This window comes from Arenibacter catalasegens (genome assembly GCF_002909235.1).
GTDB classification, from domain to species: domain Bacteria; phylum Bacteroidota; class Bacteroidia; order Flavobacteriales; family Flavobacteriaceae; genus Arenibacter; species Arenibacter catalasegens.
Window position 1 is genome coordinate 57,672 of the sequence record NZ_PHQQ01000017.1, and the last position, 57,671, is coordinate 115,342.

Here is a 57,671-nt window from a genome sequence, read left to right on the forward strand (position 1 = left end):
GATTAAGTTAAAAGAATAGAAACTCTAAACTTACTCGATACTTACAGCATAATCTGAACTTTAATCCTAAGCGATTCCTTTTAAAAGTCTACACATAATTCACGAAAATCCATATACAATGGCTAATTATTCAAAGTTATAAAATAAGTTTAAACAAACTCGATTTTCCCTCGATAATATAGGTCTTATCCTGATTTTCAATACTGTAAACATTAATATCATTAGTATGTTCAACATGGATATATTGATAATTATATACCGGATTACGCAAATATTGAAACTCACTTCCAGTAATGTTTATAGATTTTAAGTCTGTCCCAGAAGGAAGCTCCGCCAGGTCTTCAAGTTTATAATCAGGTGCATTATCAACTCTCTCACTTGGCTCATTCTTTTTTGTACCCCAAGATAAAAATTTCAATTTGAGGGGGAGTATATTGCGTTCTATCAACAATTTCTTAAGGTTCATCCCTTTCGTAACTAAAAAAGCAAGTAACATGTCGGTGGGGATATTTTTATTATAAAGAACGTCACACCTATATTTTTGGATATCATTGCACCATAGGAGTTTATACGGCAATTCTCCCCAACGCATATCCACTCTATTATAATTATTTTCAAAACACCACTCCAATTGTTTCGCTATGGCAATTTGCCCCAATCCGAATTTAGAATAATCAATGTCGTAAGAAGGCATGGCAATATCCAAAATATTCTCAAAATGATAATTTAAATTAATTACAATGGGTTTATTATTATCATATATAACAAAAAGAGAAGCACGCTTCTGTAGTATTAAATCATAAACACTATCCTTATATTCATCCCATCTTTGAAAACCTACATGCTCATCACCCCGTTGTTCAAACCTACTGCCTATCATTCGCTCAAACTCCTCAAACAAAAATGCATATTCCGTCTGATCAATTTCGCCAAAATAGTTTTTATAATTAATATCAAAACAAGATTCAAGCCTTTTTAATCTACTTAAAATATTCCTCCTGTTTTTAGAGCCCAAATGTGACTTTAAATATTCGTCAGCACTAGAGTATTGACTTAAATCTATACTAAAACCGGTTCTAGGTTTAACTTGAAAAGCTCTAAAAGGTAAGTTTTGCTTGTTTATTTTTAAATCTAAGTAAGGTGGAATAAAGTTTAAGACATATACTTTATTCGCTGGCTTTTCTACTTTTCCGTTGTTCTTGTTAACATTAATATTAGTATTGTTGTTCCCCATTTGATAAAATGGAAATATTGAATCTTTTTCAAAAAATTCGAAAAAAAAATTCAATTTCTGAAGTCTTCTGTAAATCATAACTCCGTTTATTTAATTACCGTTAATAATATTTGAATTACGCTAACGAAAAGTGTAATATGGTTAAAAATTTAATCCGAGATAAATGTTCAACACTTATCCCGGATGTTTTAAATGGCTATGTTAATCTTTAATAATATTTACAGTACTTTAAGTAAGACTCTTTAAATTTTCGTTTAAAACGCCATCACCTCGAACTCTGACCTTCTGTTTAATTTATGTTTAGATTCTGGACAGTAGGTATTATTATCACATTCGTTCACCAATTGTGTTTCACCAAAACCTTCTCCTGTTAATCTAGAAGCATTTATTCCTTTTTTATCTGCCAAATACTCCAAGGTTTGTTTTACCCTCTTCTCGGACAACCCTTGGTTATACTTTTCAGCCCCTCTGGAATCCGCATGAGCGCCAACTTTTATGGTCACTGCAGGATTTTCTTCCAATATCACAGCCAACTTATCCAATAGCTCCTTATATGGCTTGCTCAGGTAAGACGAATTTAAACTAAAATATACATTCCCCAAGTCTTTTATTTTATTCTCCAGTGCTGTTCTTCGGCTGTTTTCCGCATCCCTTCTAGCTTGCTCTTCTGCAGCCAAACGCGCCTTTTCCTTTTCTTGTGCCAAACGCTCAGCCATAAGCCTAGCCTCTTCCTCAGCCTTGTTCGCTGCTGCAATAGAATCCGAAACTCTTTGGTTCTCTTCTATCAATGCCAATTTTTCCAGGCCTTTTTTGGACAATTCCTTTTCTATTCCAAATCGGTATACCACTCCTGCCGAATGTTGTAACTGCTTGGTGGATCCTTCCTTAATCCCCCATTTACCCATGGTATTAAAATTTAGACCCCAGCGGTCGTTGAACCAGGTATTAAACCCAAAACCGGCATTGGCAGTTGCCCTTCCCACAGATCCAATATCACTATAGCCTGCACCCACATGAAGAAATGGATCGAACCAACCTGTTTCTCCAATAATCTTGTTCAGGTCATAACTTATCATACCATCAATAGCATAATAATCTCTTTCCACTAAATTAATTGCGCCATCGACTTTCTTCCCAATATCATATTTATTATAGGAACCAATGGCTTTTACACCAAGTCCATTCCTAAAAGTTCTGCCCACACTAATTGAAGAGGGATAAGGAAGTGCGTGCCATGTTTCTTTAATATTTAAGAAATCACCACCAAACGGGGTAGCGGAATCGTCTACTATATTGTAGCCCAGACCTAGAACCCAGGAACTGGAAACAACACTATCTTTAGCTGTAAGTTGTAATTCTTGGGCACTACCATAATTAAAGGAAATAGCACATAAAAAAGTAATTGCAAGTGCGTAGGTTTTCATAACATTGTAATTTTGGGATTCTTTATAATCTTTGTCCAAAGCTATGGCAATGTTAAATGGACACCATTTATATTCTACTAAATGCTGTTAAACTCGTTAAGTGGTTTCCCACAAAACTCATATTTTAAAATTACGATTCTCCGTAATTTTTCATCCAAGAAAAAGGTATCTTATCGGTTATAATAGGCCAATCCTTAAAGTTGCAATGGCAATCCATAAAAATTTGAAATGAATCTATTTTGTTAAAAATAATCGCAATGGAAATATTAAAATATTAGGCCCTACAATTGTTTGGACACAAATAGTTTACTGAAAACTTATTTCCTTTTGGGTGAGAGGCATTTTATAAATATAAAAGGGCGTTGTAGCGGCATTCATGTTTTCTTTCTTGGAAAGGGTCCTTTCCTTTTGCCCAATGGTAATATTTTCCAAGGACTCTTTTAAAATGACCAATTCCGATTTGCCAACATCCAATTTGGTTCCTGCACAATACACCAATAAAAGTTCTTCTGTAAAATCTACCTCTGGAATTGGTAACCCAGGTTTTCTAGTTCTATTGATCTTTAGGAATAAATTCTTCAATGCTTTAGGATCCCTGATTACCTGAAATTCTGGTTGTTCTACCCCACTATATTTATCCTCCAACACTAATTGAAGCTTCTTTGAGTCCTGTTCGGAGCTATCTACATTATCGTGAGATACACCTTTTTGCCCAACACAGGCAATACCAAACAGGGATAATATGATCAGTATTAAGCGCATTAATTCTGCTGTAAACTTTCGTGTCTGGCCAAAAGGGCCTTTTCATATATTGCTTCATATAGTGGCAATACCTTTAAAATATCAAAATCCATAGCAGCTTTTGCCGCATTGGATTTAAATGTTTCCAAGGTTTCATCATCACTTAATATCTTCAGTGCGTTTTCGGCCATTTCATTTATATTGCCCACATCGCTCAAATAACCTGTAACGCCCTGTATATTCACCTCAGGAATTCCCCCCGTATTACTGGAAATAACCGCTACCCTATTTATCATGGCCTCCAAAGCTGCCAATCCAAAACTCTCGGTCTCCGATGGCAAGAGAAACAAGTCCGAAAAACACAATATCCTATCAATTTCATTGCTATTCCCTAAAAATATAACCTTGTTGGCTATCCCAAGCTCCTCACACAAACGTTCAGCGCCTTCCTTTTCCGGCCCTTCCCCGACCATGATCAACTTAGCTGGTATTTGCTTTTGAATCTTATTGAAAATATGAATTACATCTGGAATACGTTTAACCTTCCTAAAATTACTGATGTGAGTAATGATTTTTTCATCTTCGGATGCCATTAATGAACGTTGACAATCCGTAAAATGCATACTGTATTTCCTCTTGTCTATAAAATTTGGGATTACCTCTATGTCTTTTTTAATATCGAACAATTCCAGTGTACTCTCTTTTAGGTTCTGTGAAACCGAGGTCACAATATCAGATTGATTTATACTAAAATTAACTGCTGGTCTATAAAAAGGGTGCTTGCCCACCAAAGTTATATCTGTACCATGTAAAGTTGTTACCATAGGAATATATATCCCCTCCTCTTCCAACATTTTCTTAGCCATATACCCAGCATACGCATGTGGTATGGCGTAATGAACGTGAAGTAACTCGATACCGAACAACTTTATAGTATCTACCAACTTACTGGAAAGAGCCAATTCGTAAGGCTGGTAGTGAAACAATGGATATTCCGGTACATGTACTTCATGAAAGTATATTTTATTGCTCAACAACTCCAAACGCACGGGTTGACGGTAGGTTATAAAATGTACTTCATGTCCTCTATTGGCCAGAGCAATCCCCAATTCCGTGGCCACCACCCCGCTACCTCCAAAAGTAGGATAACATACTATAGCTATTTTCATGTGTTTATCTTTATTGCATTTTAGTAGTCACATGTCACCGCAATACCCTACGGATCCAATCAATTATTGTACTCCAAAAATGCCTTAGTCGGGCGAATTGGGATAACATTTCAGTATGCTTTTACACAAAATGATATTTTTCCCAAAAAACCACGGTCCATATTTTTACAAAGTAAGTATTTAATTTATTATGGCTTCATAAATAGCCTTCTGAATCCGTGTTCTTAACCCAGATTTAACTAATAGTGTATTGGAAGCAGAGGGATAAGTTCTATTTGATAAAAAGACATAAACCAAATCCTTTTCTGGGTCGGCCCAAGTATAGGTTCCCGTAAAACCACTATGCCCAAAACTTTTTCTTGACACCAAACTACAAGCCGGCCCCCCTCCGTGTACCTCCGGCTTATCGAAACCTATGCCGCGTCGCACATTTTGATCGCAGAAATAGCAAGTATTGAACTTCTTTACCGTTCTGGCCTCTAAAAACTGTTTTCCGCCATAAAAACCATTTTGCAGGTACATTTGCATAATTTTAGCCACATCATTGGCGTTGCTAAAAAGTCCGGCATGACCTCCAACGCCCCCCTGCATGGCCGCACCCATGTCGTGCACATAGCCCTGTACAGTCTGGTATCTGTAATAATTATCTTCCTCCGAGGGTACTATATCCCCCTTTAAAAACTTGTTTAGTGGATTAAATCCGGTATGGGTAGCACCAAGGGGTTTATATAAAAACTCCTCGGACAATTTATCTAATCCGTCATTATAGGTATCCTCAATGTATTTTTTCATAACATAATAGGCTATGTCACTATACCTATACCGATTGGATTTAAGGTGCTGCCTACCGATTCTGTTATAAATGGAATCTTTATACACATCCGCAATAAATAATTGGTCTGCCACCTTAACGGAGAACCCGTTTGTTGATTCGTGCCTATAAAACTCATTGGAGGGTTTTCTTTTATCATCCAAGGTGCTAATATAAAAGGCTATCCAGGCGGGTAATCTACCATAATGTGAAAGGGCCTTTAAAACAGTGACATTTTTTAGTTCGGAATTCGTATAAGCAGGTATAAGCTCCTCAAAGGTATCATCCAATGCTATTTTATCTTCCTCCTCCAACTTCATTATCATTGGCAGGGTAGCCAAAATTTTGGTTATAGAAGCCAAATCATAAATATGATCTGGTGTTATTTTTTCCTCGGAATCATACGTTGGTTTTCCAAAACCTTTATTGTACACTACCATTCCTTTCCTAGCTACAAGAACTTGAGCTCCTGGAAACATCAAGGAATCCAAACCATTCTTAACCATTTCATCTATTTTGGCCAATTTAGAAGAGCTCATACCTACCCTTTCCGGAAGACTATATCCCAAACGCATTAATGATTCTACGGGAATAGTTGTATTTACAGGAAATTCATCATGGGAGGTAACTGGCAAAACCCCTTGGGCCGGAATGGCTCCAAAAATGACCTGTGCCGTCTTCTCTTGGGCTATTTTACTATTTTGGTAACCTATGACAACAGCATCGATACTATCAAATGAAGGCACCTCCAACAGGGCATATGGTTTTACAAATAAGGCAAGTATCAGATTGGAGGTCCGTTGGCTTGCTATTTCCCCTAACCAAGAAAGTTCATTTTTACTAAATTTATAAGATTTCCATGGGCTTTCATTGCTCTTGTGCAACCCAATGATCACCAAGTTAAAATCAGTCAATTTTTGTTTTAGTGTGGTTATGTCCTTACCATTAATTTGTGTTACCGTAGCATATTTATTCAATTCATTCAGAAATGGATCGCTTTCAGCATCTCCGAACTTGACATAGGCAATTTTCTTATTCTCCAATTTCTTGATCGCCATCAAGGAAAAATCGTTCTTGACCACTGTAATTGCATTCTCAATAGCCTCTTCGTAAAGTACATCATCCTCTATCGAATTTAAATCTTCATAGAGGTGTTTTATTACAATAGGTCTATAGTGATTTAGACCCACCTTATACTTTGCCATCAATATCTTCTTCACGGAAGTTGATAGCCTGCTTTCGGTAATTCTACCTTTATTATAGGCTTCCGTAAGTTTGGCTTTAGCCTTAACAACATCCAATGGCATTAGGAGAATATCATTCCCAGCCAGAAACGCTGAAAGCTCTACTTCACCTTCTTTGGCAAAATTGGAAACTCCGGCCATATTTAGTGCATCTGTAAACACTAATCCCTTAAAATTTAATTGCTCCTGCAACACATCTCCAATGATCTGTTCCGATAGGGAAGATGGATAACCCTCCTTTATTTCCAGGCTTGGGACACTTAAATGAGCTACCATAACACTGCTTAAGCCCTCATTGATCAATTTTCTAAAGGGATATAATTCTATACTATCCAAACGCTTCCTTGTGAAATCTATTACTGGTAAAGCTTTATGTGAATCAACGGCAGTATCTCCATGTCCTGGAAAATGTTTTCCGCTTGAAAGTACTCCAGCACTTTCCATACCCTTCATAAAAGATATTCCTTTTTGGGCCACATTTTCACGGTCCTCTCCAAAAGATCGATTCCCAATTATTGGGTTCTGAGGATTAATGTTAATGTCTATATCAGGGGCGAAGTTAATATGCACCCCTAATCTATGGGCATGTTTTCCAATTTGATTTCCAACTTTTTCTACTATGGAATTATCCTTAATGGCTCCCAAGGTCATATTCCAAGGAAAAGCATAAGTAGAATCCAATCTCATGGCTAGACCCCATTCGGCGTCCATGCCTATCATTAAGGGAATTTTAGCATTTTTTTGAAAATCATTGGTCATCTGGGCCTGTCGGACAGGACCGCCAGTTGAGAAAATAACTCCACCAATATGATGTTCCCTTATTAATTTTTTAGTTATTTCAGAACCGGCCTTATTTTGATCGGAGGTAACCATTACCATGAACAACTGCCCCAATCTTTCATCGAGGGACATTTGATCATAAGTGGTATTTACCCAGCCCTGTTGTGACAAAGAATCCGTGGTAACTAACGGATTCATTTGACCGTGAACTGTATAAAATGAAATAAAGAGTATTAAGACTAAGTGGTTTATGCGCATAAAAAAATCCATCTTTGATGGTAACTAACAATTAACTACATTATTGTATAAAAACGAAAAGTAACCCAAACAACGGGTTGAGTAGCACCCTCAGCTCGTGATTTTTACATAAAACGGCCGTGCCAACTTTCTTCTGCAGGTACCTCCCAATGATTTAGGTATTCGTGCTTATTGGTTACCAAATTATTAAAGACTATAGTTTTTTTGGAAACCGCTTTTTGTTTGGCCATTTTTTTGAAGTCGATCAAAGTTTTGTATGCTACAAATTCGCCCTGCTTATAAGAAACATTCATTTTATCCAAAAGTTCCATGTCGTATTTTTTCTCTAACTCTTGTATAAAATGTACCGAGGCGTCAATGGAGCAACCCGAAGCAGCATTTAGCGATTGGTCCAGTGCAAGGATAATAAACCTATTATACCTAATTTCATAACCAGCGCGCAATTCGCTTCCATGAGCGGTCCAATCCGCTATAAAGGTATCCAACTCTTTTCTAAGTTGTTGCAATTCTTCTTCTGAAAAACTTCTACTGGCTTGAAAGATCCAAACCCTAGATTCATCCGGCAATGTATTAAATTCTACGAGCATTTATTAAATTTTTAATGTTCACCCAAACGTTGATTCTTGTCTTGATTTTTTTTCATCGTCTGGTACTATTCCTCCTGGTCTTGATCTTGGTTTTTCTTAAGTCTGGGGTTTTATTTTTTATTGATAAGTTCCAAATTACTTGTTCACTGCAATTCGAAAGAATCTAGGTAAGTACAAATTTACAAATCCTCGGCCATAGCAATCAACTCTGCAATATCCATCACTACTACTGTGGATTCTTTTTCTTTATTCTTCACCCCATCGGTCAACATGGTATTGCAAAAAGGACAACCTGCTGCAATAATATCTGGCGTTGTTTCTAAAGCCTGTTCTGTTCGTTCTATATTAATATCCTTCTTTCCCTTTTCTGGCTCCTTGAACATTTGTGCACCTCCGGCACCACAACACAGTCCACGTTTTTTACAATTCTTCATTTCTACCAACTCGGCATCCAATTTTCGGATCAAATCACGTGGAGCTTCATACACATTATTGGCTCTTCCCAAATAACACGGGTCATGAAAAGTAATTTTCTTGCCTTTAAACTGTCCGCCTTCCACACTAATCCGCCCTTCTTCCAATAATTGCTTCAGGAATTGCGTATGATGAACCACCTCATAATTTCCTCCAAGTCCTGGGTATTCATTTTTTAAGGTATTGAAACAATGGGGACAAGCTGTCACAACTTTCTTAACCTCATAAGCATTTAAAACCTCTATGTTGGTAACTGCCTGCATTTGAAACAAGAATTCATTCCCTGCTCTTTTGGCCGGATCTCCAGTACAGCTCTCCTCAGTTCCTAAAACAGCAAAACTCACCTTGGCCTTGTTTAAAATCTTGACAAAAGCTTTGGTTATTTTTTTTGCCCGATCGTCAAAACTACCAGCACAGCCTACCCAAAATAAAACTTCTGGTTGTTGACCTGCTGCAAAAAGTTCTGCCATTGTAGGCACTTTTAATTCATTTTCCATTTTAGCGGTAATTACTTTATGATTCCTTGGACCAATTAAGCCTATCCATTTGGTTGAATGGCCAAGGTGCCCCATTATTTTCTATATTCCCCATCATATTATTCAAGTCAGATGGTGCTGCAGATTGCTCCATCACCAAATATTGACGCATATCCATAATAATTGACAATGGGTCTATACTCACGGGACAAGCCTCAACACAAGCATTACACGAGGTACAAGCCCAAAGCTCTTCCTGGGAAATATAATCTCCCAACAGCTGTTTGCCGTCTGGCACGAACTCTCCTTTATTCGTATCAATATTCTTGCCAACCTCTTCCAGCCTATCCCTAGTATCCATCATAATTTTACGTGGGGACAATTTTTTACCGGTCTGGCTGGCCGGGCACTCGCTAGTACAACGACCACATTCAGTACAGGTATAGGCGTTGAGTAATTGCACCCATTTAAGGTCCATGACATCTGAGGCTCCAAATTTTTCAGGTATAGGCGCATTCTCTTCGGGTGCAGCAAAGGGATCCGCACTTGGATCCATCATTAACCTTACTTCCTTGGTTACCGCCTCCAAATTATCAAACTGCCCTTTTGGCTTCAGCTTTCCAAAATAGGTGTTTGGAAAAGCCAATAGAATATGTAAATGTTTGGAATAATATAGATAATTCAAAAACAATAGAATACCCACAATATGTAACCACCAAGCAGAGCGCTCTATTAAAATTATTGCGGACATAGACATTTCGTGGAAAACGGGAGCCATAAACTGGCTAACAGGAAAGACCCCTGCCTTGGTATAATGCACCGCTTCCATTTGTTGTAACTGGTAATCGGCGGCGTTCATAGTCAAAAACAAAACCATTAGCACCAATTCTATATACAAAATTAAATTCCCATCCTTTTTGGGCCAACCGCTCATCTCCGGATTCAAGAATCTCTTCAATTTAATAATGTTCCTCCGAATCCAAAAAATAATCACCGCCACAATTACCAGCAAGGCCAAAATTTCAAAAGATCCAATTAGGAAACTATAAATTCCCCCCAAAAAGGAGAAAATTCTATGTGTGCCCAGAAGACCATCTATAATGATCTCCAATACTTCAAGATTAATAATAATAAATCCGATATAAACAATAACATGAAGAATTCCCGGAATAGGACGTACAACCATTTTAGTCTGTCCCAAGGCAATCCTAAACATATTCTTCCACCGCTGCGACTTATTATCGCTGGTATCAACCTCTTTACCCAATTTAATGTTTCGGGATAGTTTTTTAACGTTACGTGTAAAAAAACCAATACCCGCTAAGAGTACAATTGCAAAAATAATATTAGGAATATAATCCATAATTTAGATCTCTATTTTTGGGCCGGGTCTTCTAATGGAAGTGCGTAATCTATTTGCTTTTTACCAAAAACGGAAACATTTACATACCGTTTTGGATTTAGGCGAAAATCCTGTAAAAGTAAATCCAACTCTTTAGAGGCATCCGCCAGATTATTATATAGAGCCTTGTCATTTATCAATTTTCCCATGGAACCCTCACCGCCTTCAATTTTGGCCATCACATCATTAATATTACCCATGGTAACCTGTAGTCCCTTTATGGTTTTGCCCAGTCCAGCATTGACCAAGGTATCGGAAAGCTGGTTAAAATTATCGGTTATGGCACTTAAATTATTAATGGAATTATTTAAATTATCCTTATTGTCCGCTAAAAGTTTGTTTATTGATTTCGCGCTTCCTTGAAAACTTTGCACCAACTCGTTCAACCCCCTGATACTTTCCCTTAAATCCTTTTTTGTTTTTGGGTCCAAAATATCATTAACATTCATCAATAAGGAATCAGCATTGGACACGGCACCTTCCACTTTTAGTTGTAAAGGCGTTAATCTTTGCTGTACCAATTCTGTAAGTCCTGGTCTGGAACTGGAAATCAATGTATCCCCGGTTTTGGCCATTACGGAACCATCAAATACTGGCTTGATCTGAATACCCTTACCTCCTATAATTCCGGTATCATATAATTCTGCAGTGCTGCTTTTGGAAAAGGAAAAACTATTGTTAACGCTAAAAGTTACCAGAAGATTACCAGAAGCATCATTAAACCTTATATCGTTTACTTTCCCAACGGAGAATCCGTTTATAGTAACTTGAGTTCCGGATTGCAGTCCACCTACATTACTGTAAACGGCATAGAAGGTTTTACTATTGTCAAATAGAGGCGTAGATTTTAAATAACTAAAACCAAGTATGAATAAAAGTATACCCCCTAAGACTACAATACCCGTTTTTATTTCCCTAGATATTTTCAAAAGATTTTATTTTCAGTTCTTAACAAAATTAGAAATAATTTTTAGAAGAGTGACTATTATTCCGACACGTATTTAAGAGCCTCCGTTTCAGAGATGCGTACCCCATCTTTATAGGCAACTATATAAGAGGTGGTATACCCTTTGGCATCTGCATTGCTCTTCAAAAGAGTTGCCTGAAAATGAGAATCCGTATTACCGTACATATAACGATATAAATTACTGTAAGGCTCTTTGGAAAGAGTGTTAAGTCCTTTGAAGTTCTCAGAATTCAAAGGAATATTTTTTGAGCTCGCAAAAATCTGCACCTTAAAAATAATATTCTCTGATTTATTGGTTGTCTTTTCCGCTACTTGGGGCTCCTCCTCCTTCTTCTTGGGCTCCTTAACCAACTCCTTTGTAGTATTGTCAGCTTCATTTTTTACCACAAGTACCGTTTTTGAAATATTCTTGACCGGTTTCTGCTCCAGCAGAAGTTGTTCGGATTTCTTGTCCTTTGACCCTGTACCTTTGGAGACTGATTTATTTACCGATTCCTTAACTTCATCCTGTTTTGTTGCGGGATTAATCGGCGTGTTGTTTAAGGCAAGGTCGTCTGTAGTGGAAATCATATCGCCCTTATACAAAAGAATGGCTTCAGCAATGGCCTTGCCCATTTCAATATGTCCCTTTGAAGAATTTAAATAGGCACCTTCATCCTTATTGGTCAAAAATCCAGTTTCTACCAATACGCTAGGCATAAAAGTCTGGTGAAGTACAATAAAACCGGCTTGCTTAACTTTTCTATCCGTTCTTTTCAATTTGTTGGAAAAATTATCTTGCATCAATTTGGCAAGATTGATACTTTGATCTAAGAATTCCTCTTGCATAATGGTAAGCCCGATTATAGATTCCGGGGAGTTAATATCGTAGGCCGCATATCTACTCTCATAATTATCTTCCAGATAAATTACCGAGTTTTCCTTTTTTGCTATTTCAAAATTCTGTTTATTGGCATGTAGTCCCAATACAAAAGTACCGGCACCATGGGCATCGGAACTATGTGAATCGCAGTGCACCGAAACAAATAAATCCGCATTGGCCTTATTGGCAATTTCACCCCTGAGGTATAGGTCTACAAAAGTATCGTCTTTACGTGTGTAGATAACCTTAATATTAGGGTTTTTCTCCAAAATCTCCCCTACTTTTAAGACAATCCTTAAGGCTATATTTTTTTCCAAATACCCATTCCCCAAATTACCAGGGTCATGTCCTCCATGTCCGGCATCCAAAACAACCACAAATTTTCCGTCATTGTCATCGGTTTTGATAATTTTGGAAAAAGAAGTCAGAAAATATGTTAAAATAATAAAGGGAATAATATAAAACCGTTTCATATTCATATAAATAGAGATAATTTGATCTTTTAATAAGGTTAAATTTATCGCAATACCCTATAGGCAGTACAAAAAATATATGTAAGTTTGAACCCAAAATGTAGCTAAACCGTTACAAAAATAGGATATATAGCTTTGCAATCAAATAAACATCATGTACTTTTCCTATTGCTGCTATTATTTGGCACCATTACTGCCTTTGCCCAAGAAGATCAGATTAAGCCATTGCCCATTGTTGCTCATAGAGATACAATAATTGCACCACTTTTACCAGATCCAAAATTAAAAGACACTATTTTAACCGATTCTATAAAAATAGACTCCTTAAATGGCAAACAACCCCTTCTCTTGGACAAAATTAAATACAAGGCCAAGGATTATGTGAAAATGAGCCAAAAAGATCAAAAAATATATCTTTACAATGAAGCTGAACTATATTATCAAGATACCGAATTAAAGGCAGGTATCATTATAATGGACTATATTAAAAATGAAGTCTACGCTGGGCGCATTAAGGATTCCCTTGGAAATTACACCCAACTGCCGTTTTTTAAACAGGGAACGAATGAAGTAATCCCAGACTCCATCAGGTTTAATTTTGATACTCAAAAAGCTATTATTTGGAACTCCAGAACGGAGCAGCAGGCAGGTTTGGGACAATTGGGAAGCGATGCAATGAAGGTTTACGCGGAGATTACCAAAAAGGAAAACGATTCTGTTTATTTTCTAAGCGAAGGTAAGTTAACCACCTCCAAAGATACTGTTAACCCTGATTATTATATTCGTGTAAAAAAGGCCAAATTTGTACCTGGCAAAAAGGTAATTGCCGGATTCAGCAACCTGTACATTGCGGATGTGCCCACACCAGTAGCGCTTCCTTTTGCTTATTTCCCCTTAACTATGGGCAGATCGGCGGGAGTCATGATGCCTACTTTTGGTAGTGATCCAGATAGGGGGTATTTTCTGCAAAATGGTGGATACTACATCCCCGTAAACGACTATGTAGATCTTACGCTCACCGGGGATTTATACACCAACGGGAGTTATGGTCTTAGAACACAATCCATTTATACCAAAAGATATAAATATCGGGGTAATGTCAACTTTAGATATGAAAATCTGGTCACAAGTCAAAAAGGCTTTAGTGATTATAGCCGGACCACTATTTACAATATTCAGGTTTCCCATGCCCAAGATGCAAAAAGCAATCCAAATTCTAGATTTCAGGCTTCCGTTAACCTAGGGAGTAGTTCCTATTATAGGAATTCCCTGCTTCAGCAGAATTTACCAAATACTCAGGTGAACAATTTATCATCGTCCATTTCTTATTCAAAGACGTTTCCTGAATATCCATCCGTAAACCTTAGTTTAACGGCCACACATAACCAAAACACCAATACTGGTGCAGTAGATGTAACCTTACCCACCTTGCAAGCCAGTATGGAGCGTATATATCCATTTGCACCCCGTGAAGGCATAAAAAAGGGTATCATTCAAAATGTAAACTTTCAGTATAACCTAAATGCCAGAAATAGCATTAAGACTACAGAAGAGGATTTTTTAACCAGTAGGATGTTCGAAAATTCACTTTTTGGGGCTAGACATACTATTCCCCTAAGTACCAACTTTAAAGTGGCAAAACATTTTAGTATAAGTGTTGGCGGTTCCTATGAAGATGTTTGGGCTATAGAGACCTATCAACGAGGGTACGACCTAGAAACTAAAAGAGAAGTTATTACGGATACCCTTAATGGGTTCGACCGTTACAACAAATATAACTTTAGTACCAGTATTGGGACTACTTTATACGGACTGGTCAATTTTGGCGACGACAAAAAAATTCAGGCAATCCGGCACGTTATGCGTCCGTCTTTAAGTTATGGCTACGCTCCATCATTTGAACAATACTATGACAGCTATATTGGAGCCAATGATGAATTGGAACTTTATAGTAGGTTCGAGGGCACTTTAAACGGGGCACCGGGTCTAACCCAATCCAGTTCTATGAGTTTTTCCCTTGGCAACCAGTTCGAGGCCAAGGTGCGTGACAAAGATTCTACTGCAACTAAACCTAAAAAAATATCGCTATTGAGCAACCTTAACCTCTCTACGGGATATAATTTTGAAGCGGATTCCTTAAAATTAAGTCCATTGAACTTGACCGGAGGAACAAATATTCTAAACAATAAGATGGCCATTAACTTTGGCGCCAGTCTAGATCCTTATGCCATTGACAATAATGGAACGCGCATCAATACCTTTAACGCCGACAATGGAGGTAGTTTGTTTCGACTTACTTCTGCCCGGGCCAACCTTAGCTACTCCCTGGACAGTAAGACTTTTGGAAAAAAGAAAGATGAAAAAAAGGAAGACGATAAAAATGAATACGACTATGTTGCATCAAGTGGAGGAAGGGATGACGACCTTTTTGGTAGGGCCAATGACTTTAACGAAAATAGGCCCGGCGATGACGAAAAGAAAGACTCTGAAGATGTAGAAAATCCCATTTATGGAACAAAATTACCCTGGGACCTACGATTATCATATGCGGTTAATTATAGTAATTCTAACCGCCAAAACACCATAGGCAGCCATTCTTTAATGTTTTCTGGAAACATTCAACTTTCCCCAAGATGGAAAATCGGAGGATCTTCAGGTTACGATTTGGAGAACAAAGGGTTTACCCTTACCCAATTACGTTTTGAACGTGATCTGAAGAGTTTTAGGATGAATTTTAACTGGACCCCATTTGGCACCTACAAACGCTGGTACTTCTTTATAGGCATTAAGAGTTCCATTTTAAAAGATTTGAAGTGGGAAAACAGGAGTAAATCCAACTAGTCGAAGATTAAATTCTTAGGCTTCAAACCTTTTTAAGCGGACAAATTTTAGACCACGGCTTTAAACCACATAATTTTGCAACTTCCATTTGTGGCTAATCCCCTTGGTGTGGGAAACATTTAAAATTATATAATCCACAACAAAATAGACCAATAAAATATTATCTTTAAAAAAGAGGGCTCTATTGGAATATTGGCTTTAAATATTAATGCCGATGTACCATAAGCAGAATAAAAATGGCATAAGCCTATCGGGCCAAATGGACGATTCGAAAATACCAGCAGGGCACGTAAATAAAAAATCATACCCTTGTTGATCATCTTTTTAAATACATCCCAAAATAAACTCTTTTACCGTTTAACATTGTTGGGCCCATTCATCCTGAAGTAAAAAAATGTACTTAAACTGCCATACATATTACAGCTTGCGTTTTGGCACCCTATCCGAGGTGGAGCTCTTGATGTTGGCCCAAGAAAACCAGGTGGATCATTTGGTACTTACAGATATCAATAATACATCTGCAAGCTTAAATTTTGTACGTAAGGCCCAGGAATTTGGAATTAAACCAATCTTAGGAATCGACTTTAGAAATGGGGTAGATCAATGTTTTATAGGAATAGCCAAAAACAACAACGGATATCAGGAGCTAAACAATTTCTTGTCCGACCACCTAAATAATGAAAAAACAATTGAATCCCAGGCACCTACTTTTAAAGATGCTTATATAATATATCCGTTCGAAAAAGTACTATTGAATAAACAAAATACTCTTTTAGAACACGAATTTATTGGAATTTCCATTAGAGATCTAAGACGACTTCCCTTTTCCAAAATTATAGCATACAGGGATAAATTAGTAGTACAACAACCGGTAACTTTTAGAAATAAACGTGATTTTAATGCTCATCGTTTATTACGTGCCATTGACAATAATATACTACTCAGTAAATTGCCCCAATCGGAAGAAGCCGATCCGGAAGAAAAAATGCTTCCGATAAACGACCTTACAACAGCCTTCTCTGAATATAATTTTATATTGAAAAACACGGAACGGTTAATGCAATCCTGTAACATCTATTTTGATTTTTCAGAAGATCGAATACCTCAAAACCTAGTCACTTACCTTGGTGACACCAAAAAGGACGAGGCACTTTTGGAAAAATTATGCCAAGAAGGCTTGCCAGAAAGGTACAAACATACCGAAATAGGCTCCGTAATTCTGGAGCGCCTACAAAAGGAATTGGACTTGATAAAAAAAATGGGATTTGTTTCCTATTTTCTTATCAATTGGGATATTGTTGCCCATGCCAGGAAACAAGGTTTCTTTTATGTGGGCCGGGGAAGTGGTGCCAACAGTATAGTGGCCTACCTACTTCATATTACAGATGTGGACCCCATAGAGCTCGACCTTTACTTTGAGCGCTTTATTAATCTTTACCGCGTTAACCCTCCTGATTTTGATATTGATTTTTCTTGGAAGGACCGCGAAGCCATCACCCAATATATTTTTGAACGTTTTCCCAATGTTTCCCTGCTAGGTACTTATGTTACTTTCCAAGAAAAGGGGGTCATACGTGAATTGGGCAAGGTGTTTGGGCTGCCCAAAGAAGAAATAGATATTTTGTGTGATAGGAAATACAACGTTTCCCAATTGGATAAAGTTGCTTTATTGGTACTTAAGTATGGAGAATTAATCAAAGGGATGCCCAATTATTTAAGTATCCATGCCGGTGGTATACTAATTACCGAAAAACCAATTCATTACTTCTCTGCCACCCACCTGCCTCCAAAGGGTTATCCCACTACACAGTTCGACATGGTGATTGCCGAAGACGTTGGGCTTTTTAAATTTGATATTCTGTCCCAACGGGGTTTGGCAAAAATCGAAGAAACATTAGAAATTATAAGTTATAATCAACCAGCCAAAATAAGCACCTTCGACATTCATGATGTTGCCCAATTCAAAAATGACCCTTTCATTAATAATTTGGTAAAGAGCGCCAAGTGCATGGGCTGCTTTTATGTAGAATCACCTGCGATGCGTATGTTGCTAAAAAAATTGGAGGTTGACAATTATTTGGGATTGGTTGCTGCCAGTTCCATCATCAGGCCAGGTGTGGCCAAAAGTGGAATGATGCGGGAATACATACTGCGCCATCGGGATCCGAAACGAGCTAAGGAAAGGGCACATCCCGTAATGTTGTCCATTATGCCCGAAACCTACGGCGTAATGGTATATCAGGAAGATGTGATTAAAGTAGCCCACTATTTCGCTGATCTTACTTTGGGTGAAGCAGATGTTCTAAGAAGAGGAATGAGCGGTAAATTCCGCTCTAGGGAAGAGTTCCAGAAAGTAAAGGACAAGTTTGTGGAAAACTGTAGACAAAAAGGGTATGACGATAAACTCATTTTTGAAATATGGGAGCAAGTCGCAAGTTTTGCCGGCTATGCCTTTGCCAAAGGCCATTCCGCATCATATGCTGTTGAAAGTTATCAAACCTTATTCCTAAAAGCTTATTACCCTTTAGAATATATGGTGGCCGTGCTTAATAATGGAGGAGGATTTTATAGTGCCGAGTTCTATATCCACGAAGCCAGAATGCTGGGAGCCAAGATACATTCTCCCTGTATTAATAAAAGCTTTATGCTCAATTGCATTTATGGTACTGAGCTATACCTCGGATTTATGTACCTAAGGGAATTGGAAGGACGAGTGGTAGTACATATAGTATCCGAAAGAAATGCAAATGGGCCTTTTTTATCATTGGCCAATTTTTTGGATAGAGTCTCTATTTCTATTGATCAATTGAGTATCCTTATACGTATTGATGCCTTTAAGTTTACCGATATAAACAAACACGAACTCTTGTGGCAAGCCCATTTATCCTTATCCAAAAACACCAAATTGGACCAACCCAAACTGTTTACTGCCAAACATCAACATTTTGAGATCCCTAAATTGTATTCTACGGATCTCGAAATGGCCTTTACACAATGGGAACTTATGGGGTTCACCCTTTGTAGTCCATTTGATATTTTGGCAACTCTACCTACTAACAACCTCGGCAAGAGAGACTTAGAAGCTTACCTAGGGAGAAATATTGATCTATACGGATATCTGGTGACGGTAAAAAACACCCGTACCCACAAAGGGACGCGAATGAATTTTGCCACATTGGTAGATCAACATGGGGAAGTTTTTGATACCGTACTGTTCCCCCCTGTGGCCGCAAAATATTTCTTCAGAGGAAAAGCGATCTATCGATTTTATGGAAAAGTGGTGAGCGAATTTGGCTTCTTAAGTGTAGAGGTCATAAAAATGCAAAAGCAGGACTACATTCCGGATCCAAGGTATGCCGACATGAAAACCAGCGTTTTAAAACTAAATTCAGATAAGAAATAAAACTCTCACAATCTGACCTCCATGTAAAGTTTAGTAAAGACGTTGATCCCGCTCCACTAACGTAAAGTTTTTAGATTAGTTTCAGATTCTTAAACGGATTCTTCCAGAATATAACAAAATGAGGAAAACAATAACCTACAAAGTACTTTAAAGATAATTCCAAGCGGGCATTCCGATAAAAACTATTTTCACTAGATTCGATGTAGTTATTATATTTAACCTGTGATATCAAAAAAAATTGCAGCGATTTGATTTTATAATCGGTCCAACCTATGAGGAAGCGTATTGAAGCTATATTAAAACAGGATATTCCTTTTCTTGATTCCACCAGGAACAAACTATTATTGATTGGTTTTATCTGCCTCTATTCGTTCATTTTTATAAAGCTCTATGCCCCATATGAAATAAGTGAATGGGGCGAAAACTATTATTGGGAATTTATCCTAATAGGCTTCATGGTACTAATTTTTAGTCAGTTTGTACTGCGCACAATAATTGGACCTAAGAGATTTAAAATTTATAGTTTGTTACCGTGGGGCTTAATGGAAATGCTATTGATGGCCCTTATATTTGAGCTTACCTATAGCCCTCCTATTCCGACTCTTCAAGAAAGTATTTGGGAATTTTTAATAACGTTTAGACAAATAGGTCTTGTTGTGGTAGTGCCATACACATTGTTTTTATGGTACGCCCAGATTAAACAAAAATTATCCTCCTTTAAAGAAGAAATTCAATTTAATATAGAAAGCTCTGGTAAGGAAGGGAACAGCAATCTGTTGATCTTAAATGGGGAAAACAATAAAGTTTTATTAGCTATAAAATATAACCAATTATTATATATTAAATCTGCAGGAAATTATGTAGAACTCTTTTACCTCAAAGGAGAAAAATTCAACAAGGAACTCATTCGAATGAGTTTCAAGGAATTGGACGGAATTATTAAAGACTCCAAGGTAATTCGCATCCACAGGTCCTATATGGTCAATACAGCACATATCAACTCTGTAAAGAAAACAAAAAAAGGCTACACCTTAAGTATCCAATATACCCCAGAAGAAAAAATTCCTGTTTCATTTGGTTACAAGACCAGCTTTGAAAAGGTCCTCCAACTAAAGAAAATGTCCCATTAATCCCAAATAGGGCTATTTCATCACATAATTTCATAGACATAATAGGTAGTTGAAACACCATCGTTAATTTGTGCAAATACACTGTATTTGTGTAACGCGATGAATGGAATATATTATTTAAATGTTAGGCTATTTAGCTCCAACACAATCCATCAATCCAATTGTACTATTGCGGTTTAGCACGCTTGGGTTTAATAGTCAAAAATTTTATTGAATAACAAAGGATAATATAAAACCGAGTGAAAAAAAGTAGGGTCATATTAAGGATAATTATACCTGGGTCAATTCTAGGTATCTTAGCACTTGTATTTTTTTCAGGCCAAAGACCCACAGCCTACTATCCTGTTCCACTTCTAAAAAGCACTTGCCCTCCCGGATTTAAGTTGAATGCAAATAATGAATGTATAGCCAAGAATCTATATAGTCAATATGCCATAACCAACAAAGCGGGTGTTGGTGGGTTAAAATCTGCCCTACCAGAGATTCGCGATGGTTTTTCTCCCCAAGAAATTGACTTGGGAAGGTATTTATTTTTTGACCCCGCTCTATCAGCCGACCAAACCATTTCCTGTGCAACCTGCCATGATCCAAACAAAGGATTAGGCGATGGATTAGCAACTAGCCGGGGTAAGGATGGGAATAGATTGAAAAGAGCGGCACCTTCCCTTTATAATGTAGGTTATTTAAAAAAGCTGTTTTGGGACGGTCGGGCCTCAACTTTGGAGGAGCAGATGTTGGAACCTTTGTTTTCCAAGGAAGAAATGGGAAATACACCGGAGAATTTACTCCGGACTATAAATGAAATAGAAAATTATAGAAAATTATTTGCAGAAGCATATCCCAATAGGAATAATGACGTGCCTATAGTGCTCGAAGAAATTACTAAGGCCATTGCCGCCTTCCAATCTTCCTTAATTTCTTTAAACAGTAAATATGACCAATATGCCCATGGGTACGACGAAGCATTGAATAAAAATGAAATAGAAGGTCTTAATGTTTTTAGGTCGTTCGTAGCCCGTTGCGCCGAATGCCATACCCCTCCCCTTTTTACCAATCAACAATTTGCCGTTATAGGCACCCCCGAACCAGATGGACTACCATTAGATCCAGGGGCCGAAATCCCTTTTGAGGACAAAAGCCTGAGAGGGGCATTTAAGGTTCCAAGTCTTAGAAATATAGTCCAAACTGCTCCTTACATGCACTCGGGAAGATTCCAAACCCTTCGTGAAACCGTTCAATTTTATACAGACGGAAGGGGTCATGCTATTCCGGAGGATGAAAACTTATTGATACACTGGCATATTTGGGAACCCAATTTAACCGATTACGAATTAGACCGCATAGTAGATTTTCTTAAAACCTTGACCGACGAATCTTTTAAACCAAAAGTTCCTGAGGCACTTCCTTCGGGACTTAAAATATCGACTTAATCAATTAAATTATGAATAAAAAATCGCCTTTTGTAAAAATCATCACCGCTCTTTTGCTCATCGGCATTGGGGTATTTATCGGAAAATCATTCTTTGGACCAAAAAGTGTAGAGACAGTTCCGATTCCGTCAACAATGAAATATAGAAACATTGGACTATCCAATGACACTACTCAAATAGCCTCCAGTCAAGAATTTACAGGAAATATTATAGAAGTTAAGAATGGCTCATCTATCCAGAATGCCGTAAAACAAGCCATTCAAGGTGATCTTATCCGTGTTTATCCGGGAACGTATTCGGAGAACGTCTACATTGATAAGGACAATATTAGCTTACAAGGAGTCGTCATCAATGGAGAATGGCCCACCCTGGACGGTAAAAAGGAAATAAATGATGCCTTCCTTTATTCTGGCAATGGCATTCTAATAGAGAATTTTAAAATCATCAACTACAAAGGCAACGGTGTAATGGGCCAGGCTGGTAACAACTTTATAATCCGCAATAACTGGATCATTGACACCGGTGTTTATGGCATTTTTCCACAATATGGAAAAAACGGACTTATTGAACATAATGTACTGAGTAAAATAGCGGATGCCGCTATCTATGTAGGTATGTGCGATAATGTTGATGTACTACATAACGAAGTATTTGATAATGTTGCGGGTATTGAAATTGAAAATTCCAGACATTGTTTGGTAGAGAATAATTATGTCCACAACAATACGGGAGGACTACTAGCCTTTGTAACACCTGGGTTACCAATAAAGACCACCTTTGATGTTATACTGCGCAATAATTTTGTGGTAAACAACAACCACAAAAACTTTGGCGCCCCCGGATCAACCGTTGCAGGAATTCCATCTGGCACAGGAATTCTAATTATGGCCGCGGATGATGTAATTGTAGAAAATAATATCATAACGGGAAATAACAATACTGGGATTACCATTGTTGACCTTGCAACAGGCGACCCAAAAGCCAATGACCCAAATTCCGAAGGAAACCCTGACAGGGTGGTAATTCTTGATAATATCATGTTTGATAACGGGAATGACCCAACTGGTGAAATAAAAGCCATAATGCTTACTCAAATGGATTCTAAAGGGCCAGATATTTTCGCTTATGGCGGAGGCACCGGAAGCACGATTAGGGATAAGAACAGATATAGAACTTTTGGTTTGGATAATTATGGCATCGCACAAATAACCGATACCAAAGATATACCAACGATGATGACTCCGTCTCCGGTGCCACCAAGATCGGTTTCTAAAGAAGAACTGGGCGAACTTACTTATTATGGCGTCTGCGCCGGTTGTCATGCTTTTGGCACCAGATTGATCGGTCCTCCAACCGAAATCCTTCAAGCAATTCACCACGATAACCCCCAAGGTATAGTCGATTATATCAGTAATCCCAAAAACCTTAGGGAGGATTATCCTGAAATGCCACCACAGAACTATTTATCGGACGAAGCTAAAATGGCCGTAGCAGAATATATTCTGGCACTGAGGAATTAAATTTTTCCAATATGCAATGGAATTTCATTATTACCGGACAATAACTTAAACAAACCACCAAACACAATTATATGAACAAACTAATTCTAATATTGGCCGTATTTGGCACTATAATTACTACCGAGGCACAAAAAAATATTTCTGGTCAGGTGCTAGAAAAAGATACGAATACGCCGCTCTTAGGCGTAAGTGTATTGGTGAAGGGCACCAAGACCGGGACGACCACAGATTTTGATGGAAATTATACCCTCGCGAATCTCAGCAATGATGCCATTATTGAATTCTCTTATATTGGGTATACTACCCGGGAAATTACCCTTGGAAATCAAACGACTATAAATGTCTTCCTTGAAATTAATGCCGAACAGATAGACGAGGTAGTGGTTACGGCCCTGAACATCCAAAGGGATAAAGAGTCACTTGGGTATTCCATCTCCCAGGTATCGTCTGAGGAAGTCAACGTGGCGCGTGAAAATAACGTTATGAATTCCCTTTCAGGAAAAGTCTCCGGTTTACAGATTACTCAATCCAATACTGGAGTTGATGGCTCTAGTAGAATACTGTTAAGGGGTATCACTACGATTAACGGAAACAATAGACCTTTAGTTGTTGTGGATGGTATTCCAATTAGCAACGGTTCGGGTGGAGCAGGTGCAAGCGGAGGTATCGACAGTGGGGATGCCCTATCGGATATCAATCCTGATGACGTAGAAACCATAAGTGTCCTAAAAGGGGCAGGTGCTGCCGCAGCCTATGGCTCGCTGGGTATGAACGGGGTTATTTTGATTACTACCAAGTCGGGAACTAAAAAGGATGGTGTTGGTATTTCATTAAATTCGTCCTTCTCATTTTCGGATGTTGCCTTAACCCCCGATTTTCAAAACGAATACGGTGCTGGAGCATTTGGCGATTTTGCGCCGATAAATGCCGATGGACGACCCGTTCTAGATTATCCCTTTTCATGGAGCTGGGGCCCAAAGATGGAAGGACAAGCCTATACCAACTGGTTGGGACGGCAAGACACCTACTCTCCCAACCCAAATAGGGATCCATATAAAGAGTTTTATCAAACCGGATTTACAGTGTCGAACACCTTGGCTTTTGAAGGCAGAAGTGATAAAGGCTCCTTTAGATTGTCAATAACCGATGAGGATGGACAAGGCATCGTCAGTAACAATACATTGACCAAACAGACATTGAGCTTAAGAGGTTCTTCTAAATTGACCGATAGATTTAGCGTTGATGGAAAAATGACCTACATCACTTCAAAAGTAAAAAATAGACCGCAACTGGCAGAAGGTAGTGGTAATACGGCCTTACAACTTTCCTTAATGCCACGGGATATCCGTCTGGCAGATGTCAAGAACAATACAGTGAACGCAAACGGAGAAGAAATCAAATGGAATCTGGACAATACATTCAACAACCCGTTTTGGGCACTTGAAAATGCTGGAAATGTTGATGAAAAAGATCATTTTCAAGGCTTTATCTCCGCAAATTGGGAGATTGATGACAAATTCAATATCACGGCAAAATCGGGTATGGATTATATTATAAACGATTTTACAAGTTATGGGGCAACTGGGGCACAGGCAGTTCAAAACGGATTAGGTTCATACAATCATGATGACAGTAAAAGCAATATCTGGAACTCGGACATCTTAGGAACTTATTCGACCAACATTTCGGATTTCAATGTAACCCTAAGTTTGGGAGCCAACTATCGCAATGAATACAGTAGCTATAAAAATATTTCGGGTAATGACGCCAAGGTTCCCCATTTTTATAGAATCAGCAATTATAAAAATTCATTTTCCTCTGAAGGAATTTCAGAAAAAGCTATTTATTCCTACTATGGCCTAGGTCAATTTAGCTACGGAGGCTTTTTATATTTCGATGCTACCTTAAGAAATGATAATTCTTCAGCATTACCGCAGGCGAATAATTCGTATTGGTACCATTCCGAGAACATGAGTTTGTTATTCACGAAATTGTTGGGCATCAATTCCAACATATTAAGCCAGGGAAAGCTAAGGGGGTCCTTTGCCAAAGTGGGGAACGACACCAGCCCGTATAGAACGCAGGCAGTTTACAACGTTGATCAAACGGTAACCTTACCCTATACCGTAGCTTCGATTTCAGGAAGTCTTCCCTCTTTTGATTTAAGACCGGAAACATCCGAGTCATGGGAAATTGGAGCTGATCTAGGCTTTTTAAAGAACCGTATTCAATTGGATGTCACCTATTACAAAACGAATACTACAGACCAAATTATGGCAGTTCCAATTTCAGGAGCTACGGCGTATTCGTCAAAAGTGATCAATGCAGGAGAAATTGAAAATAAGGGTATTGAAGCCCAATTGAATCTGATTCCTTTTGATTCTGAAAATTTTTCATGGGACCTAGGATTTAACTTTACCAAAAGTAACTCTAAGGTAGTTACATTAAATGAAGGGCTGGAAAGCATTTCACTAGGATCTCTCTGGACCGCTTCCGTTGAAGCAAGACCAGGCCAAGAATTCGGAACCATATATGGCAATGATTTTTTGAGGGATAATTTCGGAAGAAAAATAATCGGCAATGATGGCCTCGCCAAAAGAGGAGAACGTGTAGCCTTGGGAAATATAAATCCAGATTGGTATGGTGGTTTTACCAATAAGATACGCTTTAAGAACTTTACTTTAAGTTCGCTTATCAGCGCCCAAGTTGGCGGGGAGTATTATTCGTACGGTCGAGGGTATCGTCTGTTTTTCGGAACTGATGCCCGTAGTTTAGTAGGTAGGGAAAACGGAATTATTGAGGAGGGCATCAATGAATTTACTGGTTTTGAAAATGACAATTCAACCAGTGCTCTACTAAAACAGTTTACAGATATATTTTCAAATGAAGTTGCCACAGACATCATTCTCGATGCTACCAACGTTAAACTTAGAGAGGTGGCATTGACTTTTGATTTTCCTAAAACCATGTTGCGAGACACGTTTATTCAATCGGCAAGTCTATCGGCTGTTGGCAGAAACTTACTCTTTATATATAATGCCTCCGGTGATATAGATCCCGAGGCAACCTATAGTAGTGGCCCGGCCAGTACTGCCTTTGAACACTCATCTCTGCCTTCAACAAGGAGTTATGGAGTTAACCTAAAAATCAACTTTTAATACAGATGACTATGCAAACGATACATAATACAATAAGAAAAACAATAGTTGTCGCAGTAACAGGAATGTTGTTCCTTTCATGTGAGGGCCATTTGGAGGACCTTTATGATAATCCGAATGCCGTAACTTCGATAGATGATTCTGCCTTATTTACCAAGGCGGTAAGAAGCTTATTTCAAGGAACTACGGATAATGGCTCTGCCCATTTTGCCGGTATGTACGCCCATTACTACGTGGCAGGAAGTACTTGGAGGGCCCCAGATCAATATGGGGATGGTCATGACGGGGATTACAATAGTATTTTAAATGATGGTTATAGCGGAGCAATCCGTCATATTGAGGAAGTTTTGGAACTAACTTCTTCTGTTGGCACCCAAAACAATGTACGCAATGCCCTTGCCAATATCATTGCTGTGTTAGCTTATGCCAAGGTTACCGATGCTTTTGGTGATGTACCCTACACTGAGGGCGGAAAAGGCAAATCACAAGATATTTTGTTGCCAAAATATGATACTCAAGAGGACATTTATAAAGATATGATCATTAGGTTGACAAACAGTATTGCGATTTTAAAGACTGCAGATCCTGTAATGGCATATCCCAATTCCGACCCGATCTACAACAACGATTTGAGCAAATGGGTGCGATTTGCGAATAGCGTTCGACTTCGTCTAGCAATGCGCATGCGTTATGCAGACCCGGGTGCGTCACAAACTACAGTGGCACAATGTTTATCTGAACCCTTAATGGAAACCCCTGGGCATGATGCCTTTATGATTGAAACCGAAGGTACTGGAAATGCATGGTTTAATAGAAGAACAGGATTTCCGTCCATAAAGATGTCCAAATTGTTGATCGATCAATTACAGGGTACCAATGATCCAAGGCTGGCGGTGTTTGTTAGTATGGATGGCAACGGACAGTATTCCGGTATTACAAACGGGTTGACCGATCAGGCTTTTGGAAATTCCAATTTTGCCAACTTATCCAATATGGGTCTTGCTTTATCTTCCCCAGAAAGTAAACTATATATGATGACCGCTGCTGAAACTTGGTTGTTACGGGCAGAGGCGGCCTTGGCCTATGACAATGACCCAGCAACGGCCAACTCATTATATAGAACTGGTATTGAAGCTTCCTTAAAGCAATGGAAAGTGGATGCTGCGGAGATAACTAGTTTCATGGCCTCACCTACAGCTACTTTGGCAGGTGTGAACGATGAAGAGCAAATTGGCGTGCAAATGTGGTTGTCACTTACCCCAAATTTCTTTGAGGGATGGTCGCATATACGCCGTACAGGCTATCCTATAATACCTGTTCGAACTAGTGAGGATTTATCGAAAGGTGCAACCAACGGTATCATGCCAACTAGGTTTAATTACTCTTCATTTGAACAAGGTTCAAACAGCTCCAACGTCCAAGAAGCCATTGCAAGACAGGGTGCAAATAAAATAGACACCCCTGTATGGTGGGATAAAAACTAAGCGTTAAAAAAACAACTAAATGAAACCCACATGACTAAAATAATCCTTAAACACAAAGAGCAATAATTATTTTAATCATCAAAGGTTACATATGACCAATGTAAAACCATAAATATAAACAGATGAAAAATATTAAGATATTAAGTACACTACTACTAGCCATAATATTGGTTAACTGTAGCGACGATAATGAACCACAACTACCCCTCTCCGATTTTCAATTCCTAGTCGAAGGCTCTGTGGTAACTTTTAATGGAACGGTTGAAAATACCACTTCTATTAGTTGGGATTTTGGCGACGGTTCTACTAGCTCTGAAGAAGATCCTGTATATGCCTTTGCCAGCCCCGGAACATACAACGTTGTTATGACAGTAATTGGCTCAAACGGCACGTACTCGGAAACTAAAAAAATCACAATTCTTCCCACACTTGATATTCTATTGACAGGTGGGCCAGCAAGACCGCAGGGTAAAACATGGCGGTTAAAAAAAGCATATACCGCAGGTAAGGATGGTGCCGGAATGATCGAAAATAAACTAGGCCTTTTGATCGCATCCTTTGACAATTTACTGGGAGCCGTAGGATTGGGCGCTTCCTATGACGATGCCTTTACCTTTGTTTATGACGGAACCTATAAAGTGGATAATATTGATGGCCAAAGCCTTATGGGCATTATACAAGCCAGTGCATTTCACGGAGCCAATATTACTGCCGTTTCGGCAGATCTCGCTAACGTGCCCTTGGCTCATGCCATCTATGCGCCTATAACCGATGCCACCTGGGAGCTTAACGAAGAAGATTTTACCATTAACACCCTTTATCCCCAGGTAGGACCTGTAAGTGTAAATTTTACAGGAAAGCAACGTCTTATTTTAGGAGAATATTTGGGTTTCAAAGAAACCAGTAACATAGTAATTCTAAAGGAAATTACCGAAACTACGATGAACGTCGCTTTGGGAATACATACGGAACAAGATTATTACGATACGCCAACCTTGTTCTTTCATTTAACTTTGGAATCTTTATAAATTCTGAAAATTGCACTAATTGGTGAATTCATATTCATAATGTTGTGATCTAATATATAATTTTGATGATATCCCCAAATGAATACTTTTGGGGATGTTTTTTATATTAATTTAATGCCCATGGACATATTACAAAAACAGCGTGATTTCTTTGCAACACAAAAGACCAAGGATGTTTCATTTCGAAAAAAAGTATTAAAGCGATTGCAAAAAGAAATAATTGCACGTGAGGATGCTATTGCCCAAGCTATTTACAACGATTTCAAAAAGCCTAAGTTCGAGACCTTGGCTGCAGAGACCCAATTCGTATTGGCGGAACTAAAATTGGTCTTGCGAAATATAGACTTTTGGGCAAGGCCTGAAAGAAAATCTGCTACCTTAATGAATTGGCCCTCCTCTGATTGGATCTATAAGGAGCCATATGGTGCCGTATTGGTTATTGCGCCATGGAACTATCCATTTCAATTGGCTTTTGCCCCTATGATCGCCGCTATTGCCGCGGGAAACACGGTTGTGGTTAAACCTTCAGAAGTTACACCTTATACTTCAGCAATCATCTCAGAAATTATTAATGCAGTTTTCGAACCGGCACATGTTACTGTCATGGAAGGAGGTGTGGAAGTATCCCAAGAACTTTTGGCCGAAAAATGGGACTACATTTTCTTTACAGGAAGTACCCGGGTGGGGCAAATTGTTTATGAATCCGCAGCAAAACACCTTACACCCGTTACCTTGGAATTGGGAGGAAAAAATCCAACCATTGTGGATGAAACAGCATCCATCAACTTGGCAGCAAAACGGATTGTTTGGGGCAAGTTCTTAAATGCAGGCCAAACCTGTATTGCTACCGATTATATACTTGTACACAAAGAAGTGAAGGACAAACTTGTGGCCGCACTAAAACAGAACATTACCAAGTGTTATGGAGATAACATTGAAGCATCACCTGATTTTTCACGAACGGTAAGCAAAAACCATTATGAAGGTCTAAAGGCAATGCTAGTGGGTGAAGAAATTCTATTTGGCGGAGATAGCAATGATGATGATAATTATCTAGCCCCAACCCTGGTCAATGAGCCTAAATTGGACAGTAAACTGATGCAAGGCGAAATTTTTGGGCCTATACTCCCTATTATTGCCTACGAAAACGAGGCCGATATCGAGCGTCATATTATGAATTATGGCAAACCCTTGGCAACCTATATATTCTCTAACAAAAAATCTTTCCAGAAAAAAATAATCAATAGGTATAGTTTTGGCGGGGGCGCCATCAATGACACCGTAATCCAAATCACGAATAAAAAACTCCCCTTTGGCGGAGTTGGTGCAAGTGGGATTGGTGCCTATCATGGCAAAACATCTTTCGACATTTTTTCACATCAAAAAGCCATTGTTAAAAAGGCAAATTGGTTCGATGCACCTCTTCGATACCCACCATATAATCTACCTATGCAGATTGTAAAGAAAATAAAGTATCTGTTTTAATCCTTGGGAATGGTAGTAATTGAGCCAAGACCTTGTTTACTTCAAATAACACAAGGCCGTCCCACTCATTTACACCTGAGCCCATTGGCTTTCAATTATGAATTTAAAACCGGTTCTGTTCCATCCCCTCAATTTTTAAGGATAGGACTATCAAAGAAAAGGCAGGGAATTCAATTTTAACAATTGTTATTTTTGAAACTGTCTTTTCATTGGATATAACCATTGAGTGATTTTAAAATTACAACACTAACTTCTTTTTTTAAATAACCGATTTTATTTCTAGCTTCTTTACGACCAACCCTGCTTCTTAAATGCTGCTCATAAGCTTTTCGCAAGCATTCATTGGTAAAAAGCATTATTTTATTAAAGTGGAGCCTTGAACTTTTATCGCCCCTTTTATCTTATATTTTTAACAATCTGTTAACGATTATTGTTAATACCTTAGAGTTATTAATTGGATAAAATCATGATAACCCACAAGCCTTTTCCTTTGACCCATTTTGGTTTTGGTTTAATGCTCTTTATTTTCCAAACACTGCCCTATTCCATATTATTTGACTTTTTAAGTACTACTGGTCCTTAGAGAAAAGAATGGGCAATAAGTTCATTGCCCATTAAAATTCCCTCCCAGCCTCAACCGCACTCGGAAATAAGACCTGAGGTTAATAAAATAGTTGGCCTCGCATCCTCTTAAAAACAATAGGCAAAATATATCCTTACATGAGAATCAAATTAAAAAATCCAAAAAAATTATCATGTTAATTACCACACTTCTATTTATCGCAGGCTATATGGTCATAGCTCTGGAACATGTTGTAAAAATCGATAAAGCAGCAACCGCTCTGTTTATTGGGGTGGTACTTTGGGTTATTGTTGCCCATACCGGACTGGATTTTTCAGAAACCTTGTTGAAACTCAAAGAACATTTTGAGGAAATTGCTGAAATTCTGTTCTTTCTTCTAGGAGCCATGACCATTGTTGAACTTATTGACATCCATAACGGTTTTGAAATTATTCTTAGGATTATTAGAACCAGAAATATGTTGGTTCTTCTTTGGGTACTTTGTTTATTGACCTTTTTTCTTTCAGCGGTTTTGGATAACCTAACCACCACGATTGTAATGATGGCTATTTTAAGAAAATTTTTAAAGGACAAGTCGGACCTCTGGTATTTTGCCGGATTTATAGTTATTGCCGCCAATGCCGGTGGGGCCTGGTCGCCAATAGGGGATGTCACTACCATTATGCTTTGGAATGGCGGCTATGTTTCTACAAACACCATTATTGTCGAGGTATTTTTACCTAGTTTAGTCTGTTTGTTAGTTCCTTTAGCTATTGCATCTTATAATTTTAAAGGGAAAACTACTGAAGCCCTTGTGCCAATTACCACCACTGCCACACAAATAAGCTCCAAGGAAAGTAACTTTATTTTGCTTTTGGGGGTAGGTCTACTTTTAATGGTACCTATATTCAAAGCTATTACCCATTTGCCACCCTTTCTCGGTATGCTTTTTAGTTTGTGTCTTTTATGGTTAATAACAGAAATACTTCACAAAAATAAGCCCATTGAACTAAAGCATCATTTATCCGTGGCCGCTACTGTTCAGAAAATTGACACCCCTAGTATCCTTTTCTTTTTGGGAATCCTTTTGGCCGTAGCAGCTATTGAAACCAATGGTTCCTTAGCCTATATGGGAAGTGCCTTGGAAACCAATTTTAAAGATTTTCATATAACCAATACTTTACTGGGACTGCTGTCTTCATTGATAGATAACGTACCCTTGGTGGCAGGGGCAATGGGAATGTATTCCTTAGATACGTTTCCCCAAAATCATGAATTTTGGACTTTTTTGGCTTATTGTGCCGGAACAGGAGGAAGCGTACTTATTATAGGATCTGCTGCTGGAGTTGCCGCAATGGGTATTTTGAAAATCGACTTTATATGGTATTTACGACATATAGCCTGGTTGGCCTTTATTGGCTATTTTGCAGGTATCCTAGTCTTTATATTATTAAATTGAGAATCTATATTGGAATTGACCCTAAGGCTCACTAAAATTGATTTTGACAGAAAATCGGAAAAATAAGCGCATAACATTCCTATACCACAACAGATATCGCAGTTACCAATTCGGGAAACATCTAACTATTTATCTCTGACTTATTCCCGAAATTCCATTTTAGTTCCAGAACAAAAAGGGTGAAGATATGCCTTTGTCCCAAAAAAAATTAACCCTGCCCATAGAAGGCAGGGTTTTAAAATAATTTATAGATTTCCTACAGGCTAGCCTGCCAAATCCATCATTTTACCATTTTTCAATTTACCAAGTACAGTAACGTCCTTGCTTTTCTTATATTCTTCCAAAGCATATAACATCTGCTCTTCCGTATCCCTTCTAATTTTTATACCTCCAGATTTTTGATTCTTATTTCGAACTTCAATATAATATCCGTCCTTTAGTTCCGTTGGTTTTGTCGCCGGCCTTCCCATATTTAATAACTATTTTTTACTGTTCAACTTTATTTATTCTTGTGCTAAAATACATTAGTCGTATAAACGTATGAAAACTTAACACAATAATCTCGAATAATATGGCTTATTAATGTATAATCCTAAAAAACATGTATTTTTAACACAATCTTGGGACGAATATAGCCATTACAATACAAAAGTGAAAATTTAGGCGATCTACAATTAAACTTTTGGATCAATTCTAATTGATAGCATGAATTTCAAAACTACTATAAGCCTATAAAGAGTTGCTAATTGCCTCTAACTTATTTTGAAAAGAAAAAGCCAGATGAAAGAATAATTCTTTCATCTGGCTTAAACCAAGAGCAAATTTAAATACCTTATATATTACTCCATTGGATGTTCTTTTAATAATTCCTCTGGAGAGTAAAAGCCTTGTTTATCCTTGATTTTCTCACGGACTTCCTTGACTTTATCTGCTGAGATTACAGAAGCCTTATTTCCAAAAGTATTTCTTACATATGTTAATACGGCTGCAGTTTCATCTGCGCTAAGTAAATTTCCAAACGGAGTCATAGGGACCTGTCCGGGATACTCCTTACCATTCACCACTATAGGCCCCATTAAACCGTTGGTGGTTAACTTTATAAGTCTATCTACATTGCCGGTTACCCAATTAGACCCTGCTAGTGGAGGAAAACCAGAAGCTTCCAGACCTTGACCATCCGGTTGGTGGCATGTGGCACAGTAACCATCCCGCATATATATTTCTCTTCCTGCAACCAAAAGCTCCAAGTCTTTTCCTTTTAAATCTGTCTTAATAACCGCTTTGGGTTCTTCGCCAGCTTTGTGGCCATTTAAATGTGCTAGGGCCGATTCGTATGGTTTTTCCATCCATTTATCCAAACCTTTTTTTCCTGCCTCGGTAATAATGGGAATTCCAACATCCCTACCCAACCAAGAGGCAGCAACCAAGGCCTCCAATCTTACCCGTGGGTTGTCATCTTTGGCGGCTTGCATAAGCAGATCGGCCTGGTCAGGAATTTGATGTCCAGCATAGCGAAGTACCCCAACTGCGGCCGCACGAGCTTTAAAATCTTTTGCATTGAGAACTTGTTTAAGTAATTGTCCGTCAACTTTATCCAAGCCCCAAGTAACCCACAAAGCTTCCAAGAGATTGTGTTCGTACCTAGGCTCACTTTTATCCAAGCCGGCTACCCAGGTTTTTAGTTTTGACAAAACTTCAGAGGCGTCCCTAGCTCGCAGTTCTCGTTTGGTTCTGTATTTGGTTCGGTATTCCGGAAGTTTTAGGTTATCCAATAATTCATCTATACTGGCATCAACAATCTTGGCTGGTTCCACCAAAGGTCTTGATGGATAAGTAATACGGTACACCCTTCCATGAACGTGATCTCTTAATGGGTCACGGGCATTGTGCTGCATATGTCCAATAAGCACATTGTGCCAATCTATGACATACAAAGAACCATCTGGAGCAAATTCCATATCTACAGGTCGAAAATTTTTGTCCGTTGCAGAAATCAAATCTTCCTGATGTTTACTAACATAACCCGCAGTTTTAGGATCATCTACCATGGAATGTTCCTTTATACCCAAGAAGCCAATAGTATTGGCAATTAGCATATTGCCTTGGGCTGCATCAGGAAAATGCCTACTCGACACAAATTCCAAACCAGAAGTTGGCCTCACTAAATGTTTCTTTTCGATAAGGTTCTCAGGTAGTGGTGAACTTACACCATAGCGTGGTACGATTGTTCCAGGCATCATCCAAGTAGCAGATGGTCCTGAGGTATGTTCAAAAAATGGTTGTCCCCAATCATCGAATGCAATTCCCCAAGGATTTGGAATGGGCAATTGTGCCGTGCGTTCCAAATGATGTCTTTGGGGGCTATACCTATAGAATCCACCATTAGTTCCCCTAACAGTACCATACGCGGTTTCCACATTAGTATGTAGGAACACCCCTTCTCCCATATAGATCGCTCCCGAAGGATCAGCAGTAAAAGCACTGATAGCATGATGTGTATCATGATCATCGAATCCACTTAAAATAATCTCCTTTGCATCTGCCTTATCATCGCCATCTGTATCCTTTAACAATACCAAATTGGTACCTTGGGAAACATATACGCCTTCAGGTGCAAATTCAAATCCTATTGTAAGATGAAGTCCGTCCGCAAAGACAGTTTGCTTATCCGCCTTACCATCATTGTCCGTGTCCTCCAGTATTAACAACTTATCATTGGGTTTGCTATCGCCTGGTTTGTAATGGGGATAACTGGGCATTACCCCTACCCAAAGCCTACCTTTGTTATCAAAGGAGATTTGTACAGGATTGGCTAGGTCAGGGAACTCTACTTCAGAGGCAAAAAGTTCTATTTTATAACCAGGTGCTGTCGTAATTTTATCTAATGCATCTTTCCCATATAAATATTCTGGAGTTCCATTTTTGTCACTCGGCTTATAATTCGTTTCTACCTCAGGTAATTTTTTGGTTTGTGCATCACTTTTGGCCAAGTCCATTTTTTTACCCTGTAGGGCTTCCCAAATAGCAGTATCGCGAATTGCGGTCATCTGACGAATTTTCTCAATCTCGAAAGGGTAATTGTCCGGCCCATAGGGATCGTACCTTCTTCCATATACATGAACAGTATTTGGAATTTTAAAATCGTTGTGCCAGAACCAGTTTTTTTCCTTTACAGCATCAAGTACCAATCCACGGTTCTCTTCGGCCTTACTTTCTTTAGTTCCGAAAACTTTGTCGGCCAACAACTTGGCAAACTTCTGATATCCCAAATCGTTTAGCTGAAAACCATCCTGGGTCATGTCCGAACTTTCCGTTTGGTACCATTGCCTGGTTGGATCAAATGCATCCACAAAAAGAACACCCTCTTCCGCAGCCACTTCTTTCATAGCCGTTGTGTACAACTCTAAGTTCTCATTTTCCTTTTTCCCATCGGGTAGGTCCATCTTATCTGAAAGATCTTCAAATGCGATGGGAGAAACAAGAGCCAATTGTGGCGCAGTGGAACCATTATATTTTTGACTTAAAGTATGTTTAATGAATGCCCTTAGTTCTTCCTTATAATTCTCCAAGCCATCTGGGCCTTCAAAAGACTCTGGGTAGCCAAAAAACCCGATAATAATATCTGCTTTTAAGGTAGTAATCCATTCATCGGGAGAAGGAAAATGTCCTATAGGACCAGATCGGTTCCCGTTTTCATCATCCTCAAAGTGGATGGCTTCTCCCGACTCATGTTCAAATTTTTCTGCACCTGGAAATGCCCAAGGTGAATTTCGTGCAGGATGTGGTCTAAAACCAGCGGTGTTACCGCCATCACACATATTCCGGATATAAAGCGAATCATTAGGGTAACGAAGCTGCATTTCTGTTTCAAAATGTCCAAAATTTAACATTCGTGATCCTAAATTATTACCTACCAATACGATATGGGAATTAGGTCCAATTTTTAAGGTGTTGTCTTCCTCTTTACTACAGCTGTAGATACCAAGGACTAGGAAAAGCATTAGGAACATTTTTCCCCAAGCAACTTTTTTATTCATATTCATCATTTTTTGGTATATAATTAATTGATATTCACGTGAATTCCTTCTTCTACGGATTTTTCGCAAGCCTCTATAATTCGCTGGCAAGTAATTGCATCCTCAAGACTAGAAAGTGGTGCCTCATTATTACGCAGAACATTGTTGATAAAATGTGTTGCTGTATTTTTGATAGATTCAGGGTAGCAGTGGTACGTTTGTGAGTGCGCTCCGTTACGATCATTTATTACCCAATCCCTGTAACTATAACGGGTACTACCTTTTGTTCCTATTACTTTTATGATACATGTCCAAGGATCCCCGGCATGATCATCATTCGCAAAACTAGCCGATAAATGACTAAGAGTGCCATTTTGCATTTGGATATTGGCCATAGCCACATTTTCCTGTGGAGCAATGGTGGTATCTACCGTATACTTTAAACAAGAGACCGTTTTAGGTTGTCCCGCTAAATAGAGCATGGTATAACTATGATGGGTCAATATCTGTCTGATTACTCCCGGGTAGCGCGCCCTGATTTCTTCGGCATGGTGAATATTATACATCATATAAAACTGGGAGATATCGCCCAATTTACCGCTTTCGATCATGGATTTAGCCCTTTGTATACCTGATTCATAAATATAATTATGGACCGGCATACATTTAACGCCAGCTTTATCAACAGCTTCCTGCATGAGTTCCAATTCTGCAATACTGGAGGCGGCCGGTTTTTCTACCAAAATATGTTTTCCTGCCTTAGCTGCTCTAATGGTATAGTCGCAATGGGTTTCCATATTAGTCAATATAAAAACAGCATCGATTTCTGGATCCTGAAATAATTCATCCTCCGTTTTATAGGTTTTACAGCCAAAATTTTTAGCTTTTACCGCTCCTTTTTCAAAGGTTCTGTTCCAAAGTCCCACAAGTTTGGCCCCTGCCAAACTGTTAATGGCCTCTGCATGCAAATCGGCAATATCACCAGCCCCTATAAATCCTATTCCTATATCTTTCATGAGGCAGGTGTAGAATATTTCAAGGTGCCCTTCTCCGCCATCGCTTTAAATTCTATCAATGAATTTCGTATTCCCTGAGCTATATCGGTCAAGGGCAAATCTTTGAATGTACTTGCTATTTTAGTATGATCCAGATCACATACGAAAAGGTTTGGCGGTGCACCGTCGGCAACAGATAATGATACATAGTCTCCCATGCCCAATGATGTTGCCTGTTCTTTAATAATTTCTAAAAATGAGGTAATTGGGATGGTTTCACCTTGTATGTTAAACGCACCAAAACCCTCATAGGACTGTAATACACAGGCAGCAAATTGAGCTCCTACATCTTCAACGAAATGATAATTTTCCCGACCTTGATAAGGCATTTCAAAAGGAATTATGTTTCCTGCCTCTGCTCCCAACACAATAGCCTTAAGCGCATTGGTCGGTGCCGAAGTTTTCCCTTTATCACGGCCCTTTCCATATGTTGTATTCAAACGTAAGCACACAGTGGGCACTTTAGTGTTGTCATGGAACAAGCGAGCAAGATGTTCCCCTGCCAATTTCCAAATTCCATAATGGTTAGGTGGAGCTAAAGGTACATTTTCAGGAATAATGGCCTCAGCATACATAGATCGCATGCCATAAACTGCGGCAGAACTTGCAAAAACAAATCGCTTGAGGTTAGATAATTTTTCAGCGGCATCAAAAAGTGCCATCGTACCTCCCGTATTTATTTCCATTCCTCCTATATGATCACGAGAACAATCCGGACTTTGATATGCCCCTAAATGTATAATATGGGTAGGGTCTACTTCAAACAAAACCCTTTCAATCTCTTTATAATTGGAAACATCCAGAGTAACGAACTCCAAGCGGGAATCCAAATCATCCGGGAGCCATAATTTTAATGGATCCACATTGTTTGACCGCGATGCGACAACAATTTTCCCAACCTCCTTGGATTGTAAGAGTTTATAAATAGTGACCGATCCTATACAGCCCGTACCTCCGGTAATAAATATTGTGTGCATAATTTTAATGCTTGTTTTTTTTGATATTATGTTGTTGTTCCGATCAAGATCAGACTTGACGAATTATTAGTTCATTTTTACAACGGCCTTCATATTATTAGCCTTTATCGAATCTTCAAAAGCCTGGTTAATGTCCTTAAATTCATAATAATCCGTATAATGTTCAGAAGGAAAAATTCCTGTAACCATCAGTTTTTGAGCGGCCATATAATCTGTTCTACAAGACCCCATGGATCCCCTCATATTTAAAGAGGTACGCGTAAGGTGTGTGGCATTGATCTGTACGTCTGTTCCGTAAGTAGCAATAACGCATATGTCCCCTTCCGGTTTAACAACTCCAATGGCTTCTGTAAGTACTGGCGGAACACCAGAACATTCTATTAGTAAATCTACTTTTCCGTTAGAACCAAAGGGAACACCGTTATCGTCGGTAATGCCCTTTTGCAATTGAGTGGTCAATGAATTCTCCGGTGAAACCTCTATAGTAATAAAACCTCTTTCTTTTGCTCTTTTTAAACGAATATCACGATCATGGGCAATGCCGGTTACAGCAACCCTTGCTCCTGCTGCCCGAGCAACTTCTGCGGACATCATTCCTATAATCCCACAGCCGGTCACTACTACATCCTGACCCGGCTTAATGTCGCACTTATTGTAAAGTGCGTTAGTGATAATGGACAAAGGTTCTACCAAGGCACCTTGTGCCGGTGTTAGCCCTTTCATTAAAGGGACTACCCGATCCGACTCCAACACTACTTGTTGTCCAAAACCTCCGTTTCTGTGGAAACCAATTATTTCCTTTTTGGGACATAAATTCCATTTGGATACGCTACAGGCCGGACAATCTTCTTCACGGCAACCCAACATGGCCAAAGGCGTAAAAATATCTCCTACCTTGAGGTCGCCATGGTCTCCTGGCCCCAATTCCAATACTTCGGCGCTAAATTCGTGCCCAATAACGCGGGGACGCTGCACCCAATCAAAATTGGCTTTACCAATAGTTGCACTATTGTCTGACCCACAAATTCCCGTATACAGCGTTTTAGCCCTTATTTCCCCTTCCTTTAAAGGAGGTATTTCCATGTCTACTACAGCTGAATTACTCAAAACCGATTGGCCAGAGTTTGGATATATTTTTTCGTTGCTCTGAAGACAAAAGCCTTTTATAGAATTACTCATCAGGATAATTTATTATTTAATTAAAGTTTAATTTCTAGTTGAAAAATTGACCCTTCAACATTACACTAAAGCGTTCCCCTTATAGGGAAATCCAAAGCTACCATTCCACCCCGGTATCCTTCCAACTTTTAGTCTTGGCGGAATCTAAAACTGCTTCACAAACTTTCTGTGTTTCTTGAGCTTCCCTAAAGGTAGGTGAACATGGCTTTCCTTCTTGCAAGGCCTTAAGAAAGTCCGCTATTTGATGTACAAAGCTATGCTCATACCCGATTGATAATCCCGGCACCCACCACTTATCCATATAAGGGTGGTCACCGTCAGTAACATGGATCGAACGCCATCCTCTTTCCTGAGATTCATCCCTATGGTCAAAATATTCCAAGCGATTTAGATCATGTAAGTTCCATTTTATGGAGGCATTTTCCCCATTTATTTCGAATGTATATAAGGCCTTATGTCCCCTAGCATATCGCGTGGATTCAAAAATACCCAAAGAACCATTATTAAAATGGCAATGAAACATACAGGCATCATCAATAGTAACCTCTTGTTTTTCTCCCGTACCTGTATGTACACGTTCCTTAATAAAGGTTTCTGTCATGGCAGAAACATCTTTTATACCACCATTCAACCACATTGCAGTATCTATACAATGCGCCAAAAGGTCTCCGGTTACCCCAGAACCTGCAGCGTCATTATCCAATCGCCATAACCCTTCCCCACCTTGCGGAAGCTCTGGACTAATGGTCCAATCCTGTAAGAAATTGGCACGATAATGAAATATTTTACCCAGTTTTCCTGCGTCAATAAGTTGTTTAGCGAGAGATACGGATGGCAGTCTTCTATAATTGAAGTAAACGGTATTGGGCACTCCCGCTTTTTCAATAGCATCTACCATAGGCTGGGCTTCTGCAACGGTACGGGCCAAAGGTTTTTCACATAAAACCATTTTCCCGGCTTCTGCGGCCGCAATAGCAATATCTGCGTGCATATTATTGGGGGTACATATATCTATGGCATCAATGTCATCGCGGGCAATGAGCTTTTTCCAATCGGTTTCTACGGATTCGTAGCCCCATTGATCAGCAAAGGCTTGGGTACGTTCTAGGTTACGCCCACAAATAGCTTTTAATATAGGTTTATATTCCAATTCTGGAAAAAAATTGCCAACCCTCCGATAGGCATTGGAATGGGTTCTTCCCATAAATCCATATCCTACCATTCCTATTCGTAATTCTTTCTTACTTGACATGTATACGCTAATTTTATTTTAAATTGAATTTATCTTGAACAATCGAGAACTGACATTTAATCTTATGTCGCCTCGTACCAACCATGTTGTTGACGCACTTTGATCATGGCCCCTAAAATATCGTTCCATGTTTTAGGCTGCATCATTACATCGTTGGGAAACATACATCCGTCCCAACATATGTGCCTGATTTTTTTCGTCAGGATTCCATTTTCATCGCGCAACCAATGGCCTGCATCTACAGCTATATCTAATTTGCCGTTAGGGTCCGAAGCCTGGCAATGTCTTCCCGTTTTGTCATGTGACCCAGATCCAAACACTGTTCCATCATTTTGGGCCACGTGAAAATCAGTGGTCCATGGGCGAAGGGCTGCGGTTACTGTTTTAAGGCCTTCCGTCAATGTAGCCCTATCACTCCAATCAAAATCTTTAGGCAATATTCTTTCATCCTCTTTATTATACCCCAATAAGTACAATAAGGTATGTGCCATATCGGCCTGAAATCCAATATTGGGGCGATCTACCGCCTCTAGGGTATTCACCATGGTCTTCCAACCATGCATTCCTCCCCAACAAATTTCACCTTCCGCAGCTAAAGACTCTCCGTAATCGGCAGCTACGTCACAGGCCTCCCTAAAGGTTTGGGCTATTAGCTTGGTATTGGCAACAGGGTCCACTGCCCAACTATGTGGATCAATGGACGAATCTATTCGAATTACTCCATTGGGACGTATTCCAAGGTCCCTTAGTTTTTTACCTAGTATACAGGCTTTACGTACCTGTGTTACAAATTGATTGCGTTCTTCGCGTGAGCCCATGGCAGATCCTCCACCAGTTCCTGCCCATACCGGTGCTACCAAACTTCCAATCTCTAAATTTTTGGCCCTAGCCTTATCCGCTATTTTTTTAATGCCATCATCATTGGAATCGATATCCAAATGGGGATCGGCGGCAAAAAGATCAAATCCATCAAATTTAACCCCATCAACCTCGGCATTGGCCGTAAGTTCAATCATGGTATCTATAGAAATTGGTGGCTCTGAATCGGGTCCTTTTCCCACCACACCTGGCCACGAAGCGTTATGGAGTTTAGGATAGTTGTTTTCTGGCATAACTGTTGATTTAATCGTTCTTATTATTTTTTGGCATTATTACAGCATCCCAACCTGCAAGGTCGGAAGGCTTTACGTTTTTCTGATAACCCTGAAAGTTAAAGGTTGTTGGCTCATATCCTCCAACAAAATTGATAGGATTGTCCGCTTTTATATCTTTTTCCATTTCCAGTCCCCAAAGGCAGGCATTAATGAGCATTCTCCTAAAACCTTCACTCAAAATATCTTCCGAAGCCCCATGGGTAGTCGTAAAAGCACGTCCTGGCGCGCCTGATTCCAATTGATAAGTGCGTACCCAAGCCACTGGAAGTTCTTCCTTGCTAGTGTCTGGATCAGCATCGGGTGTCATTCCATTCAATACCCTTCCACGGGCCAATATTTTCAAATCCTTTCCTTGGGGATAGGCATTATATCCTCCACATTGCGCCCAAGCACTTTGCACTCCTCGCATAATGGGATGTTCCATATTATTTTCTTCTATAATTAGTTTGGAAGCCTGTTGATGGTTCTTACCATAGTGGCCTACCCAGGTCTCTCCTAAAACTACCTCACCAAAACCACCATGCCAAGCCTTTTTCTCACCTTCGTATTTATAATCATAATGTCCCCAATTGGGATTATCAGCATTTTTGAAGGCATGTGTAGAAGTCCTTAGACCTACTACAGGTCCTCCTTTTTGCAGATAGTCATCTATAAATTGCATTTGTTTATCCTCAAAATTTGAAAACCTCGTAAATATCACCATAAGATCTGCCTCCACAAGAACATCTAGCCCTTTTATATTTGAGCCACCAGGAAAAATATTGCCATTATCGTCCAAAGCCCATACCACGGTACAGGTAAAACCATATCTTTTTGCCAAAATCCTGGCCAGGGCCGGTAATGTTTCCTCTCCCCGGTATTCGTGATCGGTTGCAATAAACACTATATGCTTGCCTTTTCCAGGCCCACTGTCCCCACTATAGGTCACACGGTAGCTATCAACATTATTCTTGGTTATCAATGGTTGTCCAAAGTCTCTTACATTACCCTGAGCTACAAGTTCAGAATCCAAAACTGTTGTGATTTTTTTGTCTTGATCAGCACATGAACAAATAAAAAAAACTAATGGGACAAAACACACTATCCTCCTCCAGATTATAGAAAAAAAAGAAGACTTAAAAATTAATGTTTCTAACATAATAAAACAAATCTAAAACCTCTAGTTACCGATTTTTTTTTCCAACTATACTTGCCGTTAATATTAGAAAACAAAGTTTACATAATACACCAAAAAAAGGTTAGCTATTAAAATCAACAAAGTTTATCAATATCCAAATTTTATATCATATTTTATGTGCTATCCATAAAATATATAGCAATATAATCTGACTATAAAAACTTAGCTCCACAAATCTAAAATACTATCGGGATTGATATTCCCTATATTTTACTAAATGATGACACTTTTTTGTCCTAATTTAGCCAAAATAAAATTCAAAGTGGAAATTTATGAGTACTCCCAACATTGAAAAAACACTTGCTACCAAGGAAACTTTTATCTTTAAGGAAATTGTAGGTCCCTATTTTAATCCAAATTGGCACTTTCATCCTGATTACCAAATCTCCCTTATCGCTGAAGGGAAGGGAACCCGATTTGTTGGAGACCACGTACAGTCTTTTGAAAAAGGTGATCTAGTGGTCACAGGCCCAAATCTACCGCATTTATGGCGGAGCGATGAAATTTATTTTAAAAAAAATAGTAAACTTACTACTCGTGGTTTGGTCATTTATTTTGACCACGAACTTTTTAGCGAATCCTTGTTAGGTAAGGAGGAATTTTATAATGTCAACAAATTTGTTGAAAATTCCGTTAGGGGTATGGAATTCTATGGCGAAACCCGAAATAAAATAAATAAACTTTTACTCAAAATAAATAGCGAACAAGGGTTTCGAAGAATTATAAAATTATTGGAAATAATCGATATCCTTTCCAATAGCGAAGAATACCACCTACTTTCTAGCCCGGGATACACCAATGTTTTTAAAGGTGATGATGCGGATAAAATGCGTATCGTCTACGAGTACGTCATGACCAATTTTAAAACCAAAATATCCTTGGAAGAAATTGCAGAAATGCTAAACATGACTACTACCTCCTTTTGCAGATACTTTAAACCTAGGGCCAACAAAACATTTACCCGCTTCGTAAACGAGATACGTATTGGCCATTCGCGTAAATTATTGCTGGAAGACAATTTCAACATCTCACAAATAAGTTACGAATGCGGTTTTAATGCGTTATCTAATTTTAATAGGCAGTTTAAATCCATTGTACAAATGAGTCCCCATGAATATCGCAAGCTATTCCTGAATATCAAAACCAGTATTTCCTAGTAAAGCTAGTTCCCATAAAATCATTTTCCTTAACCTATATATAATCACGTATTAAAATTTAAAGGCAATTATGTGGTAGCATAAGGTTTAGCTTAATTGCTATTCTAAATAATGAGCAAATTTTATCTTATCCAGAAAACTCTAAATCGATTACATTATTATCGAATATAGTCCGCTACTATTTGGGATACCTATATATAGTTATATGGGAACCATCTTCCTACCTCGATGAATTGCAGCTGTAACTATGATAAAAAAGTACCATTATTTAGTAGGATATAGGAACTTTTAAAATTCATTTAGGTTTAAATTTATCAACTTTAATTTTTTGATGTAAACGGAATCAAAAAATTGTCAGGAACAATTGTCAAAAGACACAGATATTAATAGTGCAATATAAGTGGGCCTGTATTTTTCATTTGACAAAACAATTAAAAATAAATTATGATTATTGTAAAAAAGAGATTAAACTTATACGCTGAAATAAAATATAATTAACAATCACCTAATAATTCAAAATCGAATCAAACCAATGGAAAATTCAAATGATCAACAAAAAACTAATGCTAACAGGCTATTTTATGCTAGCTGTTTTGCATTAATTACCACTGCCTTTTCTTTTAGTATAAGAGCTGGTATACTTCCGCAACTGGGAGAAGAATTAAGCTTATCCGGAGAACAACTTGGCTTCATAAATGCAATGTGGTTTTTTGGCTTTCCCATATCTATGGTAATCGGAGGATTAATCTACCATAAAGTAGGTGGAAAAGCTATAATGCAATTTGCCTTTTTTGCGCATGCTCTAGGAATTATTTTGACCATTTATTCTGGCAGTTACGTAGGCCTGCTAATTTCCACCTTATTAATAGGTCTTGGTAATGGTTGTACAGAAGCCGCTTGTAACCCTATGATTGCCGATGCCTACTCTGGTAACAGGATGAGCAAAATGATGAACCGTTTCCACATGTGGTTTCCAGGTGGTATTGTAATAGGTAGTCTTGTATCCAATTTTATGACCGGTGCAGGCTTAAATTGGGAGACCCAAATCTGGGTAATAATGATCCCGACCTTAATCTATGCATATTTGTACTTTGGGCAGGCTTGGCCAAAAGCCAAAATTGAAGCAGCTGCCACCCTTGGCGGAAATTTGAAAGCCATGATATCCCCCCTATTTATCTTTATGATTATTTGTATGTCCCTTACTGCTATTTCTGAATTTGGTCCACAACAATGGGTGGGTCTTATCTTGGCCAAGAGTGGTGCTGAACCTATGATTATTTTGGCACTAGTTACCGGATTAATGGCAGTAGCCCGTTATTTTGGTGGAGAAGTTGTACATAAATTCGATCAAACTGGAGTCCTTTTGGGTTCTGCCGTATTAGCCACAATAGGAATCTATCTTTTTAGCACCCAAACCGGAACCATGGCCTATGTTGCCGCAATCTTTTTTGCATTGGGCATCGCTTATTTTTGGCCAAATATGATTGGTTTTATCGCTGATAAAATACCAAAAAGTGGCGCCTTAGGGATGTCAATTATTGGAGCAGTTGGAATGTTCTCTTCATCCATATTTCAGCCCATTATAGGTGGATGGATCGATTCTGATAAAGCCGAAGCTGCGGCAGCCGGACTTACCGGTGATGAACTGGAACTTGTTTCTGGGCAGGCCACTTTGGGCACTATGGTTGCATTTCCTGCAATTTTGATTGTCTTATTTACCATTCTGTGGTTTTGGGTCAAAAAACGCAAAAGCACCAATGCTGCTGATGCTACTAGTAACCAACCCGTAACGGACTATTAGAAAATACTTAAAATTTTAGTATGAAAATTGGAATGAATATGTTGCTCTGGACTAACCATGTCACAGAGCAACACTTTAATATTGTTGATACCCTAAAAGAAACTGGGTATGATGGAATTGAATTGTTTTTAGGAGAAGGTGATGTAAAGCACTATTCAAAATTGGGCAATCATTTCTCCAGTATCGACATGGGTGTTACAGCAGTGGCAGCTTTGGCTCCGGAAGAGAATATAGCGAGTCCTGACCGGAAAACAAGAGAGGCTGGCCTAGATAAACTAAAATGGTCCATTGATGTGGGTGCTGCAGCCAATGTAGAAGTAATCTGTGGCCCTTTTCATTCTACATTTGCCTATTTCACACGCCAACCCCCTACTTTACAGGAAAAACAGTGGAGCAATGAAATGTTGCTGAAAGCAGCTGAATATGCACAGAAATCCAATATAATTCTTGCTCCTGAAGCAGTCAACAGATTTGAATGTTATCTCTATAATACTATGGCAGATCTAGGAGCCATGGCTAAGGAGGTAAATCATCCAAATTTGGGAGCAATGTTCGATACGCACCATGCAAATATTGAAGAAAAAAGTCAGGCAGAGGCCATAAAGACCATTGCCCCCTTTCTAAAGCATGTGCATATAAGTGAAAATGACAGGGGAACGCCTGGAAGTGGACAAGTTCATTGGGAGGAAGTATTTAAGGCATTAAAGGCAGTAAAGTATGACGGTTGGTTGACCATTGAGGCATTCAGCACTATTATCCCAGAATTTGCGAACGCCATTAATGTCTGGAGGGATTACTCCCCTTCGGAGGAAATTTATACCAAAGGCTTAAAATTGATCAAAGAAGGAATGGGCATTAAATAATTGAGCCAATTCCTTATACCCTATATAAAATAATGAAAAATCGTCTTATGAAAAATCTATTACCTATTCTTGTTTGTCTTTTTATGTTTGCCTGTAAAGAGCAAAAGGAGGCTAAGACCAATGAAGCCGAGACAGTGGAAACTACGGCGATACCAGAACAATGGCTGACTTTTGAAGGTAGTGATAAGAACGCAAAGCATATAGTGCTGATTTCGGGAGACGAAGAATATCGTTCTGAAGAATCTATGCCGCAGCTGGCAAAAATTTTATCGCAGCACCATGGCTTTAATTGTACGGTTTTGTTCGCACAGGATCCGGCACACCCAGGTATAATAAATGCCAATTATGGTAAAAATATACCCGGATTAGAAGCTTTGGATAATGCTGACCTAATGATTATTTCCACAAGGTTTAGGGCTTTGCCGGACGACCAAATGAAACATATAGATGATTATCTTGTGAAAGGGAAACCTGTAATTGGGCTTAGAACAGCAACACACGCCTTTAACTTCAAAGAAGAAGATGTTTCCGCTTACAAACATTATGGAAACTATTATAATGGAGATAAAACCGAATGGAAAGATGGATTTGGAAAGCTCGTTCTAGGTGAAAATTGGGTTAGTCATCATGGGAGCCATAAACATCAAAGTACTAAGGGCTTTGTCACCGAGTCGGGCAAAACTACTGGAATAACAAATAGTATCGCTGACGGTGATGTATGGGCCTCCGCCGATGTCTATGAAGTTCGTCTTCCCATGGTTGGCGATGCCCAACCCATAATATATGGAAAAGTGATGAACAGAAAAGGCGAATACGACGAAAATGATATGTTCTATGGTATGTTACCCACAGATGATGAGGCCGCACAAACCAATAATAGCGGTAAAAATGTTAGTGCACCCTTAATGCCTGTAGCATGGACCAAATCCTATCAGGTTCCAGGAGGTAAAAAAGGAAAAGTCTTTACCTCTACAGCTTTTTCTGCTGTAGATTTCACCATTGAAGGAACTCGACGATTGGTTGTAAATGCAGTGTATTGGACACTTGATCTTCCTGTACCTACCAAGACCGATGTAGAATTGGTCGGTGCCTATAATCCCACCACATATGAATTTAGAAAGGACGAATATTGGGATGAAAAACAATTAAAAGTTACCGATTTCAAATAATACCAATTACCAACCAAACTATCAAAAGCCAATAGATTTAATTCTATTGGCTTTTTTTATATCCAAATTAACTCAAACCTTCCAAAAAAAAATTCTTTTTATATTAGAAAATTCACTAAATTTAATCCATTGACCTAGCGCCAGTGGGGAAAAGCTGATCTCTGTTTACCTTCACTTTTTTTATGTTGCTAGGCTGTTGTTCTACTCCCCTTATCAGTAATAGCTTTTGTTTACCGGTAGATTAAAAACCCGGTTAATTTTACTTTGTGGTTTTTGACCCCTAAATTGGGCTTAACGAACTACGACAGCCAGTCGTATTGGAAGTTAACACCAATTACGTCCTCCACTCTGAGGCGCTTGATTATTCAGGATTTTATAGAAATTTAGGTAACTAATACACTTCACTAACAAATTAAATTAAAAAACTATGACAAAATGTTATTTGTCAATAGGCATAATTGGAATTATGCTTATTGCGTGCAATTCACCAAAAGAGAAAGAAGTTGCTAAAAAAGAAGTAGTAAAAGCCGAAACCAATTCTACTGTAGATATGGTAAAAAGAGGTGAGAACCTAGTTGCCTCTGTTGGTTGCAACGATTGTCATTCTCCAAAAATCATGACCGACAAAGGTCCTGAAGTAGACCTCAATAGAAGATTATCAGGTCATCCGGCCCAAGAGATCTTACCCCCTTATGACAAGGAAACGGCCAAATCCTATGTGCTTTTTAATATGGGCTCCACTGCAGCCATTGGTCCCTGGGGCACCTCTTTTTCAGCCAATCTCACGCCAGATGAAACGGGTATTGGCAATTGGACCGAACAACAGTTTTTAAAGGCCATAAAAGAAGGGAAGTTTAAAGGCATGGATGGGACAAGGCCCTTATTACCTCCCATGCCATGGACAGAATACCGGAATTTACCCGATGAAGATCTTAAGGCTATTTTTGCCTATTTAAAAACCGTTAATCCAGTTGATAATGTTGTACCGGCAGCAGTCCCACCAGCACAGCAATTATTGGGAGCCAAATAGAACAATTGGCTAAAAATATTTTTGATAACGTTTGGAAATGTATTTTACCCACCCAGAACTGCTTAAAAAGGCAGTTCTGGGTTTACCAAATGAGCATTAAATAAGATTCCTATGAACTACATTTAAGTTAGCTGTCCAACAGGTTTTTGGCCATCATTTAATAATCGTACTTCTTCCCCATAATCAATAAAAATATGCTCCCCATCACTTCTCCTTAAATATCGTCTCAGGATTTTTTGGACGTCATTGTTATCCACCAAAGGAGTAATCAGTTTACCATAATCCATAAAGGCCTTTATTCTTTTTCTTTTGGACATATATCCAAATCCCTTATATACCCCATTTTCAACCACAATGACCGACTTTTCATTCTTGTTCCTTCCCTCGGCTTTTATGATGTAGGTATTTTTATCATCCTCAATCGGCATTAAAGCTTGATCAACTCTTTTGTTATAGGATTCCACTGTTTCCAATTCCCTACAAACCCCCCGACATTTTTTAATATGAAAATGAAAACAGGCACCGGACAGCTGCTGTAAACCACAGTAACGTGGACAAAGCTCAAAGGTATCGCACAGTTCCTTCAAAAACTCCACACATTCCCCTTGGTTGTAAAAACTGGCCAACGGGGATTTTATCTTACTTAAGAGATCAAAGAATAGGTTGGTTATCCCATTCTTATCTACCTGCCCACCAATTCCGTAACGATACCCGATCCGTTTTTGTGCACGATTAAATTTAGGGAGGTGTTTTTTTATTTCATCCGATTCCAAGAGCAATGCCACAAGCTCACTTCCAGTGTGGGTATAATCTATATGAACCGTTTCAAAACAAAGTCGCATCTCCTTGTGCGACTTGCTATAGACATGGCTTAATACCCGTTGTTTAATGTCTTTGGCCTTGCCTACATAAATAATATTTCCTTTTGCATTTTTAAAATAATACACCCCAGTAGTATTGGGAAGGGCTGCTACGATTACTTTTGGCCATAAAGGAGGTAGAGCTGACTGTCCTGATTTTGGTCCTAACATGAAATTAAAAACACCGCCCGTGTCCATTTTCCAAAGTTTTTCCAACAATCCAACGGTAGCCTCTGCCTTATCCATAGCATTTTGCCATTGGCCAATATTAATGCCGAAATGGTTGCACATAGCACCCAAACTATAACTTTGTTGGCCCGGAATCACTTTTCGGGATAATCTCAAGGTTGAAATTTTCTTTCTTTTAAAAGCACCTCCAAGAGATGCCAACTCATTTTTTATACCGTTGAAATTAAAATTTACATGGTGGGAGACAAAAATACAGTCTTTGGTAAGCTCTACTACCTCCTTCGCTATTTCATAGAATTTCGGCGCAGTATGCAGCTTGTCATTGCTAATTCCATTACGGCGGGACACACTGTATTTAATGGATACCTCGGGATTTACTAAAGAGGAAAACTCCTTAACGACACTTTCGCCATCGTGAATCAAGATACAGATTTCAATAACCCTATTATCTTCACCCCGTAATCCTGTGGTTTCTGTTTCTACAATGGCGTACACTAAGAATATCTATTTTAGAAGAGAAAAATAACAAATAATAAGGGCAATGGAATAGCTTTTGGCAGATTTAACTTTTTAGGTCAAGCTTCAATCAAACGCTAAATGACTATGGGCCAAATTATTTAAAAAAAAATGAAATCTTGATTTGATAAATAATCTCTTTACATACATTTAAAAAAAGCCCTTACCTCTTCTTCAAATATGTTCAAAGGAATTCGATGCGCTAAATCTTGCCGCAGGGCAATATGATAATCTGTATTGCATGTAATCTTTTTGGCCACAAATTGAAGGGTTCCACTTGGGTCTACCACATCGTCCTGTGCTCCCAAAACCAATCGCTTAAAAGAAATATGGGGATTGCTATAATCCGGAACATTTTGAAATACGGAACGAGAAACTAATGCCGGGTTGAACAATAGGGCCGGTCTTTGAAAAGCTATTGATAGATAATATCCCACAAAACCTCCCATACTACTACCCATAACCACATCTAAATCCTTATCCTGATATTTCCTTCTTAAATTTTCAATACTATTATCGTCCAATTCATAGTCAATTGATGGGGATTCCACGGTACCATAGGATTGAAGAATTTTTCTTTTTTCTTCACTTAAACTTCCATTAAGTCCATGTAGATAAAGTATAGTCATTCAATTCTTCAATAATGTTTAATCACTTCTTATGCAAATTACGTATTTCCTTATCCAATATTTCTGCCTGGTACATGGCTTCCTCAAGGGGCAATCCCACATTCATACCTGGTCTTCTATGACCAATTGAGGTTAGCCAAGCATCTTTCATTATCTTTTGCCGCTCCTCCACCAACTCTAATATTTCCTTACCATTTGTGAATTGGGATACCACCTCTGCCATACCCTCGGCATTGGATACTTGCTCTTCGCCCAAGTATAAAAGTAATTGTTTGGCCATAATCCAATGACCTGTATCATTGGGATGGACGCCGTCCGTAGCCAAAACAAAATCATCATTGAACACACGCTTATCTTCCAGGTATTTCCTCATGGGCCAGTGGAGGTCTATTACCTGCCATTGTGCTGTATACCGCTGACTAATAAGCCAAGCGGAGTATATATCCAAGACATTGGCATAGGCTGCTCCCTTACGCTCATCGTAAATAGGAGGGGTCATATGTATAATAGTCACTCCGGACTCCACAACTTCCGTGTTTAACCAAAGAATTCCGTCCCTGTATTTTTGAAAACGGTCTTCATCAAATGGTAAATATATTCCATCGTTCATCCCGTAACAGGCAAATACCAAATCCGGTTTTATTTGGGCAAGAATTCGTTCCAATCGCTCATGTAAATCAGGCCTTGGAAATTTACCTCCTGCATGACCTGGTTCCGAAAGCCCCGATACTGTTTCACTGGGCAAACCCACATTAATAACTTCAAAATCCCTTTCCGGATATTGCAAGGAAAAATAGGTTTCAACATAAGACACATATTGTCCGGAATAGGTGATACTGTTCCCAAGAACAAGAATACGTTTAACACCCTTGGGTATTTCATAAGCGCTTTGGGCTGTTGCATTGAACTGGAATCCAACAAAAATAAAGGCTATCACAGTGAAATATTTAATTGTCATAAATCTTGTCCGGTTAGTTATTGTAATACTACTTCTAATCTATTTCTTAATGGCACCCCCTAAGGTTGTTATTTAGAATGGGCACCTTGTTTTCTATTGCTTAAGGTCTTAATCCCGAAAATTACCAATATAATAATCAATGCAACAAAATAAATGGCGGTGACCATACTTTTTACAATTGTAAAAATATTGGTCAAACTCATTGATAATTGCGATACATCCGGATAGTTATTCAACATTGTAATAATTCCAATATTCTCCATATAATCGGCAATTCCAGCTACAATTGGAAGCAGAGTCAGATAGAAATATACAGTGTCCAACTTTTGAAGTTTTTGAAGAAAAAATGCCATTAACAGGCAATAGCTAATTGCAAAAAGGCCAGGATAAATCATGTCGACCGGAATTTGCTCATATAGATAAATACTGCGGCCAGCTTCTCCTAGATTGGCTAATAAAGTTTTAATGTACTCCGGATTATAGCCACCCGGCATCATATCCAATAACTTTAATCCTTTTGAAAATTCCATAGTTTTCGGAATCGTTATTGCCAACATGAACACGTAGATTAGATTGGCGAGAATAAAATACAACAACACCTTCTTACCCGAAATATTCCTTTTTATTACTTCTTTTATGCTTTTCATTTCTATTTTAGAATGTATTTTCGATAAATGATCATTTAGGACTCCAAGATAGTAAACAACTGATTTTCATCAAGGATAGTCTTGGAATTAATGTCATTGCATATACCAGAATACAAGATATAGAAAATTACGACAACGAAAAATAGCCAAATTAAGGAGTTTATACATTTTATTACGAGAAGCTTATTCACTGGATTCATTTTAATATCAGATATTTATATCCACCCACTATCAGATGCAACCGCAACTTTTAAAAAAAATCGACCTTTAAATTAATTCGATACAAATTTCAACCCCATAATGGAACATATTAAAGTGGTAATAAAGAACAATCTCCAAAAGGTGGCAGGCTCTTTAAATACAAATATCCCTACCAATACCGTACCTACAGCCCCAATTCCTGTCCAAACGGCATAAGCCGTCCCAATTGGCAATTCCCGTGTTACCTTAACCAATAAGGCCATACTTATACCCAAGCATAATAAAAACCCAATGTACCAATAGGTCATCGCTGCCCCAGTAGCTTCTTTAGCCTTGCCAAGACAGGCTGCGAAAGCCACTTCAAACAAACCAGCAATGATTAGAAGAATCCAATTCATATATTTACTATTTTCAATGTGTATTTATTGCTATGTGCCTCGGCATACTACCTTCGCCAAGCTTTATTAGTCTATGGTTATAACTGGTTCTTGCTTTAAATACCCTAGTTCTAACAAAAACAGGTCCGCCTGGGAAACGGTCTTTTTATATGCTTTAAAATTCTTATAATTGAAAAAACCATGCCCCTCCCCTTCATATAATTTTAAGTCGCACCTACTTTCCACTTTTTCCATCACCACTTTATAATACTCGGCTGTTTCCACTGGTATCAAATGATCTTTGGTACCTTGAAAAATAATGGTTGGGGGGGCTCCTTTTTGAATGTTGTGTAGTGGGGAAAAACTTTTATAATCATCACCAATCCGTTCAAAACCATAGCCCCCGGGACCATTATCTATCACTGGATTAAAAAGCACCAGAGCATTTGGGACACAACTAACAGATGTATTATCTGTAACTTCATTATAAGCTTCGATCAAGGCCGTAGCAGCTGCAAGGTGCCCTCCGGCAGAGCCTCCAGAAGCGATGATTTTTGAGGTATCAACCTTAAATTTAATAGCGTTCTCCCTAATAAATCGGATGGCAGATTTCGCATCTTTGATCGATTCGAACGGGGTAGTACCATTTTTGCTTTCAATTCTGTAATCGGCTAGAAAACAAACAATTCCCCGCTTGGCAAAATACTTGGCCTGATTAAGGAATTGCGAGCGGTCCCCTCCTTTCCATCCTCCACCAAAAAAGAAGACCATGCCAGGATAGGTTTTAGAAGAAACCATTTTAGGGGGATAATGCACCTCCAAAAATAATTGGGTAGTATCAACCGTCTTGTAAAGGATCTCTTCTTGGGCAAGACATATTTGCGTACTGAATACGGCGCTAATTAGTAGGACTATTAAATATTTCAAATGCATTGTCAGTTTTTTTTATAAGATAGGTAAGTTGGAATGGGTACTTCACACAACTTTTATTTAGGTTCTAAGATAGGAAAACCTTAAAACTTATGCACCAGAATTGTTACAGCAGATAAGAACCTTGAACATTTCCTTAAAATTGCTTGCTTACAACCATTATCTAGGATAGGGATTTTAATGAAATTCTACCTAATATTTTATTGGAAAAACACTAAGATTAACGCTTCCGTTTATAATGGCTCTGAACTAACTGATTTAAAAACACCTTGGACTCCACCAGGTTAAATTCTAATGCCGCTGAAAATTGTGAAAACAAAGGACTACCTCCGCCCAGTAATATTGGAATAACTGTAATTGTTAGCTCCTCTATAAGGTCTTCCTTTATAAAATTCTGAATGGTTACCCCTCCGTCTATGTACAACCTGTGATATCCCTTGCTATGATTTTGTTGCAATACCTCTGTTAGGCTACCTTTTACCAGTTCCACTTTGTCTTTATAAACCTCAGGAATAGTTTCCAAGGTCCTACTCATTACAAATACTGGTACATTGTAAGGCCATGCACCATCAAAACCACAGACTGTTTCAAAGGTTTTACGTCCCAATACCGAATTTAAAGAAGATCATTATCACATGTTTATGCTATTTCCTGAACTGCCAGCTTGGTCTACATTTGTCCTGTTCGATAACCTGGTAGTTTATGGAAATTGAAAAAAATTCCTTAAACAGCTAATCTCGATATAATAAAAAGGGTTTATTCATCAATCAAAAAAAAAGACAATCATGTTAGTACTATTTCAATTTCTAACCAAATTATTATTGGACATATGAATTCCAATGCATCTATCAGCATAACTTGAATTATACCGTATAAGGAAAGACTTCCAGAGCAATAAATCATTATTGATTTTTTAATACAATGGATGTCAAATCTTTGCGTAATTTTAATATAAACCAAGTGGTGGCATGAGCATAAGAATTCTTTTTTGCTTGTTATGTTTCCAAACCTATATTTTTGGACAGAACTCTTATGTTTTTAATAGATTTTCTACCGCCGATGGTTTAGCCACCAACAAGGTGAAATGTGTTTGGCAGGATTCTAAAGGTTTTCTATGGGTGGGCACAGAGGTGGGCATACAGCGCTTTGATGGTAGAAAATTTTTATCCTATGTTGGTCCCGAAAAATACCAGCTACCTCCAAGCATCGGCGTAGATCAAATTTTAGATGCTGGCAATGGCTACATATGGCTCTTACAAGGAGGCCAGATCGGAAAATTCAATACAGTAGATTTTCACTATACCTCCGTTCCTATACGAAGTTTTGGCAACATTCCCCCTAGATCGGAATTCAAGCTCTATGTAGACAGCAAGAATCAAGTATTCTTATGCGCTTCCAAATATGGTCTTTTATGGTACGATGGCAATTCCAATTCTTTTGTGGAATCCAATTTACCTATAAAAATTCCCAGAGGCTGGGGTGTTGGCTCCCTCTTTGAGGACAAAGAAACTGGGGAATATTGGATTTGTAGTGAACAGGGCCTTGCTGTTTACCGCAGTAGCAGTGGCGAGGTGTTCCATAAACTCAATAACCCAGAGGGCATACCACTACTAAACAACAAGGCCATAACCAATTCAGGGGATTTTATTATAGACAGAAATGGTACCTGGTGGGTAACCTATTGGGACTATAGTCCACACTTAGAACATCCCGTGCTACTTCACTTCGACCCAAAAACCAACAAAATGCTACCGGATACCTTGGGAAGCAATCGCGCTATAAAAAAATATACGGTACTTAAGCAGATCTTGGAAAGTAGTACGGGACAGATCTGGATAGGGGGCGAAAATTCGTTATTGAGTTATGACAATGACATACAAGGCTTTCACCAACACCTGAGTGCCAATCCAATGGAGTTTGATATTAGATGTAATCAGGTAAGACATATATTTGAAGACAGGGAAGGCAATATTTGGCTGAGTACCGAGAATGGCCTTTATGTTATTAATCCCCACCAAAAGGATATATATAGTTTGGTAGTGATAAATGGCCTGGGCTTGGACTCCCCTGTAAACGCCATACTGGAAACCAAGGACAAGGAAAACTGGATCGGAACCTGGGGTAAGGGTATCCTATTTTATGATGCGAATTTCAAGAACCTTGATATTAATCATTACCAGGACAATGGACCAGAGTCATTAGCACTATATAATGCTATTTGGGATCTTCAACAACACAGTGAGACTGGGTATGTTTGGTCTGCCTGTCAAGGAGGTGGATTGGCCATATTTGATGCTAAAAAGAAAAAGGCATTGTATTGGTTGCATCCCCCCGTTTTTAAGAAATCTACCGTTCGTCAGCTCAAAGAGGATCACAATGGAAACCTTTGGTTTGGTACCCAAAGCGGGCGTTTGGTAAAATGGAACAAAAATGACCCAATTGCCAATGAAAACTTTGAGGAAAAACATAATTTCAACACCATTATTTACCGGCTTTATATGGACCATCAAGGCAGGTTATGGGTTGCTACGCACAAGCAGGGCGTATACGTCATAAATGTGGACACCAACGAAATTCTATTTCATTTCAACAAGGAGTTCAACGATAGTTATGGAATTATGGACAATACTATATCCGATATCCAACAATACAACGACAGTATTTTTTTCGTAGGAGCCGAGGCTTTGAACATTCTTAACATACATACTGCTAAGGTTAATAAAATTACCTCCTACGAAGGTTTAAATGGATCAAGGGTTTTACAATTGATGATGGATAGCGAAGGTATTGCTTGGATGATAACCAGTAATGGTCTAAGCAGTTACAATTACGATAAGAATATCATTAGTTCCTATAGCAACCTTAATGGGGTTATCTATGCAGAAAAGACTAACAGTGCCAAATGGAAGATGCAAAACGGGGAGATATGGTTTGGTGGTGAGGATGTGGTGTTCGGTTTTTCGCCCGAAAAACTAAATCATAAATTAAAACCTCCCAAAGTAAGCATTACCGATTTTAAGCTCTTTAATACTTACGTGCCCGTAGATTCCATTTTGGCACAAAAAGAAATCACCTTTCAACATTATCAAAATTCGTTCACTTTCTATTTTTCGGCCCTAAGCTTTTCTCAGC

General features: G+C 38.7%; 41 protein-coding genes (1 of these 41 only partly in view). 16 read left to right on the forward strand and 25 right to left on the reverse strand.

Features of this window, described 5'->3' with window-relative positions:
* Positions 1-136: 136 nt before the first annotated feature.
* From CWD90_RS13845 to CWD90_RS13890, 10 genes are all read right to left on the reverse strand, one after another.
* Positions 137-1,234, reverse strand: coding sequence for a GNAT family N-acetyltransferase (locus CWD90_RS13845; protein WP_157941232.1), 1,098 nt, complete (start codon positions 1,232-1,234; stop codon positions 137-139).
* A 254-nt stretch (positions 1,235-1,488) separates the two neighbouring features.
* Entirely contained in the window at positions 1,489-2,658 is a 1,170-nt protein-coding gene (locus tag CWD90_RS13850; RefSeq protein ID WP_103476711.1) for an OmpA family protein, read from the reverse strand.
* A 306-nt stretch (positions 2,659-2,964) separates the two neighbouring features.
* Positions 2,965-3,420, reverse strand: a complete 456-nt coding sequence (locus tag CWD90_RS13855) for a hypothetical protein (RefSeq protein WP_103476669.1) — start codon at positions 3,418-3,420, stop codon at positions 2,965-2,967.
* Entirely contained in the window at positions 3,420-4,568 is a 1,149-nt protein-coding gene (gene bshA, locus CWD90_RS13860; protein ID WP_103476670.1) for an N-acetyl-alpha-D-glucosaminyl L-malate synthase BshA, read from the reverse strand. Before bshA ends, CWD90_RS13855 begins: the two co-directional genes overlap by 1 nt.
* Before the next feature lie 180 nt (positions 4,569-4,748).
* Positions 4,749-7,661, reverse strand: a complete 2,913-nt coding sequence (locus CWD90_RS13865) for a glycoside hydrolase family 3 N-terminal domain-containing protein (protein WP_103476712.1) — start codon at positions 7,659-7,661, stop codon at positions 4,749-4,751.
* A 104-nt stretch (positions 7,662-7,765) separates the two neighbouring features.
* Entirely contained in the window at positions 7,766-8,248 is a 483-nt protein-coding gene (locus CWD90_RS13870; RefSeq protein WP_103476671.1) for an ABC transporter ATPase, read from the reverse strand.
* A 179-nt stretch (positions 8,249-8,427) separates the two neighbouring features.
* Positions 8,428-9,219, reverse strand: coding sequence for a (Fe-S)-binding protein (locus tag CWD90_RS13875; protein ID WP_103476672.1), 792 nt, complete (start codon positions 9,217-9,219; stop codon positions 8,428-8,430).
* A 16-nt stretch (positions 9,220-9,235) separates the two neighbouring features.
* On the reverse strand, positions 9,236-10,561 hold the full coding sequence (locus CWD90_RS13880; RefSeq protein WP_103476673.1) for a (Fe-S)-binding protein: 1,326 nt from the start codon (positions 10,559-10,561) through the stop codon (positions 9,236-9,238).
* An 11-nt stretch (positions 10,562-10,572) separates the two neighbouring features.
* Positions 10,573-11,529, reverse strand: coding sequence for an MlaD family protein (locus CWD90_RS13885; RefSeq protein ID WP_103476674.1), 957 nt, complete (start codon positions 11,527-11,529; stop codon positions 10,573-10,575).
* A gap of 56 nt (positions 11,530-11,585) precedes the next feature.
* On the reverse strand, positions 11,586-12,908 hold the full coding sequence (locus CWD90_RS13890) for an N-acetylmuramoyl-L-alanine amidase family protein (protein WP_449371719.1): 1,323 nt from the start codon (positions 12,906-12,908) through the stop codon (positions 11,586-11,588).
* Positions 12,909-13,037: 129 nt separating this feature from the next.
* Here CWD90_RS13890 and CWD90_RS13895 point away from each other — a divergent pair, with 129 nt between their 5' ends.
* From CWD90_RS13895 to nhaD, 10 genes are all read left to right on the forward strand, one after another.
* Entirely contained in the window at positions 13,038-15,743 is a 2,706-nt protein-coding gene (locus tag CWD90_RS13895; protein ID WP_103476675.1) for a putative LPS assembly protein LptD, read from the forward strand.
* A 394-nt stretch (positions 15,744-16,137) separates the two neighbouring features.
* The gene (locus tag CWD90_RS13905) at positions 16,138-19,146 is read left to right on the forward strand and encodes a DNA polymerase III subunit alpha (RefSeq protein ID WP_103476677.1); all 3,009 of its coding nucleotides are present in this window, start codon (positions 16,138-16,140) and stop codon (positions 19,144-19,146) included.
* Positions 19,147-19,418: 272 nt separating this feature from the next.
* The gene (locus CWD90_RS13910) at positions 19,419-20,276 is read left to right on the forward strand and encodes a LytR/AlgR family response regulator transcription factor (RefSeq protein ID WP_103476678.1); all 858 of its coding nucleotides are present in this window, start codon (positions 19,419-19,421) and stop codon (positions 20,274-20,276) included.
* Between the two features lie 239 nt (positions 20,277-20,515).
* Complete coding sequence (locus tag CWD90_RS13915) at positions 20,516-21,706, forward strand: cytochrome-c peroxidase (protein WP_103476679.1); 1,191 nt, start codon at positions 20,516-20,518, stop codon at positions 21,704-21,706.
* An 11-nt stretch (positions 21,707-21,717) separates the two neighbouring features.
* Complete coding sequence (locus CWD90_RS13920) at positions 21,718-23,226, forward strand: parallel beta-helix domain-containing protein (protein WP_103476680.1); 1,509 nt, start codon at positions 21,718-21,720, stop codon at positions 23,224-23,226.
* Between the two features lie 71 nt (positions 23,227-23,297).
* Complete coding sequence (locus tag CWD90_RS13925; RefSeq protein WP_103476681.1) at positions 23,298-26,384, forward strand: SusC/RagA family TonB-linked outer membrane protein; 3,087 nt, start codon at positions 23,298-23,300, stop codon at positions 26,382-26,384.
* A gap of 11 nt (positions 26,385-26,395) precedes the next feature.
* On the forward strand, positions 26,396-27,868 hold the full coding sequence (locus CWD90_RS13930) for a SusD/RagB family nutrient-binding outer membrane lipoprotein (RefSeq protein ID WP_157941233.1): 1,473 nt from the start codon (positions 26,396-26,398) through the stop codon (positions 27,866-27,868).
* A gap of 122 nt (positions 27,869-27,990) precedes the next feature.
* A complete protein-coding gene (locus tag CWD90_RS13935; protein ID WP_103476683.1) occupies positions 27,991-28,896 on the forward strand; it encodes a PKD domain-containing protein in 906 nt (301 codons plus the stop codon).
* Between the two features lie 120 nt (positions 28,897-29,016).
* Positions 29,017-30,381, forward strand: coding sequence for an aldehyde dehydrogenase (locus CWD90_RS13940; protein WP_103476714.1), 1,365 nt, complete (start codon positions 29,017-29,019; stop codon positions 30,379-30,381).
* A gap of 755 nt (positions 30,382-31,136) precedes the next feature.
* Positions 31,137-32,402 carry a sodium:proton antiporter NhaD gene (gene nhaD / locus CWD90_RS13945; protein WP_205161241.1) on the forward strand — a complete coding sequence of 422 codons (1,266 nt, stop codon included), beginning with the start codon at positions 31,137-31,139 and terminating at the stop codon, positions 32,400-32,402.
* A gap of 263 nt (positions 32,403-32,665) precedes the next feature.
* Here nhaD and CWD90_RS13950 read toward each other — a convergent pair whose 3' ends face one another.
* From CWD90_RS13950 to CWD90_RS13985, 8 genes are all read right to left on the reverse strand, one after another.
* Positions 32,666-32,872: a hypothetical protein gene (locus tag CWD90_RS13950; protein WP_103476684.1), complete on the reverse strand. Its 207-nt coding sequence runs from the start codon at positions 32,870-32,872 to the stop codon at positions 32,666-32,668.
* A gap of 369 nt (positions 32,873-33,241) precedes the next feature.
* Complete coding sequence (locus CWD90_RS13955) at positions 33,242-36,439, reverse strand: PVC-type heme-binding CxxCH protein (RefSeq protein WP_239986524.1); 3,198 nt, start codon at positions 36,437-36,439, stop codon at positions 33,242-33,244.
* A 23-nt stretch (positions 36,440-36,462) separates the two neighbouring features.
* Positions 36,463-37,434 (reverse strand): Gfo/Idh/MocA family protein, encoded by a 972-nt coding sequence (locus CWD90_RS13960; protein WP_103476686.1) that lies wholly within the window; start codon positions 37,432-37,434, stop codon positions 36,463-36,465.
* Positions 37,431-38,450 carry an NAD-dependent epimerase/dehydratase family protein gene (locus tag CWD90_RS13965; protein WP_103476687.1) on the reverse strand — a complete coding sequence of 340 codons (1,020 nt, stop codon included), beginning with the start codon at positions 38,448-38,450 and terminating at the stop codon, positions 37,431-37,433. Before CWD90_RS13965 ends, CWD90_RS13960 begins: the two co-directional genes overlap by 4 nt.
* A gap of 66 nt (positions 38,451-38,516) precedes the next feature.
* Positions 38,517-39,629: a zinc-dependent alcohol dehydrogenase gene (locus CWD90_RS13970; RefSeq protein ID WP_103476688.1), complete on the reverse strand. Its 1,113-nt coding sequence runs from the start codon at positions 39,627-39,629 to the stop codon at positions 38,517-38,519.
* A gap of 97 nt (positions 39,630-39,726) precedes the next feature.
* Positions 39,727-40,881 (reverse strand): Gfo/Idh/MocA family protein, encoded by a 1,155-nt coding sequence (locus tag CWD90_RS13975; protein ID WP_103476689.1) that lies wholly within the window; start codon positions 40,879-40,881, stop codon positions 39,727-39,729.
* A 62-nt stretch (positions 40,882-40,943) separates the two neighbouring features.
* Complete coding sequence (locus tag CWD90_RS13980) at positions 40,944-41,993, reverse strand: sugar phosphate isomerase/epimerase family protein (RefSeq protein WP_103476690.1); 1,050 nt, start codon at positions 41,991-41,993, stop codon at positions 40,944-40,946.
* Between the two features lie 10 nt (positions 41,994-42,003).
* Positions 42,004-43,047, reverse strand: a complete 1,044-nt coding sequence (locus tag CWD90_RS13985) for a ThuA domain-containing protein (protein ID WP_205161242.1) — start codon at positions 43,045-43,047, stop codon at positions 42,004-42,006.
* Positions 43,048-43,484: 437 nt separating this feature from the next.
* On the opposite strand from CWD90_RS13985, the gene CWD90_RS13990 reads away from it, so the two are divergent.
* The 5 genes from CWD90_RS13990 to CWD90_RS14010 all read left to right on the forward strand — a co-directional run bounded on the left by CWD90_RS13990 (position 43,485) and on the right by CWD90_RS14010 (position 49,232).
* Positions 43,485-44,369 carry an AraC family transcriptional regulator gene (locus tag CWD90_RS13990; protein ID WP_103476692.1) on the forward strand — a complete coding sequence of 295 codons (885 nt, stop codon included), beginning with the start codon at positions 43,485-43,487 and terminating at the stop codon, positions 44,367-44,369.
* Between the two features lie 532 nt (positions 44,370-44,901).
* Entirely contained in the window at positions 44,902-46,170 is a 1,269-nt protein-coding gene (locus tag CWD90_RS13995; protein WP_103476693.1) for an MFS transporter, read from the forward strand.
* Positions 46,171-46,190: 20 nt separating this feature from the next.
* Positions 46,191-47,033, forward strand: coding sequence for a sugar phosphate isomerase/epimerase family protein (locus CWD90_RS14000; protein ID WP_103476694.1), 843 nt, complete (start codon positions 46,191-46,193; stop codon positions 47,031-47,033).
* A gap of 47 nt (positions 47,034-47,080) precedes the next feature.
* Positions 47,081-48,202, forward strand: coding sequence for a ThuA domain-containing protein (locus CWD90_RS14005; RefSeq protein WP_103476716.1), 1,122 nt, complete (start codon positions 47,081-47,083; stop codon positions 48,200-48,202).
* A 427-nt stretch (positions 48,203-48,629) separates the two neighbouring features.
* The gene (locus CWD90_RS14010; protein WP_103476695.1) at positions 48,630-49,232 is read left to right on the forward strand and encodes a c-type cytochrome; all 603 of its coding nucleotides are present in this window, start codon (positions 48,630-48,632) and stop codon (positions 49,230-49,232) included.
* Positions 49,233-49,354: 122 nt separating this feature from the next.
* On the opposite strand, the gene CWD90_RS14015 is transcribed toward CWD90_RS14010, so the two are convergent.
* From CWD90_RS14015 to CWD90_RS14045, 7 genes are all read right to left on the reverse strand, one after another.
* On the reverse strand, positions 49,355-50,776 hold the full coding sequence (locus CWD90_RS14015) for an exonuclease domain-containing protein (protein WP_103476696.1): 1,422 nt from the start codon (positions 50,774-50,776) through the stop codon (positions 49,355-49,357).
* Positions 50,777-50,937: 161 nt separating this feature from the next.
* Complete coding sequence (locus CWD90_RS14020) at positions 50,938-51,426, reverse strand: YqiA/YcfP family alpha/beta fold hydrolase (RefSeq protein ID WP_103476697.1); 489 nt, start codon at positions 51,424-51,426, stop codon at positions 50,938-50,940.
* Between the two features lie 22 nt (positions 51,427-51,448).
* Positions 51,449-52,384 carry an SGNH/GDSL hydrolase family protein gene (locus CWD90_RS14025; RefSeq protein WP_103476698.1) on the reverse strand — a complete coding sequence of 312 codons (936 nt, stop codon included), beginning with the start codon at positions 52,382-52,384 and terminating at the stop codon, positions 51,449-51,451.
* A gap of 68 nt (positions 52,385-52,452) precedes the next feature.
* A complete protein-coding gene (locus CWD90_RS14030) occupies positions 52,453-53,031 on the reverse strand; it encodes a hypothetical protein (protein ID WP_103476699.1) in 579 nt (192 codons plus the stop codon).
* A gap of 272 nt (positions 53,032-53,303) precedes the next feature.
* A complete protein-coding gene (locus CWD90_RS14035) occupies positions 53,304-53,630 on the reverse strand; it encodes a DMT family transporter (RefSeq protein ID WP_103476700.1) in 327 nt (108 codons plus the stop codon).
* A 66-nt stretch (positions 53,631-53,696) separates the two neighbouring features.
* Complete coding sequence (locus CWD90_RS14040; protein ID WP_103476701.1) at positions 53,697-54,542, reverse strand: alpha/beta hydrolase; 846 nt, start codon at positions 54,540-54,542, stop codon at positions 53,697-53,699.
* A 217-nt stretch (positions 54,543-54,759) separates the two neighbouring features.
* Complete coding sequence (locus CWD90_RS14045; RefSeq protein ID WP_205161243.1) at positions 54,760-55,146, reverse strand: dihydrofolate reductase family protein; 387 nt, start codon at positions 55,144-55,146, stop codon at positions 54,760-54,762.
* A gap of 361 nt (positions 55,147-55,507) precedes the next feature.
* Here CWD90_RS14045 and CWD90_RS14050 point away from each other — a divergent pair, with 361 nt between their 5' ends.
* A protein-coding gene (locus CWD90_RS14050) for a ligand-binding sensor domain-containing protein (RefSeq protein WP_103476702.1) crosses the window boundary here: on the forward strand, positions 55,508-57,671 show its 5' portion. 893 nt of this gene lie beyond the right edge of the window; 2,164 of the gene's 3,057 nt are visible here — the first part of the coding sequence; its start codon is at positions 55,508-55,510; the stop codon falls past the right edge of the window.

What these genes read in the sequence shown, in the direction of transcription:
- CWD90_RS13990 (WP_103476692.1), top strand. Translation starts at nt 43,485, where the DNA reads ATGAGTACTCCCAACATTGAAAAAACACTTGCTACCAAGGAAACTTTT.
- CWD90_RS14025 (WP_103476698.1), bottom strand. Translation starts at nt 52,384, where the DNA reads ATGACAATTAAATATTTCACTGTGATAGCCTTTATTTTTGTTGGATTC.
- CWD90_RS13980 (WP_103476690.1), bottom strand. Translation starts at nt 41,993, where the DNA reads ATGCCAGAAAACAACTATCCTAAACTCCATAACGCTTCGTGGCCAGGT.
- CWD90_RS13875 (WP_103476672.1), bottom strand. Translation starts at nt 9,219, where the DNA reads ATGGAAAATGAATTAAAAGTGCCTACAATGGCAGAACTTTTTGCAGCA.
- CWD90_RS13880 (WP_103476673.1), bottom strand. Translation starts at nt 10,561, where the DNA reads ATGGATTATATTCCTAATATTATTTTTGCAATTGTACTCTTAGCGGGT.
- CWD90_RS14020 (WP_103476697.1), bottom strand. Translation starts at nt 51,426, where the DNA reads ATGACTATACTTTATCTACATGGACTTAATGGAAGTTTAAGTGAAGAA.
- CWD90_RS13995 (WP_103476693.1), top strand. Translation starts at nt 44,902, where the DNA reads ATGGAAAATTCAAATGATCAACAAAAAACTAATGCTAACAGGCTATTT.
- CWD90_RS13905 (WP_103476677.1), top strand. Translation starts at nt 16,138, where the DNA reads ATGTACTTAAACTGCCATACATATTACAGCTTGCGTTTTGGCACCCTA.
- CWD90_RS13870 (WP_103476671.1), bottom strand. Translation starts at nt 8,248, where the DNA reads ATGCTCGTAGAATTTAATACATTGCCGGATGAATCTAGGGTTTGGATC.
- CWD90_RS14035 (WP_103476700.1), bottom strand. Translation starts at nt 53,630, where the DNA reads ATGAATTGGATTCTTCTAATCATTGCTGGTTTGTTTGAAGTGGCTTTC.
- CWD90_RS13855 (WP_103476669.1), bottom strand. Translation starts at nt 3,420, where the DNA reads ATGCGCTTAATACTGATCATATTATCCCTGTTTGGTATTGCCTGTGTT.
- CWD90_RS13940 (WP_103476714.1), top strand. Translation starts at nt 29,017, where the DNA reads ATGGACATATTACAAAAACAGCGTGATTTCTTTGCAACACAAAAGACC.
- CWD90_RS13950 (WP_103476684.1), bottom strand. Translation starts at nt 32,872, where the DNA reads ATGGGAAGGCCGGCGACAAAACCAACGGAACTAAAGGACGGATATTAT.
- bshA (WP_103476670.1), bottom strand. Translation starts at nt 4,568, where the DNA reads ATGAAAATAGCTATAGTATGTTATCCTACTTTTGGAGGTAGCGGGGTG.
- CWD90_RS13975 (WP_103476689.1), bottom strand. Translation starts at nt 40,881, where the DNA reads ATGTCAAGTAAGAAAGAATTACGAATAGGAATGGTAGGATATGGATTT.
- CWD90_RS14030 (WP_103476699.1), bottom strand. Translation starts at nt 53,031, where the DNA reads ATGAAAAGCATAAAAGAAGTAATAAAAAGGAATATTTCGGGTAAGAAG.
- CWD90_RS13865 (WP_103476712.1), bottom strand. Translation starts at nt 7,661, where the DNA reads ATGCGCATAAACCACTTAGTCTTAATACTCTTTATTTCATTTTATACA.
- CWD90_RS13920 (WP_103476680.1), top strand. Translation starts at nt 21,718, where the DNA reads ATGAATAAAAAATCGCCTTTTGTAAAAATCATCACCGCTCTTTTGCTC.
- CWD90_RS14010 (WP_103476695.1), top strand. Translation starts at nt 48,630, where the DNA reads ATGACAAAATGTTATTTGTCAATAGGCATAATTGGAATTATGCTTATT.
- nhaD (WP_205161241.1), top strand. Translation starts at nt 31,137, where the DNA reads ATGTTAATTACCACACTTCTATTTATCGCAGGCTATATGGTCATAGCT.
- CWD90_RS13850 (WP_103476711.1), bottom strand. Translation starts at nt 2,658, where the DNA reads ATGAAAACCTACGCACTTGCAATTACTTTTTTATGTGCTATTTCCTTT.
- CWD90_RS14005 (WP_103476716.1), top strand. Translation starts at nt 47,081, where the DNA reads ATGAAAAATCTATTACCTATTCTTGTTTGTCTTTTTATGTTTGCCTGT.
- CWD90_RS13935 (WP_103476683.1), top strand. Translation starts at nt 27,991, where the DNA reads ATGAAAAATATTAAGATATTAAGTACACTACTACTAGCCATAATATTG.
- CWD90_RS14040 (WP_103476701.1), bottom strand. Translation starts at nt 54,542, where the DNA reads ATGCATTTGAAATATTTAATAGTCCTACTAATTAGCGCCGTATTCAGT.
- CWD90_RS13965 (WP_103476687.1), bottom strand. Translation starts at nt 38,450, where the DNA reads ATGCACACAATATTTATTACCGGAGGTACGGGCTGTATAGGATCGGTC.
- CWD90_RS13845 (WP_157941232.1), bottom strand. Translation starts at nt 1,234, where the DNA reads ATGGGGAACAACAATACTAATATTAATGTTAACAAGAACAACGGAAAA.
- CWD90_RS14000 (WP_103476694.1), top strand. Translation starts at nt 46,191, where the DNA reads ATGAAAATTGGAATGAATATGTTGCTCTGGACTAACCATGTCACAGAG.
- CWD90_RS13930 (WP_157941233.1), top strand. Translation starts at nt 26,396, where the DNA reads ATGCAAACGATACATAATACAATAAGAAAAACAATAGTTGTCGCAGTA.
- CWD90_RS13960 (WP_103476686.1), bottom strand. Translation starts at nt 37,434, where the DNA reads ATGAAAGATATAGGAATAGGATTTATAGGGGCTGGTGATATTGCCGAT.
- CWD90_RS13890 (WP_449371719.1), bottom strand. Translation starts at nt 12,908, where the DNA reads ATGAATATGAAACGGTTTTATATTATTCCCTTTATTATTTTAACATAT.
- CWD90_RS13970 (WP_103476688.1), bottom strand. Translation starts at nt 39,629, where the DNA reads ATGAGTAATTCTATAAAAGGCTTTTGTCTTCAGAGCAACGAAAAAATA.
- CWD90_RS13910 (WP_103476678.1), top strand. Translation starts at nt 19,419, where the DNA reads ATGAGGAAGCGTATTGAAGCTATATTAAAACAGGATATTCCTTTTCTT.
- CWD90_RS13955 (WP_239986524.1), bottom strand. Translation starts at nt 36,439, where the DNA reads ATGAATAAAAAAGTTGCTTGGGGAAAAATGTTCCTAATGCTTTTCCTA.
- CWD90_RS13925 (WP_103476681.1), top strand. Translation starts at nt 23,298, where the DNA reads ATGAACAAACTAATTCTAATATTGGCCGTATTTGGCACTATAATTACT.